The organism is Wenxinia marina DSM 24838 (genome assembly GCF_000379485.1).
GTDB classification, from domain to species: domain Bacteria; phylum Pseudomonadota; class Alphaproteobacteria; order Rhodobacterales; family Rhodobacteraceae; genus Wenxinia; species Wenxinia marina.
This window is the reverse complement of sequence record NZ_KB902292.1, coordinates 1-53,704: the sequence shown is the minus strand read 5'-3', so window position 1 is coordinate 53,704 and position 53,704 is coordinate 1. Positions and strand designations below refer to the sequence as shown.

General features: G+C 63.9%; 40 protein-coding genes, 4 pseudogenes and 1 other annotated feature. Of the genes and pseudogenes, 21 read left to right on the top strand and 23 right to left on the bottom strand.

The genetic code is table 11. The features are described 5' to 3' along the window. Both A37W_RS0111840 and A37W_RS0111835 read left to right on the top strand, forming a co-directional pair. A partial coding sequence (locus A37W_RS0111840; RefSeq protein ID WP_018303253.1) for an IS30 family transposase occupies positions 1 to 312 on the top strand: 312 nt, incomplete at its 5' end. A 4-nt stretch (positions 313 to 316) separates the two neighbouring features. Next, positions 317 to 619: pseudogene (locus A37W_RS0111835) on the top strand (integrase core domain-containing protein); the annotation flags it as partial. A 248-nt stretch (positions 620 to 867) separates the two neighbouring features. On the opposite strand, the pseudogene A37W_RS21650 reads toward A37W_RS0111835, so the two are convergent. The 6 genes and pseudogenes from A37W_RS21650 to A37W_RS0111800 all read right to left on the bottom strand — a co-directional run bounded on the left by A37W_RS21650 (position 868) and on the right by A37W_RS0111800 (position 8,629). Next, positions 868 to 2,092, bottom strand: a pseudogene (locus tag A37W_RS21650) (IS3 family transposase). A 160-nt stretch (positions 2,093 to 2,252) separates the two neighbouring features. Beyond that, positions 2,253 to 3,233: an ABC transporter ATP-binding protein gene (locus A37W_RS0111820; RefSeq protein ID WP_018303249.1), complete on the bottom strand. Its 981-nt coding sequence runs from the start codon at positions 3,231 to 3,233 to the stop codon at positions 2,253 to 2,255. A 3-nt stretch (positions 3,234 to 3,236) separates the two neighbouring features. Beyond that, positions 3,237 to 4,025 carry a carbohydrate ABC transporter permease gene (locus A37W_RS0111815; RefSeq protein ID WP_047772304.1) on the bottom strand — a complete coding sequence of 263 codons (789 nt, stop codon included), beginning with the start codon at positions 4,023 to 4,025 and terminating at the stop codon, positions 3,237 to 3,239. Between the two features lie 32 nt (positions 4,026 to 4,057). Continuing rightward, positions 4,058 to 4,918: a carbohydrate ABC transporter permease gene (locus A37W_RS0111810; RefSeq protein ID WP_018303247.1), complete on the bottom strand. Its 861-nt coding sequence runs from the start codon at positions 4,916 to 4,918 to the stop codon at positions 4,058 to 4,060. 70 nt (positions 4,919 to 4,988) lie between these two features. Beyond that, the gene (locus A37W_RS0111805) at positions 4,989 to 6,269 is read right to left on the bottom strand and encodes an ABC transporter substrate-binding protein (protein ID WP_018303246.1); all 1,281 of its coding nucleotides are present in this window, start codon (positions 6,267 to 6,269) and stop codon (positions 4,989 to 4,991) included. Between the two features lie 50 nt (positions 6,270 to 6,319). Then, positions 6,320 to 8,629, bottom strand: coding sequence for an alpha-L-rhamnosidase (locus tag A37W_RS0111800; protein ID WP_018303245.1), 2,310 nt, complete (start codon positions 8,627 to 8,629; stop codon positions 6,320 to 6,322). 120 nt (positions 8,630 to 8,749) lie between these two features. Here A37W_RS0111800 and A37W_RS0111795 point away from each other — a divergent pair, with 120 nt between their 5' ends. Further along, positions 8,750 to 9,781: a LacI family DNA-binding transcriptional regulator gene (locus A37W_RS0111795; protein ID WP_018303244.1), complete on the top strand. Its 1,032-nt coding sequence runs from the start codon at positions 8,750 to 8,752 to the stop codon at positions 9,779 to 9,781. 22 nt (positions 9,782 to 9,803) lie between these two features. Here the strand turns inward: A37W_RS0111795 and A37W_RS0111790 are convergent, their stop codons facing one another. Both A37W_RS0111790 and A37W_RS0111785 read right to left on the bottom strand, forming a co-directional pair. Continuing rightward, on the bottom strand, positions 9,804 to 11,042 hold the full coding sequence (locus tag A37W_RS0111790; protein ID WP_018303243.1) for an L-rhamnose isomerase: 1,239 nt from the start codon (positions 11,040 to 11,042) through the stop codon (positions 9,804 to 9,806). A 25-nt stretch (positions 11,043 to 11,067) separates the two neighbouring features. Beyond that, positions 11,068 to 13,161: a bifunctional rhamnulose-1-phosphate aldolase/short-chain dehydrogenase gene (locus A37W_RS0111785; RefSeq protein ID WP_018303242.1), complete on the bottom strand. Its 2,094-nt coding sequence runs from the start codon at positions 13,159 to 13,161 to the stop codon at positions 11,068 to 11,070. Between the two features lie 180 nt (positions 13,162 to 13,341). Between A37W_RS0111785 and A37W_RS0111780 the strand changes: the two genes are divergently transcribed. From A37W_RS0111780 to A37W_RS21635, 16 genes and pseudogenes are all read left to right on the top strand, one after another. Further along, positions 13,342 to 14,142, top strand: coding sequence for a DeoR/GlpR family DNA-binding transcription regulator (locus A37W_RS0111780; protein ID WP_018303241.1), 801 nt, complete (start codon positions 13,342 to 13,344; stop codon positions 14,140 to 14,142). Between the two features lie 34 nt (positions 14,143 to 14,176). Further along, positions 14,177 to 15,178: a rhamnose ABC transporter substrate-binding protein gene (gene rhaS / locus A37W_RS0111775; RefSeq protein WP_018303240.1), complete on the top strand. Its 1,002-nt coding sequence runs from the start codon at positions 14,177 to 14,179 to the stop codon at positions 15,176 to 15,178. A gap of 55 nt (positions 15,179 to 15,233) precedes the next feature. Then, on the top strand, positions 15,234 to 16,766 hold the full coding sequence (locus A37W_RS0111770) for a sugar ABC transporter ATP-binding protein (RefSeq protein WP_018303239.1): 1,533 nt from the start codon (positions 15,234 to 15,236) through the stop codon (positions 16,764 to 16,766). Further along, positions 16,763 to 17,740, top strand: a complete 978-nt coding sequence (locus A37W_RS0111765; protein WP_018303238.1) for an ABC transporter permease — start codon at positions 16,763 to 16,765, stop codon at positions 17,738 to 17,740. The genes A37W_RS0111770 and A37W_RS0111765 overlap by 4 nt, the downstream gene beginning before the upstream one ends. Beyond that, complete coding sequence (locus A37W_RS0111760; RefSeq protein WP_018303237.1) at positions 17,737 to 18,741, top strand: ABC transporter permease; 1,005 nt, start codon at positions 17,737 to 17,739, stop codon at positions 18,739 to 18,741. Before A37W_RS0111765 ends, A37W_RS0111760 begins: the two co-directional genes overlap by 4 nt. Further along, positions 18,738 to 19,055 carry an L-rhamnose mutarotase gene (gene rhaM / locus A37W_RS0111755; RefSeq protein WP_026198453.1) on the top strand — a complete coding sequence of 106 codons (318 nt, stop codon included), beginning with the start codon at positions 18,738 to 18,740 and terminating at the stop codon, positions 19,053 to 19,055. The genes A37W_RS0111760 and rhaM overlap by 4 nt, the downstream gene beginning before the upstream one ends. Further along, positions 19,052 to 20,410 (top strand): FGGY-family carbohydrate kinase, encoded by a 1,359-nt coding sequence (locus A37W_RS0111750; RefSeq protein ID WP_018303235.1) that lies wholly within the window; start codon positions 19,052 to 19,054, stop codon positions 20,408 to 20,410. Before rhaM ends, A37W_RS0111750 begins: the two co-directional genes overlap by 4 nt. Before the next feature lie 74 nt (positions 20,411 to 20,484). Beyond that, entirely contained in the window at positions 20,485 to 21,192 is a 708-nt protein-coding gene (locus A37W_RS0111745) for an IS6 family transposase (RefSeq protein WP_018303234.1), read from the top strand. Positions 21,193 to 21,246: 54 nt separating this feature from the next. After that, a pseudogene (locus tag A37W_RS0111740) lies at positions 21,247 to 21,516 on the top strand (transposase); the annotation flags it as partial. Between the two features lie 120 nt (positions 21,517 to 21,636). Then, a pseudogene (locus tag A37W_RS23265) lies at positions 21,637 to 22,494 on the top strand (IS3 family transposase); the annotation flags it as partial. Continuing rightward, positions 21,956 to 22,071, top strand: a sequence feature (AL1L pseudoknot). Its footprint overlaps the pseudogene before it by 116 nt. A 411-nt stretch (positions 22,495 to 22,905) precedes the next feature. After that, complete coding sequence (locus A37W_RS0111730) at positions 22,906 to 23,697, top strand: family 16 glycosylhydrolase (protein ID WP_026198452.1); 792 nt, start codon at positions 22,906 to 22,908, stop codon at positions 23,695 to 23,697. 106 nt (positions 23,698 to 23,803) lie between these two features. Beyond that, positions 23,804 to 25,072 (top strand): O-antigen ligase family protein, encoded by a 1,269-nt coding sequence (locus A37W_RS21640; protein WP_018303231.1) that lies wholly within the window; start codon positions 23,804 to 23,806, stop codon positions 25,070 to 25,072. A 68-nt stretch (positions 25,073 to 25,140) separates the two neighbouring features. After that, positions 25,141 to 27,333, top strand: a complete 2,193-nt coding sequence (locus tag A37W_RS0111720) for a GumC family protein (RefSeq protein ID WP_157236481.1) — start codon at positions 25,141 to 25,143, stop codon at positions 27,331 to 27,333. Next, on the top strand, positions 27,326 to 28,759 hold the full coding sequence (locus tag A37W_RS0111715; RefSeq protein ID WP_018303229.1) for a polysaccharide biosynthesis/export family protein: 1,434 nt from the start codon (positions 27,326 to 27,328) through the stop codon (positions 28,757 to 28,759). Before A37W_RS0111720 ends, A37W_RS0111715 begins: the two co-directional genes overlap by 8 nt. A gap of 674 nt (positions 28,760 to 29,433) precedes the next feature. Then, on the top strand, positions 29,434 to 30,150 hold the full coding sequence (locus A37W_RS0111710; RefSeq protein WP_229666041.1) for a sugar transferase: 717 nt from the start codon (positions 29,434 to 29,436) through the stop codon (positions 30,148 to 30,150). Between the two features lie 5 nt (positions 30,151 to 30,155). Further along, positions 30,156 to 31,427, top strand: coding sequence for a glycosyltransferase family 2 protein (locus tag A37W_RS21635; protein WP_157236480.1), 1,272 nt, complete (start codon positions 30,156 to 30,158; stop codon positions 31,425 to 31,427). 9 nt (positions 31,428 to 31,436) lie between these two features. On the opposite strand, the gene A37W_RS21630 is transcribed toward A37W_RS21635, so the two are convergent. The 5 genes from A37W_RS21630 to A37W_RS22830 all read right to left on the bottom strand — a co-directional run bounded on the left by A37W_RS21630 (position 31,437) and on the right by A37W_RS22830 (position 40,309). Continuing rightward, complete coding sequence (locus A37W_RS21630; protein WP_018303226.1) at positions 31,437 to 32,420, bottom strand: glycosyltransferase family 2 protein; 984 nt, start codon at positions 32,418 to 32,420, stop codon at positions 31,437 to 31,439. A gap of 972 nt (positions 32,421 to 33,392) precedes the next feature. Further along, on the bottom strand, positions 33,393 to 33,626 hold the full coding sequence (locus A37W_RS23745; RefSeq protein WP_156169355.1) for a hypothetical protein: 234 nt from the start codon (positions 33,624 to 33,626) through the stop codon (positions 33,393 to 33,395). A gap of 121 nt (positions 33,627 to 33,747) precedes the next feature. Continuing rightward, positions 33,748 to 37,005, bottom strand: a complete 3,258-nt coding sequence (locus A37W_RS23570) for a glycosyltransferase (protein WP_086017000.1) — start codon at positions 37,003 to 37,005, stop codon at positions 33,748 to 33,750. A 221-nt stretch (positions 37,006 to 37,226) separates the two neighbouring features. Then, on the bottom strand, positions 37,227 to 39,188 hold the full coding sequence (locus A37W_RS22835) for an acyltransferase family protein (protein ID WP_081617104.1): 1,962 nt from the start codon (positions 39,186 to 39,188) through the stop codon (positions 37,227 to 37,229). Beyond that, complete coding sequence (locus A37W_RS22830; protein ID WP_018303221.1) at positions 39,185 to 40,309, bottom strand: glycosyltransferase family 2 protein; 1,125 nt, start codon at positions 40,307 to 40,309, stop codon at positions 39,185 to 39,187. The genes A37W_RS22835 and A37W_RS22830 overlap by 4 nt, the downstream gene beginning before the upstream one ends. A gap of 251 nt (positions 40,310 to 40,560) precedes the next feature. Between A37W_RS22830 and A37W_RS21610 the strand changes: the two genes are divergently transcribed. Beyond that, positions 40,561 to 42,369: an ABC transporter ATP-binding protein gene (locus A37W_RS21610; protein ID WP_169337579.1), complete on the top strand. Its 1,809-nt coding sequence runs from the start codon at positions 40,561 to 40,563 to the stop codon at positions 42,367 to 42,369. Between the two features lie 95 nt (positions 42,370 to 42,464). Then, positions 42,465 to 43,652: a glycosyltransferase gene (locus A37W_RS0111665; RefSeq protein WP_081617102.1), complete on the top strand. Its 1,188-nt coding sequence runs from the start codon at positions 42,465 to 42,467 to the stop codon at positions 43,650 to 43,652. Positions 43,653 to 43,704: 52 nt separating this feature from the next. Here A37W_RS0111665 and A37W_RS0111660 read toward each other — a convergent pair whose 3' ends face one another. The 10 genes from A37W_RS0111660 to A37W_RS24555 form a co-directional block, all read right to left on the bottom strand. Beyond that, positions 43,705 to 44,733: a hypothetical protein gene (locus tag A37W_RS0111660; protein WP_018303218.1), complete on the bottom strand. Its 1,029-nt coding sequence runs from the start codon at positions 44,731 to 44,733 to the stop codon at positions 43,705 to 43,707. A gap of 16 nt (positions 44,734 to 44,749) precedes the next feature. After that, complete coding sequence (locus A37W_RS21605; protein WP_018303217.1) at positions 44,750 to 46,231, bottom strand: lipopolysaccharide biosynthesis protein; 1,482 nt, start codon at positions 46,229 to 46,231, stop codon at positions 44,750 to 44,752. A gap of 37 nt (positions 46,232 to 46,268) precedes the next feature. Next, positions 46,269 to 47,462, bottom strand: a complete 1,194-nt coding sequence (locus A37W_RS21600; RefSeq protein ID WP_018303216.1) for a glycosyltransferase family 2 protein — start codon at positions 47,460 to 47,462, stop codon at positions 46,269 to 46,271. Between the two features lie 58 nt (positions 47,463 to 47,520). Then, the gene (locus A37W_RS23740; RefSeq protein WP_157236478.1) at positions 47,521 to 47,964 is read right to left on the bottom strand and encodes a hypothetical protein; all 444 of its coding nucleotides are present in this window, start codon (positions 47,962 to 47,964) and stop codon (positions 47,521 to 47,523) included. Further along, a complete protein-coding gene (locus tag A37W_RS0111645; RefSeq protein ID WP_047772250.1) occupies positions 47,961 to 49,406 on the bottom strand; it encodes a GMC oxidoreductase in 1,446 nt (481 codons plus the stop codon). The genes A37W_RS23740 and A37W_RS0111645 overlap by 4 nt, the downstream gene beginning before the upstream one ends. 4 nt (positions 49,407 to 49,410) lie before the next feature. Further along, positions 49,411 to 50,643, bottom strand: coding sequence for an acyltransferase family protein (locus tag A37W_RS21595; protein ID WP_081617100.1), 1,233 nt, complete (start codon positions 50,641 to 50,643; stop codon positions 49,411 to 49,413). Positions 50,644 to 50,803: 160 nt separating this feature from the next. Continuing rightward, complete coding sequence (locus A37W_RS0111635; RefSeq protein ID WP_040753943.1) at positions 50,804 to 51,220, bottom strand: thiol-disulfide oxidoreductase DCC family protein; 417 nt, start codon at positions 51,218 to 51,220, stop codon at positions 50,804 to 50,806. Continuing rightward, positions 51,201 to 51,419 (bottom strand): hypothetical protein, encoded by a 219-nt coding sequence (locus A37W_RS23735; protein ID WP_156169353.1) that lies wholly within the window; start codon positions 51,417 to 51,419, stop codon positions 51,201 to 51,203. The genes A37W_RS0111635 and A37W_RS23735 overlap by 20 nt, the downstream gene beginning before the upstream one ends. Before the next feature lie 58 nt (positions 51,420 to 51,477). Next, positions 51,478 to 52,848, bottom strand: a complete 1,371-nt coding sequence (locus A37W_RS0111630) for a hypothetical protein (RefSeq protein ID WP_018303212.1) — start codon at positions 52,846 to 52,848, stop codon at positions 51,478 to 51,480. A gap of 419 nt (positions 52,849 to 53,267) precedes the next feature. Beyond that, a complete protein-coding gene (locus A37W_RS24555; RefSeq protein WP_211206631.1) occupies positions 53,268 to 53,615 on the bottom strand; it encodes a calcium-binding protein in 348 nt (115 codons plus the stop codon). Between the last annotated feature and the right edge of the window lie 89 nt (positions 53,616 to 53,704).

The following is a 53,704-nucleotide window of genomic DNA, read 5'->3' as shown; positions in this document are numbered from 1 at the left end:
TCCCTGTCATGGGATCAGGGGGCGGAGATGGCCCGCCATGCCGAATTGACCGTCGCCGCGGATCTGCCGGTCTACTTCTGCGATCCCCACAGCCCGTGGCAGCGCGGCACGAACGAGAACACCAACGGTCTGCTCCGCCAATACTTCCCGAAAGGCACCGATCTCAGCCTGCACAGTCCCGATGACCTCGAGGCCGTCGCCGCCGCGCTCAATGGGCGACCCCGCAAGACGCTCGGGTGGAGAACCCCGGCGGAGGCACTGGACGCCGTCCTCGAGCATGCGGAAACTGGCCAAGTTGCGACGACCGGTTGAGACCGCCCAATACCTGTCAATCCGATACACCGAGCGCCTGGCCGAGGCCGGGATCGAGCCCTCGGTCGGCAGCGTCGGCGACTCGTATGACAACGCGCTCGCAGAGACGATCAACGGCCTGTTCAAGGCCGAGGTCATCCACCGCCGCGGCCCATGGCGCAGCTTCGACGCCCTCGAATACGCCACCCTCGAATGGATCGACTGGTTCAACACCCGCCGCCTGCTGGAACCCATCGGAAACATCCCGCCGGCAGAGGCCGAAGCCAACTTCTACGCAGCTCTGGAAACGCAAACCATGGCCGCGTAGCTAACATCAAACAGCCTCCGGCAAACCCGGCGCGGTTCACAGTGCCGCTTGATCGGCTTCCTGTCTTGAAAATACGCCCGACGGGTCTTCGCAATCGCTTCCACCACCAGCATCCCAAACTCGGCTCCCGACTTCCTCAGGAGCACGATGGACCACCCGCATCAGAGGGTCCCTTTTGGGAGCCGATCACCCCGATACGGGCTCCTTTTTCCTCGCCAGTTCACACTCGGTGACCTGCCACTGAACTTTCATCCAACCGCGATTGGAGCCCGGTCGGTATTTACGCCGGTTGGCGCGGTTTGAGTAATCGCCCGACGCGCGGAGCTTTCATCTCGCGCAGCGGGGCGGGCGATTGCGGTGGTTAGGCTCCGCGCTTAGTCAGCCGGGGCTTGGTAATTCAAGGCCGAGTGCGGGCGTTCGGTATTCTAGTCGGTAGCCCAGGCGGTGATCACGATCCGCGCGTGGGCCAGGTTGCGGAACATCGTCTCGTTGAGCAGCTCGTCCCGCATCTGCCCGTTGAAGCTCTCCACGAAGCCGTTTTGGATCGGCTTGCCTGGCGCGACGTAGTGCCACTCGATCCTCTGGGTGGCAGCGAAGGTTAATATCGCGTTACTGGTCAGTTCGGTGCCGTTGTCAGAGACGATCATCCCCGGCTTTCCGCGGCGCTCGATCAGGGCCGTCAGTTCACGCGCCACTCGGCGCCCCGAGATCGAGGGTGAGCCATCGCGCCGCCACCGGTTCGAGGCCGATGGCGAACGGATCGCCGCGAGGCACTCCCGGGTAACATCGTCGACGACGTTGAGCACCCGAAAGCGCTGGCCGCTTGCGAACTGGTCATGGACGAAATCCAGCGACCAGCGCGCATTGGCTCGCGCCTCGACCAGGATCGGGGCTCGCGTTCCGAAAGCCTTGCGCCCGCCTTTCGCTTGCGCACCGACAGCCCTTCCTCGCGGTAGAGCCGATAGATCCGGTTGATGCCGGAAGGCTCGCCCTCGCGCCGCAGCAGCACGAAGAGCCGCCGATAGCCGAACCGTCGGCGCTCGTTGGCCAGCTCCCGCAACCGCCCACGCAGCACCGTGTCCGGTGCACGCTGCGCCTGGTAGCGGACCATCTTGCGATCTGCCCCCACAATCCGACACGCCCGCTGTTCCGATAGCCCGAGCAGGGCCTTGAGGTGCGCGACAGCTTCGCGCTTCACGACAGGCGTCACCACTTTTTTGAAACCAGCTCCTTCATCGCAGCCAGATCCAGCATCTGTTCCGCCAGCAGCTTCTTCAGCTTCGCGTTCTCGTCCTCGAGCGTCTTCAGCCGCTTGGCCTCCGACACCGTCATGCCGCCGAACTTGGCCTTCCAGTTGTAGAAGGTGCCTTCCGACATGCCGTGCTTGCGGCACAGATCGGCGCACTTCGCGCCTGCCTCGTGCTCGCCCAGGATGCCGATGATCTGCTCATCCGTGAATCTCGTGCGCTTCATTATCCGTCCTCAAGTTGGGGCGGACTCTAATCGGCCGTGGAGGAAAAATCCCGTGGCAGGTCAGTGGCAGGTCACAGATACAGCAGCCATCGAGATCGACGCGTATAGCCGCCCTGACAGCGAGGAAGCTGGCTAATCGATCGAAGGGTCCCGGCAAGGCCTAGTAGCGCACTTCCCGGCCATCGATCGGGCTGGCGTGGACAATCTGGCCCGGCGCGAAGGCGCGGTGGCCCTCGACGCGCGCGACGAGGGGGCCGAGGCCGGTCGCTTCGATATGGATGATGGAGTCGGCGCCGAGGCGTTCGACATGGCGGACCGTGCCGGTCCACAGGCCCCCGCTCTCGGACAGGGTCACGTGCTCGGGCCGGATGCCGTAGACCGACCCGGCGCCGAGGGCGCGGGCAGTCTCGCCCTCGTAGAGGTTCATCTTCGGCGAGCCGATGAATCCGGCGACGAACGGGGTCGCGGGATTATCGTAGAGGTCCATCGGCGCGCCGACCTGCTCGATCCGGCCGCCGTTGAGCACCACGATCTTGTCGGCCATGGTCATCGCCTCGACCTGGTCATGGGTGACGTAGATCATCGTGGTGCCGAGGCGGGCATGCAGTTCTGTGAGCTCGATCCGCATCTGGGCGCGCAGCGCCGCGTCGAGGTTCGACAGCGGCTCGTCGAACAGGAAGACCTGCGGGTCGCGGATGATCGACCGGCCGATGGCGACGCGCTGGCGCTGGCCGCCGGACAGCGCCTTTGGCTTGCGGTCGAGGTAGTCCTCCAGCTGCAGGACCCGCGCCACCTCGGCCACCTTCTCGGCGATCTCGGCCTTCGGCCGGCGGGCGAGCGACAGGCCGAAGCCGATGTTCTCGCGCACGGTCAGGTGGGGGTAGAGGGCGTAGGACTGGAACACCATCGCGATGCCGCGGTCCTTCGGCTCGGCCCGGCTGACGTCGCGGCCGCCGATCTCGATCATGCCGGAGGTCTGCTCCTCCAGGCCCGAGATCATCCGCAGCAGCGTGGACTTGCCGCACCCGGACGGGCCGACGAAGACGCAGAACTCGCCTGACGCGACATGCAGGTCGACCCCCTTGATCACCTCGAGCGCGCCGAAGCTCTTGCGCAGGCCCTTCAGGACGACGTCGGACATGCGCTACCCCTTGACCCCGCCCGCCGTCATGCCGGCGACGATCTGGCGGTTGAAGAACACGAACACCAGCAGCGGCGGGATCGTGATGAGAAGGATGTTCATGAACAGCAGGTTCAGCTGGCTCACGAACTGGCTCTGGAAGTTGTAGAGCGTGATCTGCACCGTCACGTTCTCGGCCCCCGGCAGGTAGTAGAGGGGGTGGGTGAAGTCGTTGAAGATGGCGATCGCCTGCACGACGATGATCGTCACGGTGACAGGCTTCAGCAGCGGCAGGATCACCCGGAAGAAGATCTGCAGCGGCGTGCCGCCGTCGATGATCGCCGCCTCGTCGAGGTCGCGCGGGATCGCCGCGATGAACGAGCGGTAGAGCAGGACGGTGAACCCCAGCCCGTAGGCGATCTGGATCAGGATCATCCCGTGCAGCGTCTTGAACAGGTTGATTTCCTGCAGCAGCCAGATCGTCGGCACCACCGCGGGCGGGATCATCAGGCCGGACAGGACGACGAAGTAGAGCGCCCGGGTGAGGCGCGTGTCCCGGCGCTGCATGACGTAGCCGACCATCGCGCCGAAGATCACCAGCCCGGCGATCGCGCCGACGGTGATCACCGTCGAGTTCCAGTAGGCCAGCAGCAGCTGGTAGTCGCGGGTCTGCACCACGTCGACGAGGTTCTGCCAGAACTGCCAGCGGACGGGCGGGGTGAAGTCGATCTGCGATGCGTCGGCGGCGGTCTTGCCGGCTGTGAAGATCACCAGCAGGAACGGGATCACGAAGATCACGAAGGCGACAGCCATCGAGACGATCCCGAGGATGACCTGGCGCGGCCTCACAGGTCCGCCTCGCGCCGGTTGAGGTGCAGCGCCAGCGGCACGATGAGGAGGGCGATCAGGAGGAACAGGATCACGTTGCCGGCGGTGCTGAGGCCCCAGAAGCCGGCCTGGTACTGCTTGTAGATCACGCTCGCCAGCACGTCCGAGGCGAAGCCGGGCCCGCCGCGCGTCATCGCCCAGATCAGGTCGAACAGGCGCAGGCCGCCGATCAGCGACAGGATGATGACGGTCGTCGTCGCGGGCCGGACCAGCGGCACGGTCACGCGCCAGAACTGCTGCCACCGGGTCGCGCCGTCGATCCGCGCCGCCTCGTAATAGTCGGGCGAGATGGTCGCGAGGCCGGCGATGTAGATCAGCGTGGCGAGACCGACGCCGCGCCAGACGTCGACCAGCGCGACCGAGACGAGGGCGAGCGAGGGATTGGTCAGCCAGCCCGGCCCGTCAATGCCGACCGCCTCGAGCGCGACGTTGATCGCGCCCTCTGTCGGATGCATCAGCTCCTGGAACAGCAGGCCGACGCCGATGGTCGAGACGAGCACCGGGAAGAACACGACCGAGCGCAGCAGCGACTGGCCGAGAAGGCCGGAGGTCAGGAGCACGGCGAGGAGGAGGCCGAGGACGGTCTTCAGGCCCGAGGTCAGGACGGCGAAGATCAGCGTGTTCATCACGCCGCGGGCGAGGAACGGCTCTGAGAAGAACTGCTGGTAGTTCTCGAACCCCGCGAACCGGGCCTCGAACGGGTCCCAGTAGGTCAGCGAGAAGTAGAAGGACGCGACCGTCGGCACGAGGAAGAACACCGCGAAGATCGTGCCCGCGGGGAGAAGGAACCAGTAGGGGTAGGGCGAGCGGCGCTGCATCTGTCCTGTCTGCGAGGCGTGGAGCCCGCCGCTGGGACGGCGGGCTCCGGTGTTCAGCCGGTGGGGAGGGTCACCAGCCTTCGAGACCCAGCTGGCGGGCCTGCTTGGCGACGTCCTGGTCGTACAGCTCGGCCGCCGAGGCGGCGTCGCGGATGCCGCTGCCCACCTCGACCGTCAGCTGCTCCAGCGCCGGGCCCTTCACCGGCGACAGGAATTCCAGCGCCGGCGCGGTGCCGCCCTCGCGCTCGAAGTAGGGCAGCATGTCCGACACCGCCGTCGGCACGTCCTCCGGCAGGTCGCAGTTCGGGACCAGCATCGGCCCGGTCGCGCCGTTGGCGGCGACGATCGCGGCGCAGCCCTCGGGCGAGGCGACGAAGTTCAGGAAGTCCTTCGCCGCGTCGATGTTGTCGCTGGATTGCGGGATGTAGACCGCGGCCGGCAGCCAGATCGTCAGGCCGTTGCTGTCCGCGCTGTCGCCGGGCTGTGCGAAGAAGCCGACGTCGTCGATCAGGTCGGGATTGTTCTGCTGGATCGACCCGAGCGAGAATGTGAGCATCGGGTAATGCACGCCCTCGCCGGTGGCGACCATGCGCAGGCCGTCGTCGAAGCTGGCGGCGCCGAAATCCTCGTTCAGGTAGCCCGCCTCGTACACCTCCTGCAGCCGCTGGAAGCCCGCCTGCGCCGCCGGCGTATCGGCGTAGTGCGCCTGGTTGGCCGTGTATTGTTCGGCGAAGTCGGGATTGGCGGCCTGGACGTTGAAGTAGTCCGCCAACACGAACAGCTGGCTGGTCCAGGTGTCGCGGTAGGTCTGGATCACCGGCGCCTTGTCGGTCTGCTCGGCGATCACGGCGTTGTTCGCCATGAACTCTTCCCAGGTCGTCGGCACCTCGAGGCCCAGCTCCTCGTAGGTCGGCACGTGGTAGAGGATCCCGCCGCCCATCGCCGCCTCGTAGGGCACACCGTAGACGTTGCCCTCGCCGTCCATGACGGTCTGCAGGAACGACTCGTTCAGCGCCGCGACGTTCGGCAGGTCGCCGATGGCGACGAGCGTGCGGTCGGGGCGCAGCGCCTGGAACAGCGAGCCGGAATTGTAGCTGAAGATGTCCGCCATCTCGCCGGTGGCGAGGCGGGTCTTGACGATGTTGTCGCCCTCGCCGCCGCCGGGCCGCAGCTCGATGTCGAAGCTGACGTCGGGGTTCTGCTCGGTGTAGGCGGCGATCAGCGCGTCGAACGCGGCCTGCGTCGCGGCGTTGTTGTCGATCAGGACGCTCAGCTCCTGCGCCGACAGGGCGCCGCCCGAGAGCGCCAGCAGCGTGGCGAGCGCGGTGGAGCGGGTCAGTCTGTTGGTCATGTCGTGTCTCCTCCCTGTTGTCCCGGCCGGGGCCGGCGTCTCCTCTCCGATTACGCCTCCGGCGCGTCGAAGACGATTTCGTGGGTGCCGGGGCCGTAGGTGCCACCGCCGATCTCCTCGGCGGCCACCCCCTCGCAGCCCTCCGGCAGGGTGACGGTGTAGGTCACGTGCCCTCCCTCGATCCGCCAGGCCGCCTCGATCCGGCCGTGCCGGCACTCGTGCCACATCGTCACGTGCCCGAGGGCGGGCAGGATGCGGGGCGACAGGCGCACCCGGTCGAAGCCGGGCGCCTCGGGGTCGGGGGCCACGCCCGCGACCTCCTCGAACAGCCACTGGCAGACCGCGCCGTAGGCGTAGTGGTTGTAGCTGTTCATGTCGGGGTCGTAGATCGTGCCGTCCGGCCCCAGCGCGTCCCACCTCTCCCAGATCGTCGTCGCGCCACGCTCCACCTGGTAGAGCCAGCCCGGCACCTTGCGGTTCAGGAACACCTTCTCGGCGAGGTCGGTCATGCCCAGCTTCGTCAGCGCCGGCAGCAGGGCAGGGGTGCCGATGAAGCCGGTGCCGATCAGGTGCTCGGCATCCTCCACCACCCGGCGGAAGTAGGCCCGGCCCGCCTCCCGGTGCTCGTCCGGGACCAGGCCATACAGGAAGGCCAGCGCCCACGAGGTCTGATCGTTGTGCGCGATCCGGCCGGTGGAGGTGAAGTATTCCGCGCCGAAGGCGGTCCGGATCTCCTCCGCCCGCTCCGTCAGGCGGGCCTGCTCGTCCGCGCGGCCGAGGATGCCGGCGATCCGCGCCGCCAGCTCGGTCGAGATGAAGTGGTAGATCGTCGCCGCGCAATCGTCGGCGATGGTCGGCCGCGGCTTGCGGTTGTCGCCCACCGGCTGCAGCCAATCGCCGAAGGTGAAGCCCTTCTGCCCCCAGACCGCGTGCGGCCGGATGATCGGCCCGTCCGAGATCGACCACAGGTAGTCGAGCCAGCGCAGCATCGCCGGGAAGTTCTCTTCCAGCACGCCGACATCGCCGTAATGCAGGTACAGCTGCCACGGGATGATGGTGATCACGTCGCCCCAGCCGGTGGAGCCGGCCCAGACCTGTTCCGCCCCGTCGCCGCCCCAGTCGGTGCGGGTACGGACCGGGATCATCCGCGTCGGGTCGGGCGAGAAATGCGGCACCGCGCCGTCCTCGCGCTGGTCGTGGCAGACGTCGCGCAGGTACTTCTTGAGGAACGTCTCGCAGTCGGCCAGCCAGCAGGCGGTCCCGGCGAAGACCTGCGCGTCGCCGGTCCAGCCCAGCCGCTCGTCCCGCTGCGGGCAGTCGGTCGGGACCTCGATGAAGTTCGACCGCTGCGACCAGATGGTGTTCAGGACCAGCCGGTTCACCTCCGGCACGCCGCACTCGAACCCGCCCGCCAGGTCGGGAACTGAGGTGAGGGGGACCATTTCGATCTTCGTGACCTCGGCGTCGCCCTCGATCTCGACCCGCGCATAGCGGAAGCCGAAGAAGGTGAAGACCGGCTCCCACCTCTCGGCGCCGTCGCCGCCGAGCGTGTAGCGAAACTCGGCCCGCGCGGCGCGGTAGTTGCGATTGTCGAACTGCCGGTCGGGGCCGAGAATCTCCGAGTGGCTGACGCGGACCGTGGCGCCCTTCGTACCCTGCACCGTTAGGCGGACCACGGCGCCGGCGTTTTGGCCGAAATCGTGGATCGTCGCCCCGCCGGCCTGCCAGCTCTCCACCGGGAGGATCGGGTCCAGCGCCTTCACCGCGCCCGTCTCGTGCGGGACGAAGGTCGGGGTCAGGTCGAGCACCGCAACGCCCCCGGTAGCGGTCGGCGCGCGGCCGCCGTCGGCGTCCTCTCCGTGGTAGATGCCCTGCGCGGTGACGGGCGTCGTCCCGCTCTCCCAGTCGCCCTCGGTGGCGACCAGGACCTCGCCGCCCGCCGTCAGCTCGGCGATGGCGGCGACCGTGTCGCCCCAGGTGTTCACCGCCGGCATCGGCGGCCACATCAGCTTACCCCGGTACCAGCCGTCGCCGAGCCAGATGTCGAGCCGGTTGGTCCCCGCCTGCAGCAGGTCCGCGACGTCGTAGTCCTGATAGGCGATCCGGTCGTCGTAGCAGGTCCAGCCCGGCGTCAGGTAATCGTCGCCCACGCGCCGGCCGTTTAGGAACGCCCGGTAGAGGCCGAGGGCGGAGATCCGCAGGCGCGCATCCTTCGGCACCTCGGCGAGGTCGAACGCGCGGCCGACGCGGGCCGCGGGGCCCTCGCGCTCGGGCTGCGGGTCCGGCGCGATCAGTTTCGCGTCGAACGCTACCTCGTGCGACGCGGTCGTGCGCGCTGCTGCCGCCGTGTCCAGGCTCATCCCCGTCTCCTCCCTCCGGTGCCTCTCCGCCCCTCCCGGTCGTATGTGCACCGTTATACGTGTATCCTTCTACAGGCCTGCCTCTCGATCAACGATTCGTTTCCCGCTATGCGGTGTCCGATGAGCAAGACAGCGACCCAGGGCGGCTCCGGCCGCGTGACGATCCGCACGGTCGCCGAGGATGCCGGCGTCTCGGTTGCGGCCGTGTCCAAGGTCCTGCGTGACGCCTACGGCGTCAGCGAGGCGCTGCGGACCAAGGTGGAGGCGTCGATCGGCCGCCTGGGCTATCGCCCCTCGGTCGCGGCGCGGGGGATGCGGGGGCGGACCTACACGATCGGCATCCTGCTGATCGAGATATCCAACCCGTTCCTGTCGCTGGTCGTCGACGGCGTGAACGCCGCGCTCGGGGCCTCGCGCTACAAGGCGCTGATCGGTCTCGGCCACAGTGCGACGGCGATCGAGACCACGCTCATCGAATCGATGATCGACTACCGGATGGACGGTCTCCTGCTCATCGCGCCCCGGATCGAGGGGGAGGAACTGGAGAGGGTGGCGGCGCAGATCCCGGTCGTCGCGGTGGCGCACCACCAGCCGGACGCCCGCGCCTTCGACACGGTCAATTCCGACGACCGGGCCGGCGCCGCCCTCGCCGTCCGGGCGATGGTGGAGCGGGGACACCGCGACATCGCGTTTCTCAGCTACGACGAGGCGCCGGACCATGCGACGGCGGTGGGTCGGCAGCGCGAGGCGGGATACCTCGACGCGATGGCACAGGCGGGGCTGTCCGACCGGGCCAGGATCATCCGGCACGGGTCCGGCGGCTTCGCCCCGTCCGATCCGTCGGTGTTCGACCAGCTCCTGGTCGCGGCGGACCGGCCCCGCGCGATGGTCATCTGGTCCGACCTCTTCGCGGTGCCGCTGCTGAACGCGGCCCGGATGCGCGGCCTCGACGTGCCGGGCGATCTCGCCATCGCGGGCTACGACAATTCCCCGGTCGGGGCGCTGCCGCTGATCGGCCTGGCGAGCGTCGATCAGGACCCCGGTCGTCTCGGCGGTATCGCCGTGACCCTTCTTCTGGACCGCATCGAGGGTCGCACCACACCCGAGCACCGGCTGGTCGCGCCGCGCTTCGTCCCGCGCGGCAGCATCTGACGTCCGGCGCATCCACACCGTCTCAGCCGCGGCCCGCGACGGAGGACTGGTAGCGCTCCAGCTCGGCGATCAGGGGTTGGCCGGCGGCGACGTCCTGGCGTTCGCAGAACTCGGCCCAGACGGCGGCGAACGGCAGGTCCCGCGCCTCTTCCGTCAGCAGCAGCCGAGCGGTGCCGTCGAGCCGCGCCTCCACCTCCTTCAGCCGGGCCTGCGGCAGCAGCAGGGCGCGCAGCAGCGCCTTCTGCATGTTGCGCACGCCGATGACCCACGCCGCGGTCCGGCTGATCGTGGCGTCGAAGAAGTCGAGGCCGATATGGGTCTTTTCCAGAAGGTCGGCGAAGACCAGCTCCTGCGCCATCTGCAGGATGTCGTCGTTCTGCAGGATCACGTGGTCGCTGTCCCAGCGCATCGGTCGGCTGACATGCAGCAGGATCTCGTCCAGCGACAGTGCGACGGCCGACAGCTTGTCGGCGATGTTCTCGGTCGGGTGGAAGTGCCCCATGTCGAGGCAGAGCAGCGTGCCGCGCCGGATCGCGTAGCCGAGGTAGAATTCGTGGCTGCCGACGGTGCAGGCCTCGACGCCGATGCCGAAGAGCTTGCTCTCGACCGCGTCGCGCATGTGGGGCCGGTCCTCGGCCAGCATCGCGTCCAGCGACGCCTCCAGCCGCCGCCGCGCCGCCATGCGGTCGACGGGGATGTCCTTGTAGCCGTCGGGGACCCAGATGTTGTTGATGCAGGGACTGCCCAGCTCGGCCCCCATCCGGTCCGCGATCTCGCGGGTGCGGCGGCCGTGCTCGATCCAGAAATCGCGGATGCCGGCGTCGGGGTGCGACAGGGTCAGGTTGTCGTCCGCCTTCTGGTGCGCGAAGAAGGTCGGGTTGAAGTCGAGCCCGAGGCCCTGATCCTTCGCCCAGTCGACCCACGGCGCGAAGTGGCGGTACTCGATCTCGTCCCGGTCCGGCGTCTCCTCGGTGTCCATGTAGAAGGCATGGAGGTTGAGGCGGTGCTTGCCGGGGATGTTGCGGTAGGCGAATTCCAGGTCCGCCCGCAGCTCCGTCGGATTGCGCGCCCGGCCCGGATGGTTGCCGGTTGCCTGGATGCCGCCGCCAGAGGTGCCGCTCTTTCCCTCGAAACCGACCACGTCGTCGCCCTGCCAGCAATGCACCGAGATCGGGATCGTCGCCAGCCGCTCGATCGCCGCCTCGGCGTCCACGTCCCACGCGGCGAAGGCATGGCGGGCGTCGTCATAGGTGCGGGTCATCGTGTCCTCCTCCCCTGCGGCGCGCCTACCGCGTGAACGCTTCCTTGTTGCCGGCGTCCACATTGATGATGTTGCCGGTGGACTTGGCGCTGGCGTCGGACGCCAGGAAGTACGCCGCCTCGGCGATGTCCTCGGGCAGGACCGACCGCTTGAGGAGCGAGCGGTTGCGGTACATCTCCTCCAGCCCCTCCTTGTCGGTGCCGTAGGTCGAGGCGCGCTGATCCAGCCACTCGCCCTCCCAGATGCGGGAGCCGCGCAGGACGGCGTCGGGGTTCACCACGTTCACCCGGATGCCGGCGTCCGCGCCTTCCAGCGCGAGGCAGCGGGCGAGGTGGATCTCGGACGCCTTGGCGGTGCAGTAGGCCGACGCGTTGGGCGAGGCGGCGAGGCCGTTCTTGGAGGCGACGAACACCACCGCGCCGCCGAGGCCCTGCCGGCGCATCAGGCGGAACGCCTCGCGGCTGACGAGGAAGTAGCCGGTGGACAGGATCGACAGGTTGCGGTCCCACAGCTCCAGCGTCGTCTCCTCGATCGGGGCGGAGGAGGCGATGCCGGCGTTGGAGACGAGGATGTCGATCCCGCCGAACTCCACGCTCGCCTCCGTGAACGCCCGTGCCACGGCGCCCTCGTCGGTGACGTTCATCGTGACCGTCCGCACCACGTCGGCGCCGAACTGCTGCACGAGGCGGTCCTTCGTCGCGGCCAGCTGGTCCTCGGCGATGTCGGCCAGCACGACGCACGCGCCCTCGGAGAGGTAGCGCGCGGCGGTGGCGGAGCCGATGCCGCCGGCGCCGCCGGTGACGAGCGCGACGCGGCCAGCGAGGGATTTCGGCTTTGGCATGCGCTGGAGCTTCGCCTCTTCCAGCAGCCAGTATTCGATGTCGAACGCCTCCTGCTCGGGCAGGCCGACATACTCGCTGACCGAGGAGGCGCCGCGCATGACGTTGATCGCGTTGACGTAGAACTCGCCCGAGATGCGGGCCGTCGCCTTGTCCTTTGCGAAGGTGATCATGCCGACGCCGGGGACGAGGTAGACCACCGCGTTGGGGTCGCGCATCGGCGGGCTGTCCGGGCGCCTGCAGCGTTCGTAATAGGCCGCGTAGTCGTCGCGGTAGGCGACGATCTGGGCGGACAGGCCGTCGATCACGGCGTCGGTGTCGGGGGTCGCGGGGTCGAAGTCGACGACCAGCGGGCGGATCTTGGTTCGCAGGAAGTGGTCGGGGCAGGAGGTGCCGAGCGCAGCGAGGGCAGGCATGTCGGCGGCGTTGACGAAGTCCAGCACCGCGTCCTGGTCGTCGAAATGGCCGACCATGTGCTGATTGCCCGAGACGAAGCCGCGGATCGCCGGCATCAGCCGGGCGGCGACTGCGCGCCGCTCATCGGCCTTCAGGCTCTTGTGGACCGGGCCGCCGAAGGGCTTGCGCGCCTCGTTCCGGTCGAAGTAGGCGATGGCGCGGTTGATGATCTCCAGCGTCAGCTCGTAGCAGTCCTTCGCGTCGTCGGCCCAGGTGAACAGGCCGTGTGATTCCAGGACCACGCCCTTGGCCTGCGGGTTCTCCAGGCAGAACTTCTCCAGCCACAGGCCGAGCTCGTAGCCCGGGCGCTTCCACGGCAGCCAGCCGATCTCGCCGCCGAAGATCTCTTCGGTCAGGCGCTGCGAGTCCCGGGATGCCGCGATGGCGATGATCGCGTCGGGGTGCATGTGGTCGACATGGGCCTTCGGCACGTAGGCGTGCAGCGGCGTATCGATGGAGGCGGCGCGGGGGTTCAGGGCGAAGGTGCAGTGGGGCAGGTAGCCCACCATCTCGTCCTCGTGCGCGGACCCGCGGTAGACGCCCTTCAGCGCGCGCAGCTTGTCCATGTAGAGCGTGGCGAAGCCGTCGAGCCTGATCGACCCCACGTCGCCGCCGGAGCCCTTGACCCACAGCACCTCCACCGGCTCTCCAGTGAGAGGGTCGCGTTCGGTGACCTTGGCCGAGGTGTTGCCGCCGCCGTAGTTGGTGATCCTCTTGTCGGCGCCGAGGAGGTTGGAGCGGTAGAGCAGCTTTTCGGGCTCGCTCATCGTGGCGGCGCGGGCGTCGTCCCACGCGTTCTCCAGCAGTGCGGCGCGCTTGAGCATGGCGAGTCCTCCCTGCGGGCGGCGACCGCCCGTCCGGTCGATCTGTGGGGCGGGTGCGACGGAATGTCAATCTTAACCGCTCACATCCAGTCATTCTGCGACGCAGCATGATTGACTATGATTGAAACTGATTGACAGAAGAGGGGCGCCTCCGCAACGTCGGACCTCAGGGAGGAATCGATGCACGAGACGGAGCGCCACCGCGTCATCCTGTCGGCCGTCCAGGACAGGCCGGTCGTGACCGTGCCCGACCTCTGCCAGCTGACCGGCGCCAGCGAGGCGACGATCCGCCGCGACATCGCCGCCCTGCACGTCCAGAAGAAGTTGCGCCGGGTGCGAGGCGGGGCGGAGGCGATCGCGCCGCCGCACTTCGTCGGCCTCGCCGGGCGCACCTTCGCGGTGAACGCGACGCGCCACACGGCGCAGAAGCAGGCGATCGCCCGCGCCGCCGCGGACCTCTGCGAGGACGGCGAGCCGATCATCATCAACGGCGGCACGACGACCTTTCAGATGGTGCATCCGCTGGCGACGCGGCGGCTGCAGGTGTTCACCAACTCGTTCCCGATCGCCGAGCACCTGCTGAAGCATTCCAAGAACACGATCATGCTGTCGGGCGGCGCGATCTACCGCGAGCAGAACATCATCCTCTCGCCGTTCGAGAACGACGTGACGCGCAATTTCTACGCCCGGCGGATGTTCATGGGCGCGCAGGGCCTCGGGCCGCTGGGGCTGATGGAGGCGGACCCGCTGCTGATCCAGGCCGAGCAGAAGTTGATCGGGCAGGCGGACGAGCTGGTGGTGCTGGTGGACAGCAGCAAGTTCGAGAACCGCTCCAGCCTGGTCCTGTGCCCACTGCACCGGATCGACGTGGTGATCACGGACGAGGGGATTTCCGACCGCGCCGCGGCGATGCTGGAGGCGGCGGACGTGAGGCTGATCGTGGCGGCGAGCGGCGCCGCTGCGGCGGAAAAGGGGGCCTGACCCGGCCCCGGACCATGACAGGGAGGAGACGTTCATGGGCATGACGAGGAGACTGTTCGGGGGCGCGGCGCTGGCCGCGCTGGCCCTTGCCGGCGGCGCGGCGTCCGCGCAGGACGACACGGTGCGCATCGCGCTGGTCGTGAAGGCGCTGGGCATCGGCTTCTTCGAGGCCGCGGCGGAGGGCGCACAGGAGGCGGCGGACGAGCTAGGCAACGTGGAGCTGATCTACACCGGCCCGACCGACACCACGGCCGAGGGGCAGATCGAGGTGATCAACTCCCTCATCGCCCAGCAGGTCGACGCCATCGCCGTCAGCGCGAACGACACCGACGCGCTGGTGCCGGCGCTGCAGCGGGCGATGGAGCGGGGGATCACGGTCATCAGCTGGGATTCCGGCGTCGCACCCGAGGGCCGCGAGATGCACCTGAACCCGTCCTCGAACGCGCTGATCGGCAACATGATCATCAAGCTCGCCGCCGACCACCTGCCGGACGGCGGGCAGGTCGCGATCCTGTCGGCCAGCGCCACCGCCACGAACCAGAACACCTGGATCGAGGAAATGAACGCGGTCATGGGCAACTACCCGGGCATCGAGGTGGTCGCGACGGTCTACGGCGACGACCTCGCCGACAAGTCCTACCGCGAGGCGCAGGGCCTGATGCAGACCTATCCCGACCTCGACGCGATCATCGCGCCGACCTCCGTCGGCATCGTCGCCGCCGCGCGGGCGGTCGAAGATGCGGGCAAGGTCGGGCAGGTGAACGTGACCGGCCTCGGCCTGCCGTCCGAGATGGCGGGCGCGATCGAATCCGGCGCCTCGCAGTCCTTCGCGATCTGGAACCCGATCGACCTCGGCTACTCGGCGACGATGCTGGCCTATGCGCTGGCCACCGATCAGGCCGAGGCGGCGCCGGGGGCGGAGATCCCGATGGGCCGGATGGGCACGCTCACGCTCGACGACAACAGCGAGGGCGCGATGGCCGACCCGTTCACCTACGATGCGTCGAACATCGACGAGTTCAAGGACATCTTCTGATGCCCGTCCCGGCGCGGGGATCGGCCCCGCGCCGGGGCTGTCCGGACACGCGGTCATGCTGATGCAGGTGGACAAGAAGGCCGAGGTCGCGGTCGCGCCGGTGCTGGCACTGTCCGGCATCACCAAGACCTTTCCGGGCGTCACCGCGCTCTCGGAGGTGTCGCTGGAGCTGTATCCGGGGCAGGTGACCGCCCTCGTCGGCGAGAACGGCGCCGGCAAGTCCACCATCGTCAAGGTGCTGACCGGCATCTACCAGCCGGACGGCGGCACGATCCGCCTCGACGGACGGGCGGTGACGTTCCCCTCGGCGCAGGCCGCGACCGCCGCCGGGATCACCGCCATCCACCAGGAGACGGTGCTGTTCGACGAGCTGACCGTCGCCGAGAACATCTTCATCGGCCACGCCCCGCGGACGCGGTGGGGCCTGATCGACTGGCCCGCGATCCGGGCGCGGACGCGCGAGATTCTCGACCGGATAGACGCCCCCCTCGATCCGATGACGCCGCTGAAGGAGCTGGGCATCGCGTCCAAGCATCTCGTCGCCATCGCCCGCGCGCTGTCGGTCGACGCCCGCGTCGTCGTGATGGACGAGCCGACGGCGGCGCTGTCGCAGAAGGAGATCGAGGAGCTGTACGCGCTGGTCGAGCGGCTGAAGGAAGAAGGCCGCGCGATCCTGTTCATCAGCCACAAGTTCGACGAGATCTTCCGCATCGCCGACCGCTACACCGTCTTCCGTGACGGGAGCCACGTGGGCTCCGGCCTGATGGCCGACGTCGGCGAGGGCGAGCTGGTGCGGATGATGGTCGGCCGGTCGGTCGACCAGATCTTCCCCAAGCGGACCCGCGCGCCGGGGGACGAGGTGCTGCGCGTCGAGGGCTTCGCGCATCCGACCGAGTTCGACGGCATCTCGTTCGCGCTGCGGCGGGGCGAGATCCTCGGCTTCTACGGCCTCGTCGGCGCCGGGCGGTCCGAGCTGATGCAGGCGATCTTCGGCATCACTCGCCCCTCGGCCGGGACGCTCACGGTGGGCGGGCAGGCGGTGGCACCGCGCTCGCCCGCCGACGCCATCGCGCACGGCATCGTCTATGTCCCCGAGGACCGCGGCCGACAGGGCGCGATCATCGGCCTGCCGATCGTCCAGAACGTCTCGCTGCCGTCGCTGGCGCAGACGTCGCGCCGCGGCTTCCTGCGGATGGCCGAGGAGTTCGCGCTGGCCCGGCGCTATGCCGAGCGGCTGGAGCTGCGCGCGGCCGCGCTCGACCAGGACGTCGGCACGCTGTCGGGGGGCAACCAGCAGAAGGTGGTGATCGCCAAGTGGTTGGCGACGCAGCCGCGGGTGATCATCCTCGACGAGCCGACCAAGGGGATCGACATCGGGTCGAAGGCCGCCGTCCACGCCTTCATGGCCGAGCTGGCGGCGGAGGGGCTGGCGGTGATCATGGTCAGCTCGGAGATCCCGGAGATCCTCGGCATGTCCGACCGGGTCATCGTGATGCGTGAGGGGCTGATGGTGGCGGAGCTGGAGGGCGAGGACCTGACGCCAGAGACGCTGGTGCGGCATGCCGCCGGCATAAGGGGCACGGCATGAGCGTCCTGAAATCCCGCGAGGCGCTGCTGGTCGGGATCATCGGCCTGCTGCTGGTGCTGATCGCCGGCCGCTTCCCGGCCTTCGTGGCGCCGGACAACCTGGCCCGGGTGTTCAACGACACCGCGCCGCTGATCCTGCTGGCGCTGGGCCAGACGGTCGTGATCCTGACCCGCTGCATCGACCTGTCGGTCGCCGCGAACCTGGCCCTGACGGGCATGGTCTGCGCGCTGATCAACAGCACGATACCGGGCGTGCCGCTGCCGGTCATCCTCGCCCTCGTGCTGGCGATGGGGGCGGCGATGGGTGCGATCAACGGCCTCCTCGTCTGGAAGCTGACGATCCCGCCGATCGTGGTGACGCTGGGGACGATGACGATCTATCGCGGCGTGATCTTCGTGATCTCGGGCGGGGAGTGGGTGAACGCGCACGAGATGACCCCCGGCTTCACCGGCTTCCCCCGGGCGACATTCCTCGGCCTGCCGGTCCTCGGCTGGATCGCGGTCATCGCCGTGATCCTGTTCGTCCTGATGATCGCCCGCACGCCGCTGGGCCGCGCCTTCTACGCCGTCGGCGGCAATCCGAACGCGGCCGTGTATGCCGGGATCGACGTGGGGCGGACCCAGTTCCTGGCGTTCGTCCTGTCGGGCGCGCTCGCCGGCCTCACCGGCTACCTCTGGGTCGCGCGCTACCAGGTCGCCTACGTCGACATCGCCGGCGGGTTCGAGCTGGAGGTGGTGGCGGCCTGCGTGATCGGCGGCATCTCCATCGCCGGCGGGGCGGGGACGGTCGTCGGCACGCTGCTGGGGGCGCTGTTCCTCGGCATCGTGAAGAACGCCCTGCCGGTCGTCGGCATCTCGCCGTTCTGGCAGATGGCGATCTCGGGCACCGCCATCGTGGTCGCGGTCGCCTTCAACGCCCGCCGCGGGCGCGGCCGGGGGCGGATCATCCTCAAGCGCGCGGAGGGGACGGCATGACGGACGCGACCCTGGTGAACGAGCAGCGCCGCCACATCCCCGACCGGCTCGAAGGACCGGCGGCGCGGCTGGCGAAGCGCTGGGAGGTGCTGCTGCTGGCGGTGGCGGTGGCGATCTTCGTCGCCAACTCCTTCGCCTCGCCGTACTTCCTGAACGCCTGGAACCTCAGCGACGCGACGTTCAACTTCACCGAGAAGGCGATGATCGCCTTCGCGATGGCGCTGCTGATCATCGCGGGCGAGATCGACCTCTCGGTCGCGTCGATCCTGGCGCTGGCCTCGACCGCGATGGGGGCGGCGGCGCAGCTGGACGTGGGCGTGCCGGTGCTGGTCCTGATCGGCCTCGGCACAGGGCTCATGTGCGGGGCGTTCAACGGGCTGCTGGTGACCGGCTTCGGCCTGCCGTCGATCGTGGTCACCATCGGCACGATGAGCCTGTTCCGCGGGATCAGCTACATCGTCCTCGGCGACCAGGCCTACGGAGGCTACCCGTCCGGGTTCTCGTGGTTCGGACGCGGCTACGCATTCTGGGTCATCTCGATCGAGCTGGTGCTCTTCGCCGCGCTGGCGCTGATCTACTACGTGGTCCTGCACCGCACCAACTTCGGCCGTGCCGTCTACGCCATCGGCAACAACCCGACGGGCGCGCTGTTCTCGGGCATCCGCGTGGCGCGGGTGAAGTTCGTGCTGTTCCTGCTGACGGGCCTCATGTCCGGGGTCGCGGCGGTCTGCCTGACCTCGCGCCTCGGCTCCACCCGGCCGTCCATCGCGACGGGGTGGGAGCTGGAGGTGGTGACGATGGTCGTCCTCGGCGGCGTGAACATCCTCGGCGGCTCGGGGTCGATCCCTGGCGTGGTGATCGCGGCGTTCGTGATGGGGCTGGTGACGTTCGGCCTCGGCCTGCTGAACGTGCCGGGCATCGTGATGTCGATCTTCGTCGGCCTGTTGCTGATCGGGGTGATCGCGTTGCCGCGGCTGTGGGGGATGTGGAGGCGCAGATGAGCGAGAAACACGCGTTCCGGATGCGGCTGAACCCCGGCATGGCGGCGGAGTACGAGCGGCGCCACGACGCGATCTGGCCCGAGCTGGTGGCGCTGCTGCGCGACGCAGGCGTGTCGGACTACTCGATCCACCTCGACGAGGAGACGCACATGCTGTTCGGCGTCCTGTGGCGGACCGACGATCACGGCATGGACGCGTTGCCGCAACACGAGGTGATGCGCCGCTGGTGGGCCCACATGGCGGACATCATGGAGACGCAGGCGGACAATGAACCGGTGGCGGTGCCGCTGAGATGCGTCTTCCACATGCCATGAGGGTCGCCGTCGTTGATGTCGGCAAGACCAACGCCAAGGTGGCGCTGGTCGATACCGGGACGCTGACCGAAGTGGCGGTGCGACGGACGCCCAACCTGGTGCAGCCGGGGCCGCCCTGGCCGCACTTCGACCTGAACGGCCTCTGGGACTTCATCCTCGGCGCGCTGGCGGAGCTGCAGGCGGCGCACGGGGTGGACGCGATCAGCGTGACGGCCCACGGGGCGTCGGCGGTGCTGCTGGACGCAGGCGGCGGGCTGGCGGCGCCGATGCTGGATTACGAGCATGACGGGCCGGATGGGGTGGCGGTGGAGTACGACGCCATCCGCCCACCCTTCGAGGCGACCGGCTCGCCCCGCCTGCCGATGGGCCTGAACCTCGGCGCGCAACTGCACTGGCAGCTGGCGGTCGATCCCGGCCTGCGGGACCGCGTGGCGCAGGTGGTGACCTACCCGCAATACTGGAGCGGCCGGCTCACCGGCGTCTGGCGCTGCGAGGCGACGTCCCTCGGCTGCCACACCGACCTGTGGGAGCCGGTGGCGGGGCGGTTCAGCGCGCTGAAGGACCGGCTCGGCCTGCCGTTCGCTCCGCTGGCGCGGGCGGACAATGTGCTGGGGCCGGTCCTGCCGGAGGTGGCGGCACGGACCGGCCTGTTGCCCGGGACGCCGGTCGTCTGCGGCATCCACGATTCCAACGCCTCGCTCTACCCCCACCTCCTCGGCCGGACCCCGCCCTTCGCGGTCGTCTCGACCGGCACCTGGGTGATCTCGATGGCGGTCGGCAGCGCCGTGCCCGCCCTTGATCCTGCGCGGGACACGCTGATCAACGTCGCCGCCACCGGCGCCCCCGTGCCGTCCGCCCGCTTCATGGGCGGGCGCGAGTTCGAACGCGTGGCGGGGGAGGGGCCCGCCCCGACGGAGGCGGAGGTGGCGTCCGTCCTCTCCCGCGCAGCGATGCTGCTGCCGGCGGTGGAGCCGGGCTCGGGCCCGTTCGCCGGCCGCGCCGCGCGCTGGACGGTGCCGGAGGTCGACCTGAGCCCTGGCAAGCGGACGGCGGCCGCATCGTTCTACCTCGCCGGCATGACGGCGACCTGCCTGCGATTGACCGGAGCCGAAGGTCCGGTCGTTCTGGAGGGGCCGATGGCGGCCAATCGCCTGCTGTCCGGGATGCTGGCCGCCGCCACGGGCCGCCACGTCATCGCGGCCGACGGCGCGACCGGGACGTCCATCGGCTCCGTCCTTCTGGTCGATCCGCGGGCCAAGAGTCTTGAGGTCGGCACCCGGGTCGACGCGCCCGATGAATGGGCGGACTATGCCGACCGCTGGGTTGCGACAGTGGAGAGCTGCTTCGACAACTAGACAATCACATCGCGTGAGGGGGACTGTCAGAAGAACCGCTTGAGCGGGGCAGGGTGCGGACCTTGCCTCGTCGGATGACCCAGCCGAACCCGTTCCGTTACTTCAAGACCAGCCCCGAGATCATCCGCCTGGCGGTGATGCTGTATGTCCGCTTCCCGCTCTCGCTCAGGAACGTCGAGGACCTCCTGCATGAGCGCGGCATCGAGGTCAGCCACGACACCGTGCGCTACTGGTGGAACAGGTTCGGGCCGATGTTCGCGGCGGAGATCCGGCGGTGCCGAATACAGAGCCTGCGGTCCAGCAGATGGCAGTGGCACCTCGACAAGGTCTTCGTGAAGATCAGCGGCAAGACGCACTACCTCTGGCGCGCCATCGACCACGAGGGCGAGGTGCTGGAGGCGGTCGTCACCAAGACCCGGGATCGCGCGGCAGCCCTGCGTTTCCTGAAGAAACTGCTGCGCCGACACGGTCGGCCAGAAGTCCTGGTCACCGACCGGCTCCGGACCTACGGAGCCGCCCTTCGACAACTCGACCTGCAGGGCAAGCAGCAGTTGGATGGTCGTTGGATCAACAACAGGGCAGAGAACTCACACCTGCCGCTCCGAAGGCGGGAGAGGGCGATTCTTCGCTTCCGGCGGATGCGAAGTCGTCAAAAGTTCGCCGCCGTCCACTCCTCCGTCTACAACCACTTCAATCTCGAGCGCAGCCTCTCTAGCCGATCCATCTTCAGGACGAACCGCACCGCCGCATTAGAGGAGTGGCGCGGCCTCTATGCGGGGTAGGGGAAGCTCGTCCGCCGCAAACTGAGACTGGTTCGCATTAGTCTGACAGCACCCTTGCTGGCCTACATGACCTTCCCGGCCCAGCACCGCGCCAAGCTTCACAGCACAAATCCGATCGAGCGCCTGAACGGCGAGATCAAGCGGCGCACCGATATCGTTGGCATCTTCCCGAATGAGAGCTCGATCCGCAGGCTCGTCGACGCGATCCTGATGGAGCAGACTGAAGAATGGACCGTCCAGCGCGGCCGTTACCTGACGCTGGAAACGCTCGCGCCGGTCTGCGATGATGTCATGGTCAGCCTGCCTGCTGCGCAGCGCGACTGACCTGCTCGGCCCGCAACAGAGCGCGAGGCCCGCCATCAGCTACACCACGAGCTGGGACACCATCGGGAAATGAACCGCACCGGGTTTCCCAAGGGCTTCAGCCTGTGAGAGGACGGAGCCATGGGGACGACATCAGTGAGATACGCGCCTGAGGTGCGCGAACGGGCGGTTCGGATGGTGGGCGATCACGCGGCCGACCATGGGAGCCAGTGGGCGGCGATCAAGTCGATCGCGCCGAAGATCGGTTGCACGGCGGAGACGCTGCGGCGGTGGGTGCGCGAGGCTGAGCGGGCAGTGGTGCCAGGTGCCGAAGCTCGAGCTGAGGAGGCGGCGCGGGTGAAGACGCTGGAGCGCGAGGTGCGGGAGCTCCGCCAGGCCAACGAGATCCTCAGGAAGGGTGTGCCGATGGATCGCCAATGGTCCGAGAGACATTGGCGCACGCGTTTTTGCGCAGGCGGAGCTCGACCGCCCATTGAAGCGATGATCGCGTTCATCGACGACCATCGGGCGCCCTACGGGGTCGAGCCGATCTGCCGCCAGTTGCCGATCGCCCCTTCGACGTATCACGCGCACCGGGCGCGAAAGGACGATCCTTCTCGACTGCCCGATCGCGCCAAGCGGGACGCCGAGCTGCGGGTCGAGATCGCCCGCGTCCATGCCGAGAACTTCGGCGTCTACGGCACCCGGAAGGCCTGGCGCCAACTGCTGCGGGAAGGCTTCGACGTCGCGCGTTGCACGGTGGAGAGGCTGATGCGCGCCATGGGCTTGCAAGGCGTCGTCCGCGGCAAGCGGATCAGGACGACGATCCCTGACCCGGCCCAGCCATGCCCGCGCGACAAGGTGAACCGGCAGTTCCAGGCCGCGGCGCCCAACCGGCTTTGGGTGAGTGACTTCACCTACGTGGCGACCTGGCGGGGCTTCGTCTCGTTCGGGGCCGTGCTGGAATCAGTGGCGCACTGGCCCCTCACAACAACCGCCGCCTGCGCGCGCCGATCAGTCATATCCCGCCAGCCGAGGCAGAGGCCGCCTACTACGCGCAGATCGACATGCAGCCGCAAGCTGCGTAACCCAAACCAACCAGCCTCCGGGAAACCTGGGGCGGTTCAAAACCCGGTGCGGTTCACTACGCGGGGTAGGGGCAGCTCATCCGCGGCAAACTGAGACTGGTTTGCGTTAGTCTGACAGCACCGTTCGTGTTCGTCTTACAGCAACCCCTAGAGAGGTTTTGCTCAAAAAGCTCCCTGCGCGCGAAGCACAGGAGCTTCTCTCTGGCTTTTGAACATTCAAGGCTGGAAAATACTTGGAAACTACGCCAGCCCTGGCTCAGCCTGCATGCGCATCGGTTCGCGGGTTCGCAGGGGTGGGCGAAACTTGGTAAGGGATGACGAGATGAGCAGGACGGCTCGCTGTATAGCACTGGTCTTAGCACTTGCCGGAAGCTGTCCTGCGTCGGCTGCCGAGGGTGAATTCCTCGACAATTTCGACCGTCTCGACGCCGGGCGGTGGTTCGTGTCCGATGGCTGGTCGAACGGCAGCCATCAGAACTGCCTCTGGTCGAGACGCAACGTCGCGGTCACGGATGGTCAACTTGTCTTGTCCATCACGGATGCCGATGTCCAAGACGCCGATGTGTCACTCGCTTGCGCAGAGATCCAGAGCGAGGGGCGCTACGGCTACGGGACGTTCGAGATGCGTGCGCAGATCCCGTTCGCGACTGGCCTGAACGCGAATTTCTTCACCTTCGTCGGCGCGCCTCAGAACCAGGTCCACAACGAAATCGACTTCGAGTTCATTGCGCCGCGAAGCCCGGTCCTGCAGACCAACTTCCATCGTGGGGATGAGCACGACCACGAGGAACTCGTCGACATGCCCGCCGACGACAGCTTCCGAACCTATTCAATGACTTGGCGATCGGATAGCATACAATGGTACATTGATGGCGACCTAGTTCGGGAGGTGGAAGGAGACAACATCCCGAACCTGGTTCAGAAGATCTATCTCAGCATCTGGTCGACCGATCAACTGGTCGAATGGATGGGCAGTTTCGACCCCGCCTCCGCCCCTCAGCAAATGAGGGTCGACTGGGTCGCTTACACCCCCCTCGGCCACGATTGTCACTTCGAGGGCTCGGTGCTCTGCGAGGCTGAGGTGGCGACGACCAGCTCGATCGAATCCGAATGAGTCCGGCGTCCGCTGCCTGTTCTGCGCCCTCGGACGAGAGGGTTTCCGTCACTTTCCGGAGCGTCGGCGGCAGGCGGCGCCGGTCGGTTTTGGTGGCGCGCGGTCAATGAGGGTCGACAAGAAACGTATCCTGAATCCGGACTGCAACGCCTGGTACGTGGTGCCCGCCATCGCGTTGTCGCTGTTCGTGTTCGCCTATTCGACACGGTTGGGGCAGGTGTCGATCCTGCTTTTCTATAGCGTCTGGTTTGGGCCGCTGATGTTCGCGCCGTGGCTCCTTCTGCGACGTCCCTGGCCGGTCCTGGCGCTTCTCGGCGTCTCAGCGCTGTTCGTGGCGTCCGTGATCTGGAGCGAGGCCCCCTCGACGACACTACGTTCCTCCATCCAGTACGGCACGACCGTCGCCTGCGCACTGATAGCTGCCCGGATGACGTCGGTGCCGAACCTTGCGCTCGGCGGGTCGATCGGCGGCTTGTTTATCATGATCTACTCGATGATTAACGGAGGTTATTCCTATGACTTCATCGATGGCACCTACGCCTTCACGGGTGCCTTTGCCTCCAAGAACCAACTCGGCTACCAAGCGACGCTGGCCATCATCTTCTCTCTGTCGCTGATTGGTCTCTTCCGGGCCCCTCGGCCCGTCGTAATCTTCGCGGTGATCACAACCGTCATTTCGGCCAGATTGATGTTCCTTTCGGACTCGGCGACTTCGTTGTTGACCGCCGGGGCGGCGCTCGCAACTTTTTTCCTTGCCCGGATCATCGTCGCCCTGGCGCCCATGCAACGCCGTGCCGCGGTGACGCTGCTGGTCAGCGGCGCCTTAGCGACAGCAATCACAGCCTACCGGGCCGGCGCTTTCGACGCGGTCCTTGCCGCCTTCGGCAAGGATGCTACGCTGACGGGCCGGACGTATCTCTGGAACCAGGCGATCGAGATCGGAGGCGCGCGTCCGATCCTCGGACTAGGATACAACGCGTTCTGGGTCGCCGGACGGCCCGATGCCGAGCGGCTGTGGGATGAGTTCTACATCACGGGTCGGACGGGGTTCCACTTCCACAATCTTCTGGTTCAGTCCTTCGTAGACCTCGGCCTTCTGGGGCTCGGCGCGATATCTGCGATCTGCGTGCTTCTTCTGGTCTTGCCCATGCGGGCGCTCGTTGCGGCCAGAGCGAATGGTTCGGTCGTCCTGTGTGCCGCGCTTGCCCTACTTTTTCTTCTCAGGTCGGTGTCTGAGGTGGACTTCATCACTTCGTATACGGCAGGGACGTTTCTCGTGAGTTTCGTGTTGCTGCATCTGTTTGATCATCTTCGGGTCACGCGGGCTCGAAATGCCGTCGGTGGCGAACATGTCACCGCTCTGCCGGCTTACTGAGGAGTCACGTGATGACGGTTTTTTATGAGACGCGTCACCCTTTAAGGTCAGACACAAAGGTAGCCCCCGTGAGTGACGATCGTATCGGTGGGGCAATCCCCGCTCCTCCGACCCATGGATCGGATATCCGAGGGGAGATTGACATCGGTCGCCTCCTGCGTGCCGTCCGCCGGCAGATATTCGTGATCGTCAGTTCCGCCGTCTTAGGCATCACGGTCGCCGTTCTGATCATTCTCGGAACTGTGCCGCAATATACCGCGGTCGAAACCGTCCTTCTGGACGCGGAGAGAGCCGAACTTCTCAATGAAGTCTCACCGCTGCCAAGCGCCATTCGCTCGGATTCGGCTGTGCAGAGCGAGATCGAGATAATCAAGTCGCAGGCCGTAGCCTTAGGCGTGGTCGATCGTCTTGACCTCGACGAGGATGCCATGTTCCTGTCGCCTCCGACCGATCTTGTCCCGGGGATTCTCGCATCGGTCTCGGCTGTGTTAGATCCGATCCGGCAGGTCCTGACCCCGGCGGCGCCCGCTACCACAATGCCAAACAGCACGGAGACCGGCCAGGGGGCGACGGCGGAGGCGGTTCTGCAGGAGGTGCAAGCACTTTCCCCCCGCGAGATCGCCGCCCGGCTCCTCCGGTCGCGGATTGAGGTGCGGCGTGTGGGATTGAGCTTCGTAATCGAAATCGCCGTCCGCGACGTCGACCCCATTCGCGCCACTCAGATCGCACGGGCCTACGGTGCGGTATACGAACGCTTTCAGCTAGAAGCGACAGGTGAGGTCGCAGGCAATGCGGCGGACTGGCTAGAGGAACGGATCGACGTTTTGGAACAACTGAGCCTCGAAGCCGCCTCGAACCTCCAGCAGTTCAGACAGGACAACGACCTCTATTCCGTCCGGGGTGAGCTTCTAAACGAACAGCAGATCTCTGAACTAGCCAGCCAGCTTGTCTCGGCGGCGGCAGCGACTGCGGAACGGCAGGCTCAGTATTTAAGCTTGGAGTCGCTGCGGGAGCAGGCGGAAGACGGCGCGACCGTCGTTGCCGTTCCAGATGCGGTGGAGGGAGAGAGCCTCGCTTCTCAGGACCTCAGGCGGGAATATATCGACACCCAACTCCGCTACCGCCGGCTCGTCGCACAGTTCGGCGAAGATCATCCGCAGGCCCTGCAGTTGAAGCAGGCCCTGACGGACCTTGAGGAAACCAATCGTCTTGAACTCGATCAGGCGACCGAAGCGGCGCGTATCGCCTACAATGTCGCGCTCAGCCGGGAGAACTCGCTGCGAGGCGATCTCGATGCAGCCACCTCGAGCGGAAACCTCGACTATTCCCTCCGCGGCCATTTGCAGCAGCTCGAGGCGCGTGCGCAGACGTTTGACGCGATCCACCGCCAGTACCTCCAGCGCTACGAAGTCGCGAGCCAGCAGCAAGGTTTCCCGATTGCCGCAGTTAAGGTCATAACCGAAGCGGAGGTTCCTGCGGCACCCTCCAGCCCTCAAAAGAGGGCCATGCTCTTGGCAGGCGCTTTCCTCGGGGGATTCATCGGCATGATGATCGCTGCCATGCGCGAAATGAGATCGAAGCCGCTTCGTACTCCCTCGGCCGTGCGGGAGATTGTGGGAGTGGGGTGCGCCGGGCTGATCCCTCGAGGTAAGTCAAGCCGAACCGATCGCAGTACTCGGACCCGTACCTTGGATCGCGTAGCGAGAATTTGCGAGAGTGCTGTGCGCGGGGGGCCGAAGCTGATCGGCATCGCTCCCCTAGACGACACGATCCGCGGCCAGTCCGATTTCGTGGACGAATTGGCGGAGCGACTGGCTAAGGACTCCAGGCAAAAGGTTCTCGTCGTGATTCCCGATACCGGAGCTCGAAGAAGACATACCAAAACGGGCATTCCGGGAAGTCCCCACCGAATTTCGCTCAACGCCGTACGCGCCAATCCTGAACGCGCCGACGGCATAGAGTTTCAAGGCGACGAAACGATGGTTGAAGACGATCTGAAGGATAACTACCGCTACATCCTTACCGTGCTGCCGCCTCTGACCTCGGCTGGGAACTTGAAGGTTCAGCCTCTCGCCTGCGACGCAACAGTCCTGCTAATTCCTTGGGGTAAGGTACTGCCGGATTATCTGTCGGATGCTCTGAAGGACCGGGAAAGCTTCGCCGACACGTTGCTGACTACCGTTCTGGACGGGGCTGATGTCACGAACGCCCGCCGATACATGAGCCATCGCAGTTTCGAAGAACGTGAGACCTATGCCTGACCTTGTTTTTCGGACCCTGTCTCTTCTGAGGACCGCAGCGCTGGCGGTCCTCGGAACCGCGACGGCATCCTTCGCCCAATCGGCGGACACACTCCCGGGCGACGCTTTCTCGCTCGCGCCCAACCAAAGCGTCCTCCTTAAGATCGGCCGCTGGGATCCCCTGACCGAATCCTACACGGCGTGGGACACACTTGGCGGCGAATTTGTCATCGGTCCCGACGGAATACTGAACCTGCCCGTCGTGGGCGCTCTCGACGTGAACAGTCGCACCACGGCGGAGGTGTCCGATGAGATCGTCGAGAGGGTACAGCAGCAGCTTGGTCTCAGTGGCTACATGCAGGCGGGCGTGACAATCGTCGACTACGGTACCTACTTCGTGTCGGGTGATGTTCGCGCGCCGGGTGCCTACGACTACATACCCGGAATGACCGTGCTCCAGGCAATTGGCCAGGCCGGCGGTCTGCCTGGCGGGTCTTCGCTCCTCATGAGGGGTGACCGCGACGCGGTCTACTCGATGGGCCGCTACAGGGTCCTTCAGCTCGAACTGTTTCGGCGACTTGCCACAGTGGCGCGGTTGTCCGCGGAACTCGAGGATCGCGACATCGTCGTTCCCGACGAGCTTGCCGAATTCCCCATGGGCGTGCAAATCATCCAGCAAGAACGGCAGATCATGATATCGCGCGAGTCGGCAATCGACGCCTCGCTTGCGCAGATCGCCGAACTCGAGACGCTGCTGCGCGAACAGATCTCCCGTTTCGATCGACAGCTCGAGCTTCGCGACGAACAGCTCGACCTGTTGAATGAGGAACTGTCGGTCGCGGAGAACCTGGTAAATCAGGGCCTTTCCCGCGCGGATAGACTAAGCGGACTGGAACGACAGGTCGCAGATCAGCAGGTAAGGCGGCTCGAACTCGAGACGGCTCGCCTCAACGCGGAGCAGGACCTGAACGACGCAGCGCGTGATCGCCTTCAGCTCATCAACTCTCGCGAGCTGGATCTTGTCGAGGGGTTACTGCAGCAGCGGAGCGCGGTCGAGAGATTGCGGGTCGAGATGGAGACTGAAGCTGCCCTCTATTCAGAGGCGCTCGATACCGGCACCGGACTGATACGATCCAGTGTCGACGGGTTGCCCGAATTCAACATCACGAGGGTGAGCGGCGGAAGTGTCGAACACATCGCGGCTGATCGGGACACCTTCATCAGGAGCGGTGACGTAATAGAAGTCGTCCTGGCGCAAGACATGGGTCAGGGCGTCATTTCGCTCGGTCTTGAGGGTCCGGATGCGGTTGGACTTGAGTCACCGACGGAGCAAGGCACATCGGACGCCAGCATCGGCGACTACGGAGCTCGCACCGCGGAGCCTGCTCAAAATGAAGGTGACGAAGGTCCCGGCATCGACCAGACGGAGCCGCTTGCCACGGAGTAGCGGCAGGGCTCGCTCTAGATCCGGCCGGAAGAGTTCGTCGAAGGCGACATCTTTTCGGTCGAACTGTTCGCTGAGATCAACCTCGACAGCTTTGCAAGCCAATCGAGTTCCGAGCTCGATCCGAGGTTGGTGCAGACCGATAGGGAGCGCAGGCCCATTGATATCGAAGAACGTGCCGCGGCGGCCCGAGGCGCGGCCCTCGTGCAACTCGGCAGACCAACGATCGGTAGAAACGCCTTCTCTCCTGCAAGGTTTTCGCTTGGCTGCTGCCGGTCCCGTGGACGGCAGGTTAAGGTAGCACCGAGCGCTCCTATGCTAACGATCCTGTCGTTGCGTCCGCGCGACCGTCAACGGCCTACGCCGACCCTTTCTCCCGATCAGGTCTAGTGGAGAAACAGACTGTTTCCGAGCTTGGCGAACGGACCTGGGAGGCTCAGAACCGTTATTTTATAGGCATTTAAGCTTCCAGTGGGCACAAAATTTGTCTGCCCACGGATTCCTGAAGCTCCGCTGTCCAACAAGGTTTGCCTTGGCCCCATTAAGGCGTTATTTAGGCAGAAATGGGGCGGCCCGGCCGAGGGCGATCGACGTGCAAAACTTCACTTGCACGGCCTCGTTCGTATTCAACGGTTGAAGCCGTCCTTACTTGTTGGTTGTTTGAAGGACTGGATTGTATGAAGAGCCTGACCCTAAACCGTGTGCACGTCAGGCCCGGATTGGTCGTGCCAAGTGTTACCTTTGCAATGCCAGACGGGCTTAGCAAAAGCATGCACGAACCTGCCGGAGGGCGTTCGAAGCGACTGATGGACATTTCCATTGCGCTGATCTTGATATTGGTGCTTGCGCCGATGTTCGTCTGGCTAGCGCTTCTTGTGACACTCACTTCGTCGGGTGGGGCGCTCTATGGTCATTCGCGGGTTGGATACGACAACCGCAGGTTCAAGTGCTACAAGTTTCGGACGATGCGTGCAGATGGCGACGTCGTCTTAAGCCGTTGGCTGGACACTCACCCAGAGGCCCGTCTTGAATGGGAAACGACGCAGAAGCTTGCGTTCGATCCTCGTGTGACGACGGTGGGCCGGTATCTGAGGAAGTTAAGTCTCGATGAACTGCCGCAGCTATTCAATGTGCTCAAGGGCGACATGAGCCTTGTCGGACCGCGTCCCGTCGTAGAACTGGAACTGCAGCGCTACGGAATGTCAGCGCGTTATTACGTGCAGGCACGGCCGGGCGTGACAGGTCTCTGGCAGGTCAGCGGCAGGAGCCGGACGAGCTACGGCCGGCGGATCGCTTTCGACCGGCTCTACGTGTCCCGGACTTGCATGAAGACCGACATCGGCATTCTGTTGAGGACGATACCCGCAGTCCTAAGGTCCAGCGAAACCTCTTGAGCGGTTTGCAGATCGAAGGCGGTTCCGATCGTCGGCAGTCCGGCGATTTCGCCGTGCCTCCACTCGTGTCGGTCATCATGCCGAATTACCGCGGCGCTCCGTTCCTGCAAGCGGCGATCCGTTCTGTTCTCGCTCAGACTTACCGACAGATCGAACTGATCGTTGTCGACGACAACTCGCAGGACGGCAGCGCTGAGATCCTCCGACACGAGGCAGCCTTGGATGCACGGCTAAAGCCGATCACGCTGGGCAAGAACTTGGGACCGGCTGCCGCTCGCAACGTCGCCCTCGATGCGTCCAGCGGGACCTGGATCGCGGTGGTAGATTCGGATGACCTTGTTCATCCGTCGCGTATCGAGCGCCTTCTCGCTGCAGCGGACGCGATGAACGCAGATATGATCGCCGACGACCTCGTCCCTTTTGGGACCCCGACGGCAGCCGGTCGGACCGTTCTGGGTAGCCGCGCAGACTCACTTCCGCAGATCACGGCCGTCGACCTGCTGCTGAGCGATATGGGATTTAGCGGCACGACTTCTCTCGGTTACCTGAAGCCGCTAATACGCCGCGATTGCCTTGCCAATTTGCGCTACGACGAAGTCCTGACGATTGGAGAGGACTTCGACCTTTGTCTGCGTCTTCTCCTTGGTGGCGCAGTATACCGGTTGATACCTGATCCCAGCTACCTTTATCGCCGGCATTCCGAATCTATTTCCCACCGCCTTTCTGTGGATGCTCTGGATCGCCGGATGTCGGCGATGGATCGAATCGGCAAGGATCGCGTGATCGACCGCGAAACCCGCCACGCCCTGGACCGTCGCCTTCGTCTACTCGGCCAAGCATGTCGTTACGAGCGCCTCGTCGGTCAGATCAAGGGTCGGCGTGCGTTTGCCGCTCTCGCCGCCCTTGTGAAATCACCGCGGCTCGCCTTGCATCTCCTCGACAGCCTCATGGATCGCAGACGGAGAGCAGCCCACCTGGCCCGGTCGGTGCCGGAAACGGAAACACGGCCGATCCTTCTCGTGGGGGCGGGCATGCCGGCTCCGCCGGACCTGCCGGCGACGACGCTGAGACTCGATGTCCCCCCGCCGCCCGGGCTCGACGGTGGCGCGATCGATCGGTATCTTGCCTGCAGTCTGGCGACAGAACATTCGAAGGGGGTCCTCGAGCTGCACGTGGTCGGAGCGGCGGGAGAACGCGCCTTGGGCTACCTGCCGGATCCCGAGACTTCGCGTATAGTGCACTACGACGACACCGGGCACCGGATGCCTGACGGATAGACATAAAGTCTAACTCAGAAGCAGGCGGAACCCCTCCTCCGACGCTTCCTTCGCCGCCGTCGACGATATTCTAAGCTTGTCCCGTGCGATAGCCGCCAGAACGGGCCCCGGCCGGCCCGGCCGGCCGAATGCATAGGTCAAGGCAGCAAACGCGCCGCGGTTGCGTTTGAAGTCCAATACGCGCCGATGGTCGAGTCGGACCCGGATCTCCTTTCGATATGCCCGGATCGCGGACACTAGGCCGGGATCCGTTGCTGCGTCGAGATGCCGACCGAATACTTCGTGCAGGTTTAAAAGATCCTCCGTCGTGTGCCGCGCGCTGAGCGAGGACTCGCGGATCATTGCCAAGTAGCCGGGAGCGCGCGTCAGCCTCATGCGCGCTCCAGCCAGAAGCATTCGCAAGTAGAGGTCGTAGTCCTCGCCGAGGCGAAGCGTTTCGTCATATCGCAGTCCGTGTTTGCGAAGAAAATTGAGCGAAAGAACCGGTTTGAGAAATCCCAGTTCGCCGCGCGCCAAACCATGCCGCCTTAGGTTCCCCCGCACAAAATCTTCTGCACTGACGTTGGCGAAGCCTGGAGGGGAGGAGCCCCAGTCGCGGCGTATCACCTCGTCGACTTTGTCGGGATTGGCAAAAACGATGTTGTCGGCGATGATCTCCGCCGCGCCGGCCATATAGAGTCGCGACAACCGTGACGGCAGAAAAAGGTCGTCAGAATCAAGAATTGCGATCCGGTCGTGGGCCGCCTCGTCCAATCCCCGGTTCCTCGCAACGGCCGGTCCGCCGTTCCGCTGCATGGCGATCAGACGGACGCGGGCGTCGGACCCGGCGATTTCGGTGACCACGTCTCGCGTACCATCCTGCGAAGCATCGTCAATGACGAGAACCTCTGCGGTTTCCGGTTGAAACAAGGCCGATTGCACGGAGCGACCAATAGTTGCCTGCGCGTTGAACGCTGCGATGATGGCCGTAACGTCGGCGATGGTCTCAGTCATTTCTCTTTTTTCCCATAACGGGTCCTGGACGAGACCCACTCGAGACCGGAGCGCAGAGCCTCAGATCGGATGCTTGCGATCGCATCCCTGAGAAAGGGCAGGGGACGCGAGCCGTTGAGCTGCCACAGCAAGTAGCGCTGACGGTGCAGGGTCGGCCCCAGTTGAGTCGGATTTACGACTAGCAGGGCAAGTCTCTTCAGAGGTCATTCCGAGCAAGGCGAGGCGATCTGATTTTCCTTGAAGAACGTAGAGCACATTAAGCGCGAAATCGAGAGTCGAGCGAAGGCGGAGAAAGTCTGCCCGCCTCTCCATGCGGTGCGCGGGCCTGCTGCGGCGACGGCGGCCGCGGAGATCATCAAGTGAGACCTAGAGGACTCGTGCTTTGCCAGGCCACAAACCGAGCTCATCGCGGCCAGGAGCGCGCCGTCGGTGGGGGCGGGGTAGGGATAGGTAACGCCCTCGTGACTGACCGACCTGCTATTGTTCAAGCAATGGACTGACCTCGGACAGCCCAAGTGTTCCTAGCTGCCTTAGGCCGTGGTGAAGGTCAACGCCCCATAGCGGTCGGTTCGAACGAAATGCTGTTGATGTAGCGACTTGACCAGCCACCGCTGGAGGTGTGCTTCGTAGGGCTTGAGCCCCATCCTGATGAGGCACTGCCTCGCCGCGGCGAGGCCGCGCGAGTGGGTGAGCGAGCCGGTCTGCCGTCCGGCGGTGAGCGGCAGAGGATCTCGATCGCGCGGGCCATGTAGCGGAAACCTTCACTTCTGATCCTCGACGAAGGAACATCGGCTGTGGAGAGTTCAACCAACGTCGGATCGGGCAGTCGATCGGAAACTTGGATCTGACGTGGCCGTGCTGCTCATCAAGCACCAGACATCTATGCTGTCCTATTCTAGCCGGGTCTTTCGGATAGCCGACGGGAACATCTCGCTCGAGACGATAAGCGAGGTGACGGATGGGTCCGCCTGATCAGGCGAGTCCGCCCGTGTCCCTCTGGTGACCCTTAACCGCACCACTCGACGATCTGTGGACCTTACGCAGGACGATCATGGTAATGGCGAGGGCGTAGGCGACCTGCACAAGGACGATTGTGGAGTAGACGAAAAGCACCGTCCTGAGGGTCGAGAAGCCTGCGACCATGCCGGCAAGAGCAGCAAAACTCGCTGCTACGATGAGACCGCAGATGAAATTTCCCAGCGCCATGTATTAGCTACCTCAGGTTGCGAGGTGACAATATGGCAGGACAGTTATTAACAAAACGTCAAAATCTGGAGGATAAACAAGGCGCGGCGGGTGAAACGTCGTTGCAACACTCAGTTGTCCACTACCCAGACGTCTTCGGATCACCACCGTAGATTTCTACGGTTCCATACCCCGCCAGCGCGGTCAGAACTCCAATGTGAAGACCGCCGCGAAGGATCGCCTGTTTCCGTCTGCCTTCGACGAATGCGAAGATCGCCGTCGCTCCCATGCACCATGCTATCTTGAGAAGCGTCACGAGGAAGTGCCGGACAAGCCCGACGGCATCTGCACTCTCCTTCAGAAGGCCGCCGTGGGTCTGTCCCATCCTGAAACGCCGCTTCAGGAGCCAGCCGAGCCGCGTGCGTTCCGGGGGCACCCGCTCATAAAGAACCGCTTCACGCGACAGAGCCAGTCGTGCACCGGCCCGACGTGCCATTTCAAAGAATGCCGTGTCCTCGCCGCCTGTCCGACCGCGAGCAAGATCGAACCGTAGTCCTCTTATCGGCGGTGACGACAGATCCATTAGCACATTACAGCTGTGGCCAGCGATTGGCCGCCCGTCCGGGCCCAACTCTGGATCGGTGTCATGAATTCTCCGCCGCCGCATCCAGGCAGGCGCATCCGGTTCGTAGACTGCCCTGACCGGGCCGACAACGACATCGCAATCGCCACCAGCCAGCCGTGACAGAAGGGCGGAGATCCATTGTTCGGGTGACCGTTCATCGTCGTCGAGAAACGCGAGTCTGTCGATGCCGCGGGACATGGCGGTATCAAGAATGGCGTTTCTCGCGATCGATATGTTTCGGGCGGGTGCATGGAGGTATGTCACGTCATGGCGCGAGCGAGCGGCAAATTCCTCGACGAGCGATTTAGCCGCTGGTGACGTTTCGTTGTCGGCCACGACGATCGAGATCGTGACGCCTTCGGGAAGAATTTGCGTTTCCAAGGACTCGAGCGTGTCAATGATCTCGGGACGGCAGAACGTACAAATCCCGACGAGGACGGGCCCGGGCGCGGCCGGCGCGATCTGTCGCAGCGGTGCCGATGCGGAACTGCCCGTGTCTGGACGAGGTCCGGCCAAGGTCTGTTGCCAGTAGCCGATCGACCAGGAAAAATGCATCAGAGCTGCGATCGGACCTGCGAGGAGAACCGAGAAGTCTTTGCACGAAGCCGCGACGACTGCCCCACCAACGAGGCAGGCCGCCAGCCAGAGCGAGGCTGGTATGGCCAGCAGGTAGGCCGCCTCGGCACCTGCCGCCCCGACGATGAGCCCGGCGAGTGCAAATCCGACCGCTGGGGCCAAGGATATCATTGCGAGCTGGCGAAGCCTCGGCCGGACGCGGTGCTTGGCAAGTGTTCGCGCCCGCCCACGCCCAAAGTTGAAGTACTGCCGGCCAAGCGCCGAAAGAGTCCGACGCGGGACGTAGTTCAGTCCCGTCCGCCCGGACAGCCAGATCCGGTGGCCCGCTTGCCCGATCCGCAAGTCCAGCTCCGCGTCCTCGTTGTGAGAGAAGGTCTTGTCATAACCGCCGACGCTTCGAAAGATTTCCAAACGCATCAGCGCGTGATGCCCGTGATCCACGAAGGCGCCTTTTCCAGCTTTGCGGTGAGCCGAGCCCCCGTTCCCGATCGGCGAATTCTGAGTAACGGCGATCACGCGGTGCAATGCAGTTTCTCCGACCGCCGTCATTGCGACCACCACACAATCGGCGCCGGTATCCTCGGCATCTTCCAGAAGCTTCTCAAGGTAGTCGTCCGGATAGCCGGCATGGGCGTCCATTCGGAGAAGCCATTTCATACCCTCTCCGAACCTGGCCACCGCAAGGTTCACTCCTGCGCCCTGCAGGCGTTCCGAGTTGTGTATCAGGTGCACCTCGGTCTCTGTCGCTGCCGACGCGCGGGACTCGACGACAGCCTGAGTGCCGTCGGTCGATCCGCCATCCGCAATCACGAGCCTCCCCTTGCCACTGCCGAGGCGCCTGATCTGCGGAAGGATCTCATCGATGACGCCGCTGATATGGTCCACCTCGTTGTAGGTGGGCACTACGACAAGGACGCTTTCTGTACCTGGTTCTCCCGACCCATGGGCATCAGCGGGGGCGGTGGTCAGGTTCCCGGCGATCGTGGCGGCCCGACCCCGATTATCCCGATCACTCGGCTGCGCGTCCTGGCCAACTTCTGCGGTCTGCGGCTTCGGTCTCGGTCCGGTCGCCGCGGAGTGGCCGGTGAGGACACGTACGAGCTCGCGGCACTCCGCCTCGCTCGCGACCCAGGCATCCCTTGGAATGGCTTGGTGACGGCGCTGCAACGCCTGAAGCGTCTCGGCGGTGACGTTGCGCAGGATCTTGACGGTAGCTTCGCTGGTCGCACTCGCCAGGACGAGCCCGATGTCGTCGCGTTCGATGCGATGACCGATTTCGGTCCCATTCAGGCCGATTGGCGGGACCCCGGTCAGTCCGCTTTCGTAAAGCCTGTTCGGTAGTAGCCATTCGGAATTGGCGCCGGCCTCGTATCGGTCCACCAGCCATGCCAGGTCGACATCCCCATAGATGTCGGGAAGATCAGCGGGGTAGGCGTAAGGCCCCCCGAACTCCAGCTGCGGGTTCGCGTCGATGATCGAATGGAAGTCGGGAATTTCGTCTAGCGCGGGGCGGCCCCTCAGAGATACCGTCACCTGCTCCGGCATCGCGCGTGTCACTGCGTCGAGGCAGTGCAACGAGAACCTACAGCGAAGGACGCCGAACCACCCAATGCGGATAGGCCGGGTGAGAGACGTATCGCGAGGGCCGGGAATGAGCGCGTCGGGGTTCGCAGCCCAGACCTTGTTCTCTACCAAGCTGACCGGCGCGTCGCATTGGCCATAAGTCAGGAAATAATTTTCTACGAAGGCCGGGGAAGAAACGATCAGCCGATCGACTTCGCGACAGAGGCGGCGTTCGACGCGCCGCATCATCCTTGCCCTGACACCCTCGCCGATCATCATGCCATGAATGTCCAGCACCTCGTATACGAGAGGGAGGGGCCGGCGACCAGCGAGACGTTTACGGAGAGGCGCCGCCAAGGCGAGAACCTCGAGATTCCGGGCCATAATGACGTCGGGACGAGGCCCGGTCAGCAGCGTGGGGTTCATAGCAAGCCTGTTCCTCAGAACAACCGCGACTCGCTGCGCCATCCTCGCGTTTGCCGTCCTGCCAAGTTCAATGGCTGGACGTGGCAGGGAGCCGGAACCGCGGCGGAAGCCTGCAATCCGCACCTCGGCCCCGCCGGCCTCGAGCATTTCGACGCGCCGCCAGACGGCTGGATCGTCGAGGTTATGCACCAGATAGAGAATACACGGCATTTCAAACTCGCTGCTATGGCGGTCAGTCCCCGTAGGACGTACCGTTAGAAGCACGACCGCGCCAAATGCGTAATCTACAGAGGGTCCGGTGGTTCTATCGCACGCGCAGGATCCGGAGTCTATCGGACGACTGAGCTACCCCACGGGCCAACATGATCGTATCAGGAAATTGTCGCGTCGGTACGTCCGGGCCCTAGCTGGGGTCGGACGATCTAGTTCGCCTAAGAGTATTTCTTGCGAACAGAACCGGCTCTTACGAGAGCTTTCTGCAGCGGTTTTTCAATGAGACGATGAGAGAACCAGGCGACCGCGACCGTGAGACCGCCGACGCCGAGCAGGACGAACAGGCTGGGCTCTAGGTCGAAGCGCGTGGCGATCCAGCCCCAAAGTATCATGTGGTACAGATAGATCCCATAGCTGATCCGCCCCAATGCGGGCAGGAGAGTGCCTTTCGGGAGGGGAAGTTCGTTCCGCGTTGCGGCTATGACCAGAGCCCCCAGCGGAATGATCGAGAGCGTCTCGCATAGCTGCCACAGCCAGGGCGCGTCGAGGACGGCCGGGAGGAGCGCGACTCCCGCCAGCGTCGGAGACAACAGTATCCCGGCGCGAAGCAGTAGCGGAAGCGGCATCAGGGTCATCAGCGCCCCCATCCCGAGTGCGTCGAAAGAGGCCGGCGGGAGCACGTTGATGAAGGAATCGAAGCCTGCGGCCAGGGCCACGACTCGAAACGCGACGGCCGCCAGGATGAGGCCCAGTACGGCCAAGATCTGGTAGGATCTCGGCAGAAAGAGGAAAATCAGGGGCCAGGCGACATAGAATTGAGCCTCGACGTTCAAGGTCCAGAAATGCCCGATCGGCCAGACCGGCCCCCAGTCTCCCAACCGGTAGACCAGAAAATTGGTGATCTGGGCGAAATGGAACTGCCACCACTGCCGCGCTCCAGTCGAATCCAGAAACAGAGCCAGACCCAAGGCCAGGAAGAACGCGGGCAATAGGCGGGCCGCCCGTCGCCAATAGAAATCGGTGAGGCGCGGCCGCTCGATCAGCTGCGCGGTGATCAAGAAGCCGCTCAAGACGAAGAAGGCCCGAATTCCCAGATGGCCGAATTCCGTCGAATTCAGCCACAAATGGGAGAGAAGGACGAAACCGGCCGCGACCGCCCGGATCGAGTCGATCTGCGGTCGGTAACCCTTTGGCAGAGTGACCTTACTGCGAGATGCCCCGGTTAGTCTCTCTTTGATGTAGGCGCCCGCTCCCGAGATGTTTCCGCGCAGTGTTGACTGATACGTCAGCTTGTTCCGCGTGTCGAATGACGGACCCCCGAATCTCTCTCGCACGGCGCTGCGCAACGTCCAGTAGAAATGTTTTGCAAGCCAAGGCGCGGTCCTTCTGTATTTGACGTACAGAGCGCCGTTACCGAAGGCATAGCCGTAGTGGAGCTTCGCGACCTCGTCGTGGGAGCGGCGGCCATGATAGTGCCGGACAACAATTTGAGGAAGGCACTCGACCGTCACGCCGGCCTCGACCGCACGAATGAGGTAGTCCGTGTCTTCGCCCGACCGGAGCGGCGTGCCGGCGCCCAGATACTCGTCGAACCCCCCGAGGCGCTCGAGCGTCGCGCGGGTCATCACGCAGTTGCATCCGGGAACGAAGCCCCCGGGGTGAACGTCGCGCCTGTAGACCTCCCGCTCATCCAGCGGCCGAATGGTGAACGGCAAGTCCAGCGGATCCCCGAGCTCCACTCGTCCGCCGAGTAGGAGGAGCGCCTTTCCTTCGTGGCCATCGGGATAGTTTGACACAACATTGTCCAACGCCTTGAAATAGTCCTTTCTCAGACGACAATCATCGTCGATGAGGACGATCACGGACCCTGTACAGGCCGCGAGCCCGACGTTCCGAGCTGCGGAGAGTCCGGGTCTCGCAAGCTGGATGACACTCGCTTCGACCCGATCGCCCCGCCAACTCCCGGCGGTCCCGCTGGGCATGGATGCCCGCCGCTCGGGCAGCACGAATTCGCCGCCTGGCTCAGGGGCGTTGTCCACGATGATGAGTTCGATCTCGACAACGGGATAAACTGCCGACGCCTCCAATATTGAGGCATAGCACTCCGACATGGCGCGAGGCCGATTGCGGGTCGCTACTATGACGCTGACTCTAAAATCGCTGGACCCGGGTCGCCTCATGGCTGCCCATCAGGCGCCAGGGACCGCAGGTTATCGAGTTCGGGCACGAGTTTTCCCGCGCGGGGATAACGTATCCGAGCGGCTAGACGATCGACTTCCTTCAAAATGGCGAAGCCGGCTGCGCCGGGCCATCGCCATTGTAGGCTGGCTGCGAGCAACGGCCGCTCCCGGCGGCGGATGAACTTCCAGGAGTTGGACGCTTCGAGGAAACGGCGGGCGAGGTCGAACCGGCCAGCATCGGTGTAGCTGGCATAAATGAAGTAGATCGTGGTCAGGACGGCCTTCGAGTATGCCGCTTGCTCGTCCTGCGGCTGCGATCGCTCCAGCGCGACCAGCCTGCGCACCATCTCACCAGACCGCGCGGCGGAGTCTTCGGTCCCGTTGTTGAAGACATCTGCAAAGCCCGTTCCGGCAGCGTCGGGGTAGTGCCGTGCGAGCGATTCCTCGAGGATGCGAACGTGGGTCTCTTCCATCTGCTTCCGTCTCCGGGCGGAGACGCTGCCGGCGTGCAGCCTGTAGGCGAGATGCGGAACAGGCAATTGCCGGATATTTCCGACCTCTGCCAGTCTGCGGAACAGATCAAAATCCTCGGCGTGCGGATAGGCCTTATCGTAGATCGGCTCGGGACCGGCTCGCTCCCGGTCGATCATGACCGTCGGGTGCCGAAGCGAGGTGTAGAATCGCGAGGCGATCCTCAGTTCGCGGTGACTTGTCTGGACGTCGGGGTCGGCCGGAATGGCCCGCCCGTTTGGAAGCAGCGTGACGAAGTTGGTACCGCAGACCACCAGATTGGGGTCCTCCGAGAAAGCGTCGAACTGCGCGCCAAGACGGGATGCGAACGCGAAGTCGTCCGCATCCATCCGCGCGAGATATCTGCCGGAAGCCATCCCGATGGCTTCATTGAGCGTGCTGATCAGACCGCGGTTCTCGCGCCGCATCGTGCGCAAACGCGGTTCTCTCGCCTTCCAACGTTCAAGCACTTGGCCGGACCCGTCGGTCGAACCGTCGTCGATGGCAATGATCTCGAAGTCTGAATGGGATTGGGCCGAGAGGCTTGCTGCCGCCGTCGGAAGGTAGTCCACTGCGTCGTGCACTGGAAGAATCACGGATATGAGTGCCATTCGAGGTAAGCCATCCAATCCGCGAGATAGAATGTTTCAAAACACGTCTTATCGACGTTGCTCAGATCCGGCATAGGGTCAAGCTCTCTCGCGCGGCATCATCCATTGGTAACCGCTCTGTGAGTGGAAGTGGCGAGAGCCAAAGGTCGTTAAGCAACCTAGGGGTGTGTCTGATGTATCCGAACGAGATGGCACGGCCGAGGTCCCGACCGGGTTCCAGGTTCGCGGCTCGCCTCCTGGCAAGCTTGGGCGTGCATCAGGCCCTCGATCCGATTCTCACACCAGTTTGGAAATGGTTTCCCCCGGTCATCGCGCTCGGCCTGATGGGAACCGTGCTTGAAGGGTTGGGAATCGGACTGTTGGTTCCCCTTCTGGAACTAATCTCGCAATCCGCAGAGGCACCTTCGCGAATTCTGCCCGGACCACTGGATGGAATGCTACCTCAGGAGAACAGGGCGCTGTTTCTTGGCGTCGCAATCGTAATCCTGATCCTGCTTAAGAATCTCGTCGCCTACGGGAACGCCACCCTTCTGGCGTGGATCTACGGTCATTCGGGGGACCGTCTGCGCCGGCAGCTGACGAAATCTCTGCTCGACGCAGACAGTCTGTTTCTGAGTCGTGAACCTCCGCACCGCGTCCTGAATGCGATCTCTAACGAAAGCTGGCGGGCCGCGGACGCGGTGGGCAACCTTCTTGCCATCTCGGTCGCCGCATCGGCGAGCCTGATCTTCGTTATCTTCCTGTTCGCGCTGTCTCCGACTCTCACGGTCGTGGTGCTGTCGGGACTGATTCTGGTCCAAGGTGCCATTCAACGCCTTACGGCCAACTTCCGGCGGCAGGGTGAGGTCGTGGCCGCAAAAAACAAGAGCCTTGCGGCGAGGATGCTGCACCTTGTCGAAGGCTGGCGGCTCATACGTCTCTACGGCAGGCAGGACATGGAGAGCGATCGCTTCGCCGGAAACTCAGACGAAGTCAGGCAAGCGGTGTTCTCGTTGAGCCGCGGGCAGGCGGCGCTTGGTCCGCTGACGGAGGTCGCCTATTCCCTCATATTCTTCATGGCCGCGCTGATAGCGTGGCGCATCGGCATTCCATTCCCAGTCGTGGCGACGTTCATCGTCATGCTCTACAGGCTGCAACCGCAGGTGCGTTCCATCCAGACCGCGCTCGCTCAGCTCAGGGGCTGGTCCGGCTCGCTCGATGAGGTGGCTTGGCTGTCACGTGCGGGAACCGGCGCGGGCGGCCGCACCACATCGTCTTCGGGTCCACGACCCGTCAAGTCTCGGCTGAAAGATCGGATCGCTCTGGAAGACGTGGACTTCCGTTATGGCGCCACCGACGAGGGGGGGCTGAAATCCGTGGATTTCGTCATTCCGGCCGGCAGGGCGACGGCCATCATCGGCCGTTCGGGATCGGGAAAGTCAACCGTCGTCGCTCTTCTTTGCGGCCTTTATCGGCCGACACGTGGCCGCGTGACGGTCGACGGCCGGGACCTGATGGATGAGGACCTTGCGGGCTGGCTGTCACGCGTCGCCGTTGTGGGACCCGAATTGGACCTGATCGAAGGCAGCGTGGAGGAGAACATCCGTTACGGGGATCCCCACGCCGATCGAGCCGCGATCGAACGGGCCGCCGAACGGGCCGATGCGTCGGACTTCATCAAGTCTCTGCCCGGAGGATATTCCTACGAGGTGGGACACCGCGGGAGCAACCTCTCGGCTGGACAAAGACAGCGCATCGCGCTTTCACGGGCCCTCGTTCGGGACCCCGACGTCCTGATCCTGGACGAGGCGACGAATGCGATGGACGTCATGTCCGAAGTCACGATCCTCGATATGCTCCGCAAGCTGCCGGGGGGCCTTACGACCATAATCATCAGCCACACCGCCGCCGTAATCTCGTCATGCGACGAGTACATTCTGCTTTTTGACGGTCGGGTAGCGGCCAGTGGAAGCACGGAGGGATTCGACACGGCGAGACTCATGTCGCTTCTCCATCCTGAACCGTTGCGGCCAGGCAATGTCGAGGGTAAGCGTACCGGTCTCGTCGGTCAGAATGAATAGACACTACCGATCCCGAGGTCACAGCCTTTTGCCGAGTAAAGCCGCGCAAGCCAGGCCAAATCAGGCCATATTGTAAAGATTAAGGTGTGAGTTGAATGCCCGAGACTGAAGCGAAAGACAAAGAAACGGTTTCTGCAATTGTGCCGACATTCAACAGGTCGGCGCTTCTCGCCGAATGCTTGGACAGCCTGCTTTCGCAGACCCGCCCACCCGATCAGATCCTCGTTGTCGACGACGGCTCGACGGACAATACGGCCGAAATCGTTTCCCGCTACGCACCGGCGGTCTCCTACGTAAGAAAGGAGAACGGTGGAAAATCAAGTGCACTGAACCTCGCTCTTTCCATGGTCACGGGAGACTACGTGTGGATCTGCGACGACGACGATATCGCCGCGGCAGGGGGGCTGGAGGCGATGATGCGGGGGTTCGCCGAGAACCCAAGCGTCGCCTACGTATTCGGCGATTACCGAAGCTTCCAGGTTGACGATACCGGTGAAAAAATCTTCAGCGATCCTGATTACCGACGCCGCCATGAAGAGCCGAATCTGAAGATCAATTTCCTCGAGGGAATGTTCATCCTGCAGTTCGCCTGCCTGGTACGCCGCGAAGTCTACGTCGCCTTGGGAAATTTCGAAGAACAGCTGATCCGATCCCAAGACTACGATATGATGCTGCGGTTGAGTCAAGCCTACGCTGGCGCCTATGTGCCTGAGATCATCTTCTACTACCGCGAGCATGAGGCCGAACGCGGTAGTGAGTCGACCGTGTTTGATGCGTCCGAGAGCGTCGACAAATGGTTGGCATACGACCGCATTATCTTCGAGCGGCTCCTGGCCGACCTTCCGCTCGACGACTTTACGCCCACTTTTGCCATCGGCCAGCCTAACGGCCAGCGGGCGGCGTTGATCCAGCGTGCCGTAATATTCGGAAAGCGGGCATTCTGGGAAGTGGCCGCGGAGGATCTGGGCGCTGCGGAACGGCTTGGAGATGACAAGCTCACGATGGAGGAGAGCCAACTACTCTACTCCGTGATCCATCAGCCGGAGATTTGGCGGACGCTGGAATTGGATGACGCTGCGATCAACAAGTTGTCCGAAATCTACGGGCGGTCCGATCTCGGACGTGAAATCGTGTCTGATTTTCTCCGCCCCACCGTCTGGATTATTCGCGACAGCATAACATCAGGAAATCTCGCGGCGGTCCGACAGTTCTGGTCCATTCTCTTCAAAATTGCTGGCGTCGGCACGCCGGGCGTCATTTTAAGGAGGCCGAATGCGGCCTGAGCGGTCGCATCACTAGGTGAACTGACGGAGGCCGTGCGGTATCTACCGGTCGTCAGTCGCCGATGGCGGGGCGCTTGACGACGTTCTTCAAGCGCGCATAGCTCTCTTCCCCTAGAAGCCCTCGCGCGATCTCCTTCATCCGCTGCTTCGAAGTTCGTCGAGATTCTCGAAGTCTCGACGGCATTGTTCTGAGTTTCTGGCGCAGGGCAGCCGGCGTCAGAGGTTCGGCATAGTACATTTGTTGAGATTCGACACAGAAGACGGGCTTGCCCGAAATCCGCGCTATGGCTTCGGCCTGCGCCGGTTCGCTTTCGATGAAGAGCTGAGCGTCGGAATTTCGATAGACGCTCCCCTTGAAACTGCCATGCGACTTGAGGCGCTGCCGTTCCGCCTTGCTCGGAAGATCCAGCATGACGAGCTCGCCATACTCGATCCGGTGCTTCTTCAACCATGCCTCGGTTGAGGTACGGTACTTCTCGAGCCGACTTGTCACCAACGTGCCGAGGCGCTTCGTGGGAACGTGCAAGGGAAGCGCGCGCGAAATGAAATCCTCGTAGCGTGCGCCGTCGTCGTTCTCCTCCTCCGTCGGATCGAAGCACAGGACCCCATCGATATCCACACAGCTTCTTTCCAGAACTTCATGGTGCATGAGGTTCCATTGGAATACGCGTGGTCTTGCCACAACCTCGAAGACGAAATCGGCTTCCTTGTGATCTGGCTGGGCGCCATAGACCGCCGCCATCATCACGTTGTCGCTCAAGTGGGCGTCCTCGATCCTCTTTCTCGCGGCGAGCATTGCCCGCCCGCCGTTGATACTGTCGTCCAGCACCAGTATCCGCCGCATGTCGGAAATTCCCCGATCCAGGGCCTCCCGTCGCTTCGGCGAGACGCCGGACGTGTAAATCTTTCCCTCCAGAAAACTGTCAAGGTCAGTCATCGGGATATTCGTCACAAGGCAAAACAGGTTTGCGGCAAGAATTCCGCTTCGCGGAACGCCGACGACGAGATCAATATCCTTCGGCAAGCGGTGCAAGTTGCGAACGATCGTATCGTTCATATCGGCAATTGAGCGGTACTGCATGGCGGTCTCTTCTCGATTACTTCGCCGGAAGCGGCAAACGGCGCAGCCCAGCGGCAAAAATTAGGGCCAATTCTCGAAAGGCCTGTTTGCCCGAAGCGGTCAAGGCAGCGACACAGGCCACGGTAATATATGCCATCAAGGTCGCGGCGATAAGGTGATGCGCTGGCGATGCAGGTAGGTGCTGATGCATCAGCCAAAGAATTCCGACGGCAAGATGGGCCCCAAAAACGAACGGCCAGCATTCGGTCAGAATGTCTCGGGCTCCGATCGGGCCCTGCCGGCCGACATACCACCAAAGAACAGGTGTTTTAAGGTATTCGCTGATCGCGTAGGCGACCGCTACGCCGACCGCGCCCCAGAAGATCCCGATGGAGAATGCAGCCACGGCAAGGCTGGCGGTCGCGATCCCAAGGTAGAGGAATTCGCGCGACCTACCTTGACTGATGAACAGCCAACCTGCGGGATTGTTGAGGGGCTGGACCAGGCCGGCGAAGCCCAGCGCAGCGAACATTGCAGCGCTAGGACGCCATTGCTCGCCGAGCAGGAAGGGAACGAGTATGTCGGCAGATGCTATTCCCATGGCCACGCCGGGCAGAACAAGGAATAGGACGAGCCGGATTACGCGCAAGTAGGCGACACGGTACCTGGCCGGTTCCGCCTGCATCCGTGATAGCGTCGGCACCATCACTCTCGACAGCGGATTGGTGATCTGTTGCAGCGGAAACAGAAGCAGCTTGTAGGCCCGCTCGTAATAGCCCAATTCCACGCCGCCCCAGACGCGCCCGATTAGAACGTTGTCGAAGTTTCTCGCAAAGAAGTTCGACAGGCTGAATCCGGTGAGATCGGCGCCGAACACGACCATCTGCAAACCATCCGAGGCGAACCCCGGCCGGGTCGGGCGCCAGGGGTTGCTGGTGATGCTGCAGATCAGCATGACCACGGCGGTCGCGGCTGAGGCTCCCCAGAGGGCCCAGTAGGTTGGTGACAGCCATGCCCAGACGATCGCGACGACGAGATTGGCAACGCCGGCCAACGTCTCGATGATCGCAAGACGATCGAACATCATCCGTCTGTTGAGGAGTGCCAGATGTTGGGCGGACGCACCAGTCAGCAGGACGGGCAGAGCCATGGCGGCGATCAGGGGTCCTATCCTCGGCTCTGCATAGAAGGCCGCCGCGAGCGGCGAGATCAGGATCACGATCAAGGCGACCGCCACGCTTGCGGCTATGTTGATCCAGAAAAGGAAATTGACCTCGTCGTGGCCGATCCGCTCACGCTGGACCGTCGCTTGCGTGAGGCCGAGGTTCTGGAAGAACCCCATGAAGACGATGATCGGCGTCGTCATCGCGACTAGCCCGAAATCGTCGGGCGACAGGAGTCGCGACAGTACGATGACAGAAACCATCTGAAGGACGATACGGATCGCCTGCGCCATGCCCGTCGAAAAGAGCCCCCGGCTAACGGATTGACCGGTCGGCCCTTTGGGCGGGTCGAACATGGAGAGATGGGGTGTCAGTCGTCCTGCTCCTGTCTTATCACTGCCCGGCTGGCCGACCTGAGACGAGGCTCGCGCGGATCCGACGGAGGGCACCCGCCGGTCCGAGGACGAAGATTAGGGTCTGCAGGAAACTCGCGGCTTCGCGCCGCAGACCCTCTCGCAAGCTTTTGCGGGCATTCCAGACCAACGGACGCATGGCGGCAGACACGATGAGACGCGCGTAGTCGCTCCGGCGGTGGAGGTCCCTCAAGCGTCGCATTGCGGCCTTATCCTTCTGAAGGGCAATGAGCGCTAGACGCGCTCGAACGACGGATTCAGCGATCTGGATTTCGCCTCTCGAGGGTAGTGTCCCGGCAGGTGCCAAGGATGCGCACGCCTCTAGGTCATCGAGCGCCTCGGACCACATCATCCGCTGCGCGAAGATCAATCCTCGCTGCAAGAGTTCGGACCGCTTGGCGTCATCCCCACTCCAATCGCGCGCGAAATAGGGTCGGAGGCTTGCAAGCTCCAGGCTGGCAGTTGCGTCCCGCGTAATCTGCGCGCCGAAGCGCGCCCACTTGCTTAGGGCCTCGTCGGCTTTGAACCGCGCGCTTGCGGGCCCCCGATCTCCGCTGTGGATCCGCTGGAAGAAGATGACGTCGGGGATCCGGACAGGTACGCCGTAGCGAGCGAGGCGGATGTTCATCTCAAAGTCGATCGAGCGGGGCAGGTCCGCTCGGAATGGACCAACGGCCTCGTACGTTTCGCGCTTCACCAATTGGGCGAACTGGAAGGCGAAAGTCTCCTCGAGGCTTTGGATCAAGAAGGAGTCTTCTCCCTCTCGCCCTTCGAACGGCGCGTCCTCGAAGACCCGCCCGCTAGGCGTGTCACGGAACCTCTTGTAGGTTCCATAGACGAATGGTGCTTGGGGATGGCCCATAGCACAGTCCAGCAGACGCTCGAGCCCTAGCCGGTCGGCGATGTCGTCGTCATCGCAAATCCAGATGTAGTCCGTCTGTCCCACGACGGAGAGGCCGTGGTTCAGTGCCGCCGACTTGCCGCTGTTCTTCTGCGTGACGAAGTGGATCCGGCTCGCGTAGGACCGAAGCCTTTCGACCGTATCGTCGGTGGAGCCGTCGTCCACGACAAGCACTCGGTCGGGGGGGCGGCTCTGCTCAAGGAGAGAGTCTATGCAATCGACCATCAATGCGGCGCGGTTGTAGGTCGGAACGATTGCCGTGACGTGCGCCATCAGTGAACGACCGGATGCACCGGCGGTCGACCGGGCGTCAGGGATGAGATGGGAATGGTCATGCCGCGAATTCCGCAAATGGATTCTGGCATGGGGTCGGTCCCAAGTAATAAACCTCTTCCTGCGGGTCTTCTCTGTACCCAATCGTGGTATAGAGGTAGAAATCGCCAAGGAGATGGCGGTCGAACGCTTCGAGCCGTCGATTGTATTCGGCCGGCAGGATCCGACGCGACATCTCCGGCAGGCCAACGATATGAGCTGCCTCGTACCCGGAGGCGAGCTTACCGTGAGGCACTTGCCAGCCCCGTCGCTCTGAAAACGCATTTGCAAATTGATCAAGGTCGTCGTCCGGCATGTTCAGGTGTCCCAGATACCTCTCGAGAACCCTACGAAAGAGATCGGTCATCGGGACATCCCGTCCGATCGCCACTCCGGTGACGGCTCCTGCCACGATGAGGCTGGTACCCGCAGCGATGACGGCTCTGCGCGTTGGCTGGGTCATTTCAGAAGCATCCTTGCACTCCGGATGGACAGGGCAGCGGCCGTAAGGCTGGGGTTGGCGCAGGAACAGGTGGGGAAGGTCGACGTACCGACCACGACGAGATTCCGCAATCTGTGATGAACCATGCCTGCGTCCACGACCGAGTCGTTCGCATCCGTGCCCATCCTCAGCGTACCTTGCAGGTGAGATTCCGTCTCGCGGTACCCGTGGAACAGTATGTCTTCGACGGGGAGGGGAGACAGCACGTCACCGAGCCGCTCTTTTGCTAGGGACATTCCGTTTCGGGCATAGTCAGACGGCCCGACGTAGTCCACGTGTGCGGTGCCCTCGCCATCGATGGTCACGGCGTTGCGATCGTCGAGGAGGTCCTCTGTCACCACCACCAGCGGTAGCGTCTGCCTCATCCGCCCCGGCACGGCGCGCATGCCGTGCGACCATCGATTCTCAAAATAGATCATCGCGGCGCCGACATCGCTGCGATGTGCGCCGTCGTAGAGCGAGAAGTCGAGCCCTGTCGTGATTGTGCTGCCGTCAAAGTTGTCGATGCCATCCAAGGTCGCCTCGAATGCCGCGCCAAGAGCTTCATGCAGGCCCAGCCCCGTCTTGCCCCCCCCCAAACCGGATCGGAGCAGGATGGCCGGGCTCTGGATGGCATTTGCGCCGAGAACGAAAAGATCTGCTTCGATCCGGTAGTCTTGCCCGCCCGATCGGAAGCGGACCGCCGAGACCGTGTTGCCTGCGCTCTCGAGTTCTCGGACTTCGGCTCCTGTCAGTGTGACGACGCGGTCGTTCTCGAATAGTGGCATCAGGCCGTTCTGAGCCGTGAACTTCGCGCCGATGGGGCAGAGGTTGCATCGCATCGACGCGCAGCAGGCCGGCCGCGTATCCGTCGCCAAGCGCGCACGGGCAGTGGGCATGATGAAGTGTGTTTCGGGACGGGCTTCTTTCATCAGGCGGTCCGGCAGGGATGGCCGGTGTGGCGGCTGCGGGAATGGCGCCGATCTCGGCATGATATGGGCCATATCCGCGTCGCCGGACACCGACATTATCCGCTCGGCCTCGACATAGTACGGCTCAAGTGAGCCGTAATCGAGGGGCCAATCGTTGCCGACGCCATAGGCCGATTTCAGTCGAAAGTCCGTCGGATGCATGCGCGGAGTCTGGCCGAACCAGCAATTAGTTCCGCCTCCAAGTCCGATAGTGTAGTTCCAGGCCTTGCCGGACGAGCTCCTATATGTGTTCTCCGGCGGAAAGGTGGAGTTTCTTCCGTTTTCGAGCTGCCAGTCGAGCGTGTTGTAGTCGCCCCATTCCAGCACGAGCACTCGTGCCGTCGGATCGCCTTCCAGTAGCTCGCCTAGAAAGAAGGCCGATCCGAAACCACTCCCGATAATGACGACATCGTATGACTGGCCGATCACAGCGTCCGGGTCGGTGGTTAACACGCCATCATCCTTTCGAAGTTCCGAGGGAACGGATTCGCGAGCACAGACGCAGCGTCGGAATGTCGATCAGTCGCGTGAAGATTTCGGCCAATGCGAGGCAGATCGCGAGGAATATAGCCGCGATCAGAATCGTGCCAAAGCTCGTGTCAAGGTGGAGGTGCGCGACGACGGTGTAGAGGATAGGCACATGAACAAGATACAGCCCAAACGACACCCGCCCGAGCCAGAGGAGAATCGGCGAGCTGAAGGGCCGCGCGGTGGCCGGGGAAATCAGCAGGCAAAGGATCACGAGTGCGGCCGCGAAGACGTGGAGGTAGCCGCGCGAGCCGCCGATACGCCAGTCCGGTGGCACGTGCGGCAGACCGACCCGATCGTGGAAGCCGCCCCCCGGAAAGGCGAGCAACAGACCGGTTACGAGCAACAGGACGAATGGCACGGTCGCGTTCCATCCGACTTCCGCCTTTCGCGTGAACATGCCGACCCGATGACCCTCGTAGAGAATCGCCCCTAGGCCGAAGGCGATGTAGGACGGCTCCGTGAGACTGGGGAGCACGACGCTTCCGATCACCAGCATCGCAAACCGCGGCATTCCCGACGTCAGCATGAAGGTCAGAAGAACTGCGAACGAGCCGAACAGTTCGATCTTCAAGGTCCACAGAGCGTTGTTCCAGCGGGAAAATCCATGCTCGAATATCCCGATCATGCCGTTGTACACCGCTCTGACAGGAGAGCCAATGTCGCCTTGGTATGTGTACTCAAGCCATCGCGACGAAAACTCCGGATCGTTCCGCAGCTCGCTCGTGGCGTTGGGCAGCATCGTCAACAGCGCCCATGCCAGCAGGCAGCTGGCCGCGGCTGGCAGCGCAAGGCGCAGGTAGCGCGCGACCAGCGCACGCATCACTGTTTCGCGTCGCCTGTCCGCGCTTCGCGCGATCACGAACCCGGAAAGAACGAAGAAGATCGCGACGGCGAAGGCCCCGTTGACCGCGAGGTTGATCGGCGTGTCGACAATGGCATTCGGCGCCTCGGACATCGAGGGCGTCAGTCGCGGGTGCGCAAGACAGAGATAATGGTAGATGATGACCACGAACGCCGCAGTTCCGCGCAGACCGTCCAACACGGGAAGTCGACCCGCACCGCCGGTGGAGTTCGTCGCGGTCTCCCATCGGCCATCGTCTCGCCAGCCTTTCGGCGACACGGGGGCCGCGATCTGCTCCGGAGTAACGATGTCCCTCACCCTCTAACAAGATTGCCGCCGTCAAAATGGCTTGCCGGATCGGCGCAGACACCCCACCACTCGGACTCCCGTACCGCGTCTTCATCCGGCGCCCTACCGATTCCGAACGGAATCGGATGAAATCGAGAGGGTGGATGCAGGTTTGCCTCGTTCAGAACCGCTACCCCTCTTCGTCGGGTGGGGCGATCTGCCGGCGCCCCCGCGCAAGAAGCGTGATGCGGCGACCGGCTTTTAAGACCGGATAGATCAGCCTCGCTAAGGTGCCATTCGAGAGCACAACTTGGTTCATCCGGTTGGCCAGCCCCGAGGAGGATGACAGCAGTGCCATCTTGTGCACCGCGTCGGCCCCGTGATGGACCGTGCCGTTGTGCACGAATAACATGCCCTCGTTGAGGTCGTACCCCTGCCTCTGGAAGGCCCGGACCCTGTGGTCGCCGCTCCTGGCGTCGATAAGCTCGATAGGCCCGACCGTTTCACGTAGGCGGACGAACCTGACGTAGTTCTGACAGAACACGCACTCGCCGTCGTAGACTATGAGCGAGGCCTCAGGTACGCCGCTACTGCTCGTCGATTTCATTGTCGAACCCTGCGATCTCGACATCGCAATGCGCATAGAATCCGCATCCGGTGATGACCGGCAAGTTGGCGATGGCGCTGACGACACTTGCGGCGATGGCCACGGCGAAACCAAGCAGACAAATCTGTTTCATACGAATGGCGAACGATGACCTGACTGTGGGCGAGTCGGCGAATCGGCCGAAGGCGGCACGTTCCATTCTAACGTCTTCCGGCATTTTCTTGCTCCCAGGTGGGCATGTCCGCCATGGCGACCGGTTAGTGAGTGCAGACTTTGGGCCTTTCGAAATCCACCAACTTGAAAGGCAGGAGGTTGCGTTCGATAAGGCCAGGCTGCACTGCGAAATTCGCTCGCGTCACTGCTTCGTGCAGGGTCCCGTCCAGTTCGTAGCTGACCCAGGCGTCAGGGTTCTGCCGGAGGTAATCTCTGAGCGCGAACAGCACAACCTGCTGACCATCCTCGGCACGCTGACGCATCGGCCCGTCCGAGGCGTCGACTATGCGCACGACGTCTCTCTGATAGCCAAACAGGTACGGGGGCTCGTCGAAAAGAAGGTGGTTGGTTTGTCCCCCCTCGGTATGAAGATTGGAGAACATGTTGATTGAGCTCTCCGTCTTAAGCCCGAGATATGGCGACAGACAGGACAGGAAGAAGAGTGTCGGAATGACGAAAAGCCAGGCGGGCTGACGTGCCGAATGCCTGCCAGTATAAGGAAGATGTCTCAGCGCCGACTCCGCCAGAATGAACATGGCGACGGAACCGAAAACGGTCCACATCAGGATGCCGATGGAGTGGCGCATCAGCCCCCAAGACCGCTCTCCATAAGCGAAGTCGAGCACGACGACCACTAGAATGGCTAGACCGAAAACCGTCAGTCCGATCAGTTCCTTGCCGAAGGGAGCCGCCCGACTGGCGACGGCAGAAAAGGCCGAATGGACCGTGGCATGGGCCGTTGCGCTGACCTCGCGCGGAATGCTGAGGACGTATAGCGCGAACACGAGGCTCGAGAAGTCCATGTACCAGGAGAACGCTGAAATCGGGATGATGAAATGAAAAAGCAGAGCAAGAAGGAAACCGACTGCAAAGTATTTTCGCCAATACAGCGAGATGATGGCGATGCCCTCGATAATGAACGTCGCATAAATGGCGAGGTAACGACCATAAATATTGTCTTCGAGTCCGAACGGGCTGGCGAGCGGTGCGTAGAGTCCGACCGCGCAGCTCACCTCCGGATCTAGGAAATCGGTGTTGATCTTATGGAAGATGCCGTAGAAGTACATGATCGCGAGCAAAGCCCGTGCGACGACCCGGATCTGCTCGTATAGCTGCTCCCGGTCAATACGACCGTCACTGGACTTCCAATAGAGATAACCGCCGCTCAGCAGGATCGCCAAGTCCATTACCATTGTGATGGTCTTGTTGTTGGAGGCGACAGGCGAGCGAAGCGCGTACAGTACAACGACAAATGCCGCCAGCGCGAAGAGCAATGCGCTACTATGGGGTCGGCGGATCAGCAGGATGCTCAGCAGGACGATGCCCCAGGCGGGCAGTGCGTACAATAGGCCCTTGTCGAAGTTCAGTGCGCCGTAGTCGCCGCCCATGCTGAAGAGTGCTGCGATTGCCCACATGGAAGCGAAGGCCGTAAGCCCGCCTAGATTTTCCGTAACGTCGCGCTGATCGCTCTGGCCGGTCTTTCGTACAGGCCAGCCACCTGAATTTTGGAAGACTGTTGCCAACCCTCTGCCCCCCCCCCGTGTCCATACGTCGTATGCCGGGGTACAGCTTCACACACAATCTCGGAAGTTTGACACCTTGAGCGGCATCTTTCAACGCTCAGAATATTAACGAACTGTTTCGGAAAGCGCCGCTGGTTAGTGATCGTGCTGGGAGATCATATCTACCATGGCATCCTAGTACCATCCGAGACCGGTATTGGCAGGAACCGTGTCAGAGCCGATAAGCCCGGCAAGCACCCAGATATCTCGATCTGCATCCCTGTCCTTGGCTATCAAAGGGTCATTTTCGAATTTCGTTATTACGGGCCATGTCAAATGAACTCGAAGTTATACGCGACAAGGTCCGAAGCCTGCAGTCCCGCAAGCAACACGGCGTCGCCCCCGCCCAGCGTGACGAGAACGCCCTCGGCCGTCTCGGTAAGCGTCTCGTAACCGGCGTGGTCCTCGAAGCGGAGCACCTCGCCGCCGCTGCCGGCTTTGAAATCGCCGATGGTGTCCACGCCGTCGCCGTCCCGGAAGACGAACAGATCAACGCCCGTCCCGCCCAGCAGCACGTCGTCGCCCGCTCCGCCGATGATCGTGTCGTCGCCGCCGCGCCCGTCCAGCGTATCCNCGCCGCCGANACCGGCGAGGATGTTTCGCCCGCTGTTCCCGGTCATGTGGTTGCTCGACGCATTCCCGGTTCCGTCGAGACTGGCGCCGGAGCGCAGGTAGAGCCGCTCGGTCTCGGCCGAAAGCGTCCAGTCGA

Excerpts from the sequence above, each read along its gene's own strand:
- A37W_RS0111820 (WP_018303249.1), bottom strand. The coding sequence starts at position 3,233 with ATGTCCGACGTCGTCCTGAAGGGCCTGCGCAAGAGCTTCGGCGCGCTC.
- A37W_RS0111815 (WP_047772304.1), bottom strand. The coding sequence starts at position 4,025 with ATGGCTGTCGCCTTCGTGATCTTCGTGATCCCGTTCCTGCTGGTGATC.
- A37W_RS0111810 (WP_018303247.1), bottom strand. The coding sequence starts at position 4,918 with ATGCAGCGCCGCTCGCCCTACCCCTACTGGTTCCTTCTCCCCGCGGGC.
- A37W_RS0111805 (WP_018303246.1), bottom strand. The coding sequence starts at position 6,269 with ATGACCAACAGACTGACCCGCTCCACCGCGCTCGCCACGCTGCTGGCG.
- A37W_RS0111800 (WP_018303245.1), bottom strand. The coding sequence starts at position 8,629 with ATGAGCCTGGACACGGCGGCAGCAGCGCGCACGACCGCGTCGCACGAG.
- A37W_RS0111795 (WP_018303244.1), top strand. The coding sequence starts at position 8,750 with ATGAGCAAGACAGCGACCCAGGGCGGCTCCGGCCGCGTGACGATCCGC.
- A37W_RS0111790 (WP_018303243.1), bottom strand. The coding sequence starts at position 11,042 with ATGACCCGCACCTATGACGACGCCCGCCATGCCTTCGCCGCGTGGGAC.
- A37W_RS0111785 (WP_018303242.1), bottom strand. The coding sequence starts at position 13,161 with ATGCTCAAGCGCGCCGCACTGCTGGAGAACGCGTGGGACGACGCCCGC.
- A37W_RS0111780 (WP_018303241.1), top strand. The coding sequence starts at position 13,342 with ATGCACGAGACGGAGCGCCACCGCGTCATCCTGTCGGCCGTCCAGGAC.
- rhaS (WP_018303240.1), top strand. The coding sequence starts at position 14,177 with ATGGGCATGACGAGGAGACTGTTCGGGGGCGCGGCGCTGGCCGCGCTG.
- A37W_RS0111770 (WP_018303239.1), top strand. The coding sequence starts at position 15,234 with ATGCTGATGCAGGTGGACAAGAAGGCCGAGGTCGCGGTCGCGCCGGTG.
- A37W_RS0111765 (WP_018303238.1), top strand. The coding sequence starts at position 16,763 with ATGAGCGTCCTGAAATCCCGCGAGGCGCTGCTGGTCGGGATCATCGGC.
- A37W_RS0111760 (WP_018303237.1), top strand. The coding sequence starts at position 17,737 with ATGACGGACGCGACCCTGGTGAACGAGCAGCGCCGCCACATCCCCGAC.
- rhaM (WP_026198453.1), top strand. The coding sequence starts at position 18,738 with ATGAGCGAGAAACACGCGTTCCGGATGCGGCTGAACCCCGGCATGGCG.
- A37W_RS0111750 (WP_018303235.1), top strand. The coding sequence starts at position 19,052 with ATGAGGGTCGCCGTCGTTGATGTCGGCAAGACCAACGCCAAGGTGGCG.
- A37W_RS0111745 (WP_018303234.1), top strand. The coding sequence starts at position 20,485 with ATGACCCAGCCGAACCCGTTCCGTTACTTCAAGACCAGCCCCGAGATC.
- A37W_RS0111730 (WP_026198452.1), top strand. The coding sequence starts at position 22,906 with ATGAGCAGGACGGCTCGCTGTATAGCACTGGTCTTAGCACTTGCCGGA.
- A37W_RS21640 (WP_018303231.1), top strand. The coding sequence starts at position 23,804 with ATGAGGGTCGACAAGAAACGTATCCTGAATCCGGACTGCAACGCCTGG.
- A37W_RS0111715 (WP_018303229.1), top strand. The coding sequence starts at position 27,326 with ATGCCTGACCTTGTTTTTCGGACCCTGTCTCTTCTGAGGACCGCAGCG.
- A37W_RS0111710 (WP_229666041.1), top strand. The coding sequence starts at position 29,434 with ATGAAGAGCCTGACCCTAAACCGTGTGCACGTCAGGCCCGGATTGGTC.
- A37W_RS21630 (WP_018303226.1), bottom strand. The coding sequence starts at position 32,420 with ATGACTGAGACCATCGCCGACGTTACGGCCATCATCGCAGCGTTCAAC.
- A37W_RS23745 (WP_156169355.1), bottom strand. The coding sequence starts at position 33,626 with ATGGCGCTGGGAAATTTCATCTGCGGTCTCATCGTAGCAGCGAGTTTT.
- A37W_RS23570 (WP_086017000.1), bottom strand. The coding sequence starts at position 37,005 with ATGCCGTGTATTCTCTATCTGGTGCATAACCTCGACGATCCAGCCGTC.
- A37W_RS22835 (WP_081617104.1), bottom strand. The coding sequence starts at position 39,188 with ATGAGGCGACCCGGGTCCAGCGATTTTAGAGTCAGCGTCATAGTAGCG.
- A37W_RS22830 (WP_018303221.1), bottom strand. The coding sequence starts at position 40,309 with ATGGCACTCATATCCGTGATTCTTCCAGTGCACGACGCAGTGGACTAC.
- A37W_RS0111665 (WP_081617102.1), top strand. The coding sequence starts at position 42,465 with ATGCCCGAGACTGAAGCGAAAGACAAAGAAACGGTTTCTGCAATTGTG.
- A37W_RS0111660 (WP_018303218.1), bottom strand. The coding sequence starts at position 44,733 with ATGCAGTACCGCTCAATTGCCGATATGAACGATACGATCGTTCGCAAC.
- A37W_RS21605 (WP_018303217.1), bottom strand. The coding sequence starts at position 46,231 with ATGTTCGACCCGCCCAAAGGGCCGACCGGTCAATCCGTTAGCCGGGGG.
- A37W_RS21600 (WP_018303216.1), bottom strand. The coding sequence starts at position 47,462 with ATGGCGCACGTCACGGCAATCGTTCCGACCTACAACCGCGCCGCATTG.
- A37W_RS23740 (WP_157236478.1), bottom strand. The coding sequence starts at position 47,964 with ATGACCCAGCCAACGCGCAGAGCCGTCATCGCTGCGGGTACCAGCCTC.
- A37W_RS0111635 (WP_040753943.1), bottom strand. The coding sequence starts at position 51,220 with ATGAAATCGACGAGCAGTAGCGGCGTACCTGAGGCCTCGCTCATAGTC.
- A37W_RS23735 (WP_156169353.1), bottom strand. The coding sequence starts at position 51,419 with ATGGAACGTGCCGCCTTCGGCCGATTCGCCGACTCGCCCACAGTCAGG.
- A37W_RS0111630 (WP_018303212.1), bottom strand. The coding sequence starts at position 52,848 with ATGTGGGCAATCGCAGCACTCTTCAGCATGGGCGGCGACTACGGCGCA.